Annotated in this window: 49 protein-coding genes and 3 pseudogenes (1 of these 52 cut by a window edge); 31 read left to right on the top strand and 21 right to left on the bottom strand. The window is 44.3% G+C overall.

Going from position 1 to position 57,671, the window contains the following annotated elements:
- Positions 1-18, top strand: the final stretch of a protein-coding gene (locus AB4323_RS07865; RefSeq protein ID WP_017059627.1) for an extracellular solute-binding protein. 1,020 nt of this gene lie to the left of the window's left edge; the window shows 18 of its 1,038 coding nt (coding positions 1,021-1,038); its start codon lies beyond the left edge, outside the window; its stop codon occupies positions 16-18.
- A gap of 94 nt (positions 19-112) precedes the next feature.
- Here the strand turns inward: AB4323_RS07865 and cobB are convergent, their stop codons facing one another.
- The 11 genes from cobB to AB4323_RS07810 form a co-directional block, all read right to left on the bottom strand.
- Entirely contained in the window at positions 113-847 is a 735-nt protein-coding gene (cobB, locus tag AB4323_RS07860; protein ID WP_017063867.1) for a Sir2 family NAD+-dependent deacetylase, read from the bottom strand.
- A 256-nt stretch (positions 848-1,103) separates the two neighbouring features.
- On the bottom strand, positions 1,104-2,324 hold the full coding sequence (locus tag AB4323_RS07855; protein ID WP_102320202.1) for an ammonium transporter: 1,221 nt from the start codon (positions 2,322-2,324) through the stop codon (positions 1,104-1,106).
- 376 nt (positions 2,325-2,700) lie between these two features.
- Positions 2,701-3,117: a hypothetical protein gene (locus tag AB4323_RS07850; RefSeq protein WP_017059624.1), complete on the bottom strand. Its 417-nt coding sequence runs from the start codon at positions 3,115-3,117 to the stop codon at positions 2,701-2,703.
- Entirely contained in the window at positions 3,101-4,174 is a 1,074-nt protein-coding gene (locus tag AB4323_RS07845) for a formate dehydrogenase subunit gamma (RefSeq protein WP_102333340.1), read from the bottom strand. The genes AB4323_RS07850 and AB4323_RS07845 overlap by 17 nt, the downstream gene beginning before the upstream one ends.
- Before the next feature lie 13 nt (positions 4,175-4,187).
- Positions 4,188-4,796: a formate dehydrogenase FDH3 subunit beta gene (gene fdh3B / locus AB4323_RS07840; RefSeq protein ID WP_004733723.1), complete on the bottom strand. Its 609-nt coding sequence runs from the start codon at positions 4,794-4,796 to the stop codon at positions 4,188-4,190.
- 11 nt (positions 4,797-4,807) lie between these two features.
- Positions 4,808-7,663 (bottom strand): formate dehydrogenase subunit alpha, encoded by a 2,856-nt coding sequence (locus tag AB4323_RS07835; protein ID WP_017059622.1) that lies wholly within the window; start codon positions 7,661-7,663, stop codon positions 4,808-4,810.
- Between the two features lie 10 nt (positions 7,664-7,673).
- Entirely contained in the window at positions 7,674-7,874 is a 201-nt protein-coding gene (locus tag AB4323_RS07830) for a twin-arginine translocation signal domain-containing protein (protein ID WP_008217926.1), read from the bottom strand.
- A gap of 78 nt (positions 7,875-7,952) precedes the next feature.
- Positions 7,953-8,591 carry a molecular chaperone gene (locus AB4323_RS07825; protein WP_017059621.1) on the bottom strand — a complete coding sequence of 213 codons (639 nt, stop codon included), beginning with the start codon at positions 8,589-8,591 and terminating at the stop codon, positions 7,953-7,955.
- Positions 8,592-8,600: 9 nt separating this feature from the next.
- The gene (locus tag AB4323_RS07820; RefSeq protein WP_372152106.1) at positions 8,601-10,262 is read right to left on the bottom strand and encodes a 4Fe-4S dicluster domain-containing protein; all 1,662 of its coding nucleotides are present in this window, start codon (positions 10,260-10,262) and stop codon (positions 8,601-8,603) included.
- A gap of 299 nt (positions 10,263-10,561) precedes the next feature.
- A complete protein-coding gene (locus AB4323_RS07815) occupies positions 10,562-11,275 on the bottom strand; it encodes a DUF3306 domain-containing protein (protein WP_372150160.1) in 714 nt (237 codons plus the stop codon).
- On the bottom strand, positions 11,265-11,729 hold the full coding sequence (locus tag AB4323_RS07810; RefSeq protein ID WP_136974282.1) for a DUF3305 domain-containing protein: 465 nt from the start codon (positions 11,727-11,729) through the stop codon (positions 11,265-11,267). The genes AB4323_RS07815 and AB4323_RS07810 overlap by 11 nt, the downstream gene beginning before the upstream one ends.
- 397 nt (positions 11,730-12,126) lie before the next feature.
- Here AB4323_RS07810 and AB4323_RS07805 point away from each other — a divergent pair, with 397 nt between their 5' ends.
- Positions 12,127-12,948: a formate dehydrogenase accessory sulfurtransferase FdhD gene (locus AB4323_RS07805; protein ID WP_017068189.1), complete on the top strand. Its 822-nt coding sequence runs from the start codon at positions 12,127-12,129 to the stop codon at positions 12,946-12,948.
- Between the two features lie 222 nt (positions 12,949-13,170).
- Here the strand turns inward: AB4323_RS07805 and AB4323_RS07800 are convergent, their stop codons facing one another.
- Positions 13,171-14,754, bottom strand: coding sequence for an ABC-F family ATPase (locus AB4323_RS07800; RefSeq protein WP_009846736.1), 1,584 nt, complete (start codon positions 14,752-14,754; stop codon positions 13,171-13,173).
- 462 nt (positions 14,755-15,216) lie between these two features.
- On the opposite strand from AB4323_RS07800, the gene AB4323_RS07795 reads away from it, so the two are divergent.
- Together AB4323_RS07795 and AB4323_RS07790 are read left to right on the top strand one after the other, a co-directional pair.
- Positions 15,217-17,562 (top strand): ATP-binding protein, encoded by a 2,346-nt coding sequence (locus AB4323_RS07795; protein ID WP_372152104.1) that lies wholly within the window; start codon positions 15,217-15,219, stop codon positions 17,560-17,562.
- A gap of 1 nt (position 17,563) precedes the next feature.
- Positions 17,564-18,451 carry a mechanosensitive ion channel family protein gene (locus AB4323_RS07790; RefSeq protein ID WP_017063876.1) on the top strand — a complete coding sequence of 296 codons (888 nt, stop codon included), beginning with the start codon at positions 17,564-17,566 and terminating at the stop codon, positions 18,449-18,451.
- A gap of 127 nt (positions 18,452-18,578) precedes the next feature.
- Here AB4323_RS07790 and AB4323_RS07785 read toward each other — a convergent pair.
- The 3 genes and pseudogenes from AB4323_RS07785 to AB4323_RS07775 all read right to left on the bottom strand — a co-directional run.
- Positions 18,579-19,142: pseudogene (locus AB4323_RS07785) on the bottom strand (methyl-accepting chemotaxis protein); the annotation flags it as partial.
- A 281-nt stretch (positions 19,143-19,423) separates the two neighbouring features.
- Entirely contained in the window at positions 19,424-21,451 is a 2,028-nt protein-coding gene (locus AB4323_RS07780) for a cache domain-containing protein (protein ID WP_372152102.1), read from the bottom strand.
- Positions 21,441-22,904: a sigma-54 dependent transcriptional regulator gene (locus AB4323_RS07775; protein ID WP_065584417.1), complete on the bottom strand. Its 1,464-nt coding sequence runs from the start codon at positions 22,902-22,904 to the stop codon at positions 21,441-21,443. Before AB4323_RS07775 ends, AB4323_RS07780 begins: the two co-directional genes overlap by 11 nt.
- A 302-nt stretch (positions 22,905-23,206) precedes the next feature.
- On the opposite strand from AB4323_RS07775, the gene AB4323_RS07770 reads away from it, so the two are divergent.
- From AB4323_RS07770 to AB4323_RS07745, 6 genes are all read left to right on the top strand, one after another.
- Positions 23,207-24,013: a substrate-binding domain-containing protein gene (locus tag AB4323_RS07770; protein ID WP_017059611.1), complete on the top strand. Its 807-nt coding sequence runs from the start codon at positions 23,207-23,209 to the stop codon at positions 24,011-24,013.
- Positions 24,014-24,223: 210 nt separating this feature from the next.
- Positions 24,224-24,922 carry an ABC transporter permease gene (locus AB4323_RS07765; RefSeq protein WP_017067174.1) on the top strand — a complete coding sequence of 233 codons (699 nt, stop codon included), beginning with the start codon at positions 24,224-24,226 and terminating at the stop codon, positions 24,920-24,922.
- A gap of 10 nt (positions 24,923-24,932) precedes the next feature.
- Complete coding sequence (locus AB4323_RS07760; protein WP_004733775.1) at positions 24,933-25,652, top strand: energy-coupling factor ABC transporter ATP-binding protein; 720 nt, start codon at positions 24,933-24,935, stop codon at positions 25,650-25,652.
- A complete protein-coding gene (mobA, locus tag AB4323_RS07755) occupies positions 25,630-26,214 on the top strand; it encodes a molybdenum cofactor guanylyltransferase MobA (protein ID WP_004733776.1) in 585 nt (194 codons plus the stop codon). The genes AB4323_RS07760 and mobA overlap by 23 nt, the downstream gene beginning before the upstream one ends.
- Positions 26,214-28,031, top strand: coding sequence for a bifunctional molybdopterin-guanine dinucleotide biosynthesis adaptor protein MobB/molybdopterin molybdotransferase MoeA (locus tag AB4323_RS07750; RefSeq protein WP_372152100.1), 1,818 nt, complete (start codon positions 26,214-26,216; stop codon positions 28,029-28,031). Before mobA ends, AB4323_RS07750 begins: the two co-directional genes overlap by 1 nt.
- 281 nt (positions 28,032-28,312) lie before the next feature.
- The gene (locus AB4323_RS07745) at positions 28,313-28,579 is read left to right on the top strand and encodes a DUF2960 family protein (protein ID WP_004733780.1); all 267 of its coding nucleotides are present in this window, start codon (positions 28,313-28,315) and stop codon (positions 28,577-28,579) included.
- 188 nt (positions 28,580-28,767) lie between these two features.
- On the opposite strand, the gene nagK is transcribed toward AB4323_RS07745, so the two are convergent.
- Positions 28,768-29,676, bottom strand: a complete 909-nt coding sequence (gene nagK / locus AB4323_RS07740) for an N-acetylglucosamine kinase (protein ID WP_004733781.1) — start codon at positions 29,674-29,676, stop codon at positions 28,768-28,770.
- 163 nt (positions 29,677-29,839) lie between these two features.
- The gene (locus AB4323_RS07735; RefSeq protein WP_017080483.1) at positions 29,840-30,586 is read right to left on the bottom strand and encodes a tRNA-uridine aminocarboxypropyltransferase; all 747 of its coding nucleotides are present in this window, start codon (positions 30,584-30,586) and stop codon (positions 29,840-29,842) included.
- Positions 30,587-30,654: 68 nt separating this feature from the next.
- On the opposite strand from AB4323_RS07735, the gene AB4323_RS07730 reads away from it, so the two are divergent.
- Positions 30,655-31,458 (top strand): sterol desaturase family protein, encoded by an 804-nt coding sequence (locus tag AB4323_RS07730; RefSeq protein ID WP_372135022.1) that lies wholly within the window; start codon positions 30,655-30,657, stop codon positions 31,456-31,458.
- Positions 31,459-31,664: 206 nt separating this feature from the next.
- Here AB4323_RS07730 and AB4323_RS07725 read toward each other — a convergent pair whose 3' ends face one another.
- Positions 31,665-33,710, bottom strand: coding sequence for a methyl-accepting chemotaxis protein (locus AB4323_RS07725; RefSeq protein WP_372102743.1), 2,046 nt, complete (start codon positions 33,708-33,710; stop codon positions 31,665-31,667).
- Between the two features lie 104 nt (positions 33,711-33,814).
- Between AB4323_RS07725 and AB4323_RS07720 the strand changes: the two genes are divergently transcribed.
- The gene (locus AB4323_RS07720) at positions 33,815-34,300 is read left to right on the top strand and encodes a C40 family peptidase (protein ID WP_372135020.1); all 486 of its coding nucleotides are present in this window, start codon (positions 33,815-33,817) and stop codon (positions 34,298-34,300) included.
- Positions 34,301-34,407: 107 nt separating this feature from the next.
- Here the strand turns inward: AB4323_RS07720 and AB4323_RS07715 are convergent, their stop codons facing one another.
- Positions 34,408-34,752: a DUF3802 family protein gene (locus AB4323_RS07715; RefSeq protein WP_010440912.1), complete on the bottom strand. Its 345-nt coding sequence runs from the start codon at positions 34,750-34,752 to the stop codon at positions 34,408-34,410.
- 585 nt (positions 34,753-35,337) lie between these two features.
- Here AB4323_RS07715 and AB4323_RS07710 point away from each other — a divergent pair.
- A complete protein-coding gene (locus AB4323_RS07710) occupies positions 35,338-36,204 on the top strand; it encodes a fructosamine kinase family protein (RefSeq protein WP_017059601.1) in 867 nt (288 codons plus the stop codon).
- A gap of 63 nt (positions 36,205-36,267) precedes the next feature.
- Entirely contained in the window at positions 36,268-36,471 is a 204-nt protein-coding gene (locus AB4323_RS07705; RefSeq protein WP_017059600.1) for a CPXCG motif-containing cysteine-rich protein, read from the top strand.
- 108 nt (positions 36,472-36,579) lie between these two features.
- On the opposite strand, the gene AB4323_RS07700 is transcribed toward AB4323_RS07705, so the two are convergent.
- Positions 36,580-37,188 (bottom strand): riboflavin synthase, encoded by a 609-nt coding sequence (locus tag AB4323_RS07700; protein ID WP_017065861.1) that lies wholly within the window; start codon positions 37,186-37,188, stop codon positions 36,580-36,582.
- A gap of 453 nt (positions 37,189-37,641) precedes the next feature.
- Between AB4323_RS07700 and AB4323_RS07695 the strand changes: the two genes are divergently transcribed.
- Positions 37,642-39,012 carry an MATE family efflux transporter gene (locus AB4323_RS07695; protein WP_372106279.1) on the top strand — a complete coding sequence of 457 codons (1,371 nt, stop codon included), beginning with the start codon at positions 37,642-37,644 and terminating at the stop codon, positions 39,010-39,012.
- Between the two features lie 101 nt (positions 39,013-39,113).
- Here the strand turns inward: AB4323_RS07695 and AB4323_RS07690 are convergent, their stop codons facing one another.
- Positions 39,114-39,956, bottom strand: a complete 843-nt coding sequence (locus AB4323_RS07690; RefSeq protein WP_372106309.1) for a DNA ligase — start codon at positions 39,954-39,956, stop codon at positions 39,114-39,116.
- Between the two features lie 311 nt (positions 39,957-40,267).
- Here AB4323_RS07690 and AB4323_RS07685 point away from each other — a divergent pair, with 311 nt between their 5' ends.
- From AB4323_RS07685 to AB4323_RS24565, 16 genes and pseudogenes are all read left to right on the top strand, one after another.
- On the top strand, positions 40,268-40,597 hold the full coding sequence (locus AB4323_RS07685; protein WP_102333326.1) for an STAS domain-containing protein: 330 nt from the start codon (positions 40,268-40,270) through the stop codon (positions 40,595-40,597).
- Between the two features lie 62 nt (positions 40,598-40,659).
- On the top strand, positions 40,660-41,496 hold the full coding sequence (locus tag AB4323_RS07680) for an OmpA family protein (RefSeq protein WP_102428867.1): 837 nt from the start codon (positions 40,660-40,662) through the stop codon (positions 41,494-41,496).
- On the top strand, positions 41,493-43,592 hold the full coding sequence (locus tag AB4323_RS07675) for an SLBB domain-containing protein (protein ID WP_017067079.1): 2,100 nt from the start codon (positions 41,493-41,495) through the stop codon (positions 43,590-43,592). Before AB4323_RS07680 ends, AB4323_RS07675 begins: the two co-directional genes overlap by 4 nt.
- Entirely contained in the window at positions 43,592-44,281 is a 690-nt protein-coding gene (locus tag AB4323_RS07670) for a tyrosine-protein kinase family protein (protein WP_017059593.1), read from the top strand. The genes AB4323_RS07675 and AB4323_RS07670 overlap by 1 nt, the downstream gene beginning before the upstream one ends.
- Positions 44,282-44,835: 554 nt before the next feature.
- Positions 44,836-45,828, top strand: coding sequence for an ABC transporter substrate-binding protein (locus AB4323_RS07665; RefSeq protein ID WP_017063893.1), 993 nt, complete (start codon positions 44,836-44,838; stop codon positions 45,826-45,828).
- 147 nt (positions 45,829-45,975) lie between these two features.
- The gene (locus tag AB4323_RS07660; protein WP_017059591.1) at positions 45,976-46,875 is read left to right on the top strand and encodes a proline/glycine betaine ABC transporter permease; all 900 of its coding nucleotides are present in this window, start codon (positions 45,976-45,978) and stop codon (positions 46,873-46,875) included.
- Positions 46,868-48,100: a glycine betaine/L-proline ABC transporter ATP-binding protein gene (locus tag AB4323_RS07655; RefSeq protein ID WP_017059590.1), complete on the top strand. Its 1,233-nt coding sequence runs from the start codon at positions 46,868-46,870 to the stop codon at positions 48,098-48,100. The genes AB4323_RS07660 and AB4323_RS07655 overlap by 8 nt, the downstream gene beginning before the upstream one ends.
- Before the next feature lie 394 nt (positions 48,101-48,494).
- On the top strand, positions 48,495-48,899 hold the full coding sequence (locus AB4323_RS07650; protein WP_102333323.1) for an Hpt domain-containing protein: 405 nt from the start codon (positions 48,495-48,497) through the stop codon (positions 48,897-48,899).
- A gap of 223 nt (positions 48,900-49,122) precedes the next feature.
- Positions 49,123-50,634: a sigma-54 dependent transcriptional regulator gene (locus AB4323_RS07645; RefSeq protein WP_102333322.1), complete on the top strand. Its 1,512-nt coding sequence runs from the start codon at positions 49,123-49,125 to the stop codon at positions 50,632-50,634.
- Positions 50,615-51,721 carry a glycosyltransferase family 4 protein gene (locus AB4323_RS07640; protein WP_102333321.1) on the top strand — a complete coding sequence of 369 codons (1,107 nt, stop codon included), beginning with the start codon at positions 50,615-50,617 and terminating at the stop codon, positions 51,719-51,721. The genes AB4323_RS07645 and AB4323_RS07640 overlap by 20 nt, the downstream gene beginning before the upstream one ends.
- 252 nt (positions 51,722-51,973) lie before the next feature.
- Positions 51,974-53,350, top strand: coding sequence for an O-antigen ligase family protein (locus AB4323_RS07635; RefSeq protein ID WP_102333320.1), 1,377 nt, complete (start codon positions 51,974-51,976; stop codon positions 53,348-53,350).
- A gap of 92 nt (positions 53,351-53,442) precedes the next feature.
- A complete protein-coding gene (locus AB4323_RS07630; RefSeq protein ID WP_017063898.1) occupies positions 53,443-54,228 on the top strand; it encodes a DapH/DapD/GlmU-related protein in 786 nt (261 codons plus the stop codon).
- Positions 54,221-55,339, top strand: a complete 1,119-nt coding sequence (locus tag AB4323_RS07625) for a glycosyltransferase (RefSeq protein WP_017068358.1) — start codon at positions 54,221-54,223, stop codon at positions 55,337-55,339. Before AB4323_RS07630 ends, AB4323_RS07625 begins: the two co-directional genes overlap by 8 nt.
- Positions 55,336-56,760: a Wzz/FepE/Etk N-terminal domain-containing protein gene (locus AB4323_RS07620; protein WP_017063900.1), complete on the top strand. Its 1,425-nt coding sequence runs from the start codon at positions 55,336-55,338 to the stop codon at positions 56,758-56,760. The genes AB4323_RS07625 and AB4323_RS07620 overlap by 4 nt, the downstream gene beginning before the upstream one ends.
- 397 nt (positions 56,761-57,157) lie before the next feature.
- Positions 57,158-57,481: pseudogene (locus tag AB4323_RS07615) on the top strand (glycosyltransferase); the annotation flags it as partial.
- 80 nt (positions 57,482-57,561) lie between these two features.
- Positions 57,562-57,671 (top strand): annotated as a pseudogene (locus AB4323_RS24565) (IS5 family transposase); the annotation flags it as partial.

The raw sequence follows: 57,671 nt of genomic DNA, 5'->3' as shown, positions 1-57,671 counted from the left end.
CTTAAAGTAAACAACTAAGTTATTGTTAGTTAAGAAGTTAAGTAAATAAAGCGGCGTAAGCCGCTTTATTTTTTCAGATTCAGAAACTGATGTGTGTTATTAAAGACAAGGCTTAGGCCGTTAAAGAACCTTTCTCTGTACATAATAACTCGCCAACCAGTTTAGGCACCTCGATACTCGCCTTGCCGTAGCGCTTCTCTTCAAATTCACTTTCAACCGCACTTGGTTCGAGGTTTATCTCGATAGTATGTGCACCATGCATTTTCGCATCGTGAACAAAGCCTGCCGCTGGATAAACAACACCTGAAGTTCCGATAGAGATAAACAGATCCGCTTCTTCCAGTGCGGAATAAATGTCGCCCATTCTTAGTGGCATTTCGCCAAACCAAACAATATGTGGACGCATTTGTGCAGGGATTTGGCAGCAATGACAAAGTTCACCCGTTTCAATATCGCCTTTGTGCTCTACAACTTGATTGGATTCACTGCAACGCGCTTTTAAAAGTTCACCATGCATGTGAATAATGTTGTTGCTACCGCCTCTCTCGTGCAAATTGTCGATGTTTTGAGTAATGATGGTAACTTTGCCATCAAGCTTGTCTTCGAGCTCTCCTAGCGCCTTGTGGGCTGAATTGGGCTGAATGCTCTCACTTTGCAGGCCGTGACGACGCTTGTTATAGAAGGCTTGTACCAAGTCAGGATCTTTTGCGAACCCTTCAGGCGTCGCTACATCTTCGATTTTGTGGTTTTCCCATAGCCCGTCTTGTGCTCGGAATGTTTGTATCCCCGACTCTGCAGAGATGCCAGCGCCAGTAAGAATTACGATATTTCGATATGGGAAATGCATATAACGTCCTTTTAGATATGTCACTTTGTAACAGCTTAGCACTGTTCAAATTCCAACAATAGTTTTGGGGATTAGACCATAGTCTTAGGCAACTGAATTCATTGGCTATTTGTGACATAACTCGCTTGATAGTTGTGGTTGTTGTTACTCAAATTCTCTGTTTTGCTATCCATAGAAACAAAAAAGCGACCGAAGCCGCTTAGTTCTGTTCAACAGTTGTCTACTTGATGTGCTTTACCCCACCAAGTGAACAACGTTAGTCTTCGTTGATAGAAGAGATCTTATGGATAGAAAGATCCGCACCGTTGAATTCATCTTCTTCACTTAAGCGTAGGCCTGTTAGTTTGCTCAACACACCATAAACAATCATTGCGCCAATCAAAGCCACAGCAATGCCCGCTAGTGTACCGACAACTTGAGAAGCAAAGCTCACGCCCCCTAGCCCCCAGAATGTTTGCGAGCCGAAGATACCCGCTGCAATGCCACCCCAAGCGCCACATATGCCGTGTAGAGGCCATACACCTAATACATCATCAATCTGTGTTTTGTTTTGCATATAAGTAAATAGGTAAACAAACAGCGCACCTGCCACACCGCCCGTCACCAAAGCGCCAAGTGGGTGCATCAAATCTGAGCCCGCACAGATAGCGACGAGACCAGCCAAAGGACCATTGTGGATGAAGCCCGGGTCATTTTTACCTGCAATTAGAGCCGCAAGAATACCGCCAACCATGGCCATGAGAGAGTTCATTGCCACGAGACCGCTGATGCCATTGATCGCTTGAGCTGACATCACGTTAAAGCCAAACCAACCCACACATAAGATCCAAGAGCCTAGTGCTAAGAATGGGATATTCGATGGTGCGAAGTTGGTGTGTTTGCCTGCACGGATTCGACCTTTACGCATCCCTAAGAAGTAAACTGCGACCAAAGCAATCCAACCACCTACGCCGTGAACCACTACCGAGCCTGCGAAGTCATGGAACACGTAACCAAACTGACCTTCTAGCCAATCTTGGAATCCAAAGTTGCCGTTCCAAATGATGCCTTCAAAAAATGGATAGATGAAACCAACCGTAAACAGTGTCGCAATCAAAATTGGATAGAAACGAGCACGCTCTGCGATACCACCAGAAACAATCGCAGGAATTGCCGCTGCGAATGTCATTAGGAAGAAGAACTTAACCAGTTCATATCCGTTGCCTTGCGAAAGTGTTTCTGCGTCTGCAAAAAAGTGTGCACCGTAAGCAACCCAGTAACCGATAAAGAAGTAAGCAATGGCGGAGACACCAAAGTCGGAAAGGATCTTAACCAGCGCGTTGACTTGGTTCTTCTTTCGAACGGTACCGACTTCTAGAAATGCAAAGCCAGCGTGCATCAAGAAAACCATGATGGCGCCGAGTAATAGGAATAAAGTATCTGAACTTTGGGTAAGGGTTTGTACTGCACTATGAACTTGAGTCACCGTTTCACTCATTAAAGCATTCTCCTTCGCTTTATTTGATTTGCACTGATATCGTGCGATTCAATGTTGTAATTAATTAAAGACTCAACAGTGAACGCAAGATGCGTTCCAAGTGTGTGGTGTAATTTTCGTGCAATAGTTTTTGCTTTTAACTTACTGATTAATTGATAATAAATTTATCGGTGCACTTTCTTGGTTCTTAATGAGCGTGAAAATGGAAACAAGAATTGCACCAATTAAGGGAGTTGCACCATATTGAAGCGGTCAATACTATGCTTCATTAAGTTTCGTTGCTGATTAGAAACAAAAAGCCCAATGACCGAAATCATTGGGCTTTCAAAAGGACTATTGTGCTAGATAATTCGCTATCTAGTGAGCCGATACTCGACTACAAGTTTGGACCTGTTGTCGGGTTTTGCGGTAGGTTTTGACTTAAACGCTGCATACCTTGATACATACGAATAAACCAAACCACAATCGCAACACCACCGAACAACATGCCTACATACGGTATGTAGTAAGCGATGTCATCGATAATATGATTTTGATACCAGTAATCGTTCACACCGATCAACACGCCATTAGAGGTCGCTACTGTCACGATAAGTACAACAAAGAACGTCAAGTTCAAGAAGAACGAGCGAATCAAGCCGTAGTAATGGGTATCCACTACTTCACCATCTTCGCCTTTATCTAAACGATAGCCCGCGTAGATGATGGCAACCACACCAGAGAGAAGACAAGTAAATGGCGTAAAGCAGCTTAGTATGTAAGCGACCCAAATACCTTTATGAGGTTTGTTCATTCTTATTCACCCCTTCCGTTTTCTCTGTTGCTGCGTTAGCGCTTTGTTCAACGCCGTTTTTTTCTTGTTCCATCACTTCTTTGTACCAAAGATCATGGTGCTCTTTAGCCCAAGTCTCATCAACTTCGCCTGTTACCATGCCTTCTAGTGCCCCTTCCATACCGAACAAGCCGATGTAGATGTGGAACACGAAACCACAGATAAGGATCAAAGCAGCCAACATGTGGACTAGGTTTGAGAGCTCCATATCTCGACGGGTTTGACCGAAGATTGGGAAGTCTAAAACCAAGCCACTGATCGCAGCCACACTACCCATAACAATCAATAGCCAGAACAGTGCTTTTTCACCCGCGTTCGAAAACTCTGCAGATGGATGAGAACCTTTATGTTTCCCGACCATACCACCCAGTTTCATGAACCACTGTACATCGACCATCTTGAAAATAGACTTGCGCCACCACTTGATGAGAACAGCCATCAACAGCACATAGAAAATCGGGCCGATGTAGTTGTGGTATTGCTTCGCCAATAGAACGATGAAGCCCCAAAGGTCTGTTGGAATGTACGGCTTCAAGAAGTGCTTACCGTAAACCAACATCAAACCACTGAACGCCAGTGTTAAGAAGGTAAACGCCATACTCCAGTGCAAGGCACGGTCTAGTCGAGACCAACGTTTGATCTTGCGGCCTGTTCTTGGCGCACTCAGCATTAATGGGCCAATCACAACGTACATTAGAGTAACGAAAGCAATACTGCCAAAGATAGCGACAGCACCGGCTGGTGACATCCACTTCTCTTTCAATATGTACCACGCTTGACCTGGGGTACTGATCAACACACCGTGCTCAGCCGATTGAGATGTGGTGTAACCTTCTTCACCGTTTCTTACTTGTCGCCAAAAATCAGCGCCAGCAAGTTGTGTGATTTCTCTTTCAGCAGAGCTCGATTGAGTTTGTGATGAGTTCGTCTCAGATGCATGACTCAAAGGAGACAGCATTGTTAGTGCTGCCAACATTGGCAGCACAACAAGGAAGAGACGCTTAAACATTGTAAGCATATGTCTCTCCTAACTAGCTCTTCATCGCATCGTAAGAAAGGTCATTGCCGTCTGTCCAGCCTGCACCCTTCGCACCACGTTCAACAACACGCTGGCGGAATACATCAGAGACTTTCTCTGCATCACCCGCTAGCAGTGCTTTGGTCGAACATAAAGAAGCACACATTGGTAGCTTGCCTTCAGCAATACGGTTCGCACCGTACTTCTGACGTTCTTCCACAGAACCTGGCTCTGTTTCTGGGCCGCCAGCACAGAAGGTACATTTGTCCATTTTACCGCGCTCACCAAAGGCTTCCTGTTTAGGAAATTGAGGTGCGCCAAACGGACAAGCAAACAAGCAGTAACCACAACCGATACACAGATCTTTATTGTGAAGTACGATGCCGTCTTCCGTATGTTCAAAACAGTCTGCCGGGCAAACTGCCATACAAGGGGCATCAGTACAGTGCATACACGCTACTGAGATAGAGTTTTCACCTGGTTCGCCATCGTTCAGTGTCACAACGCGACGACGTTGAATACCCCATTCCAGAGCATCATCATTTTCATTCTTACATGCAGTGACACAACCGTTACATTCGATACAACGCTTGGTGTCACAAAGAAATTTCATTCTAGCCATTTTAAGACTCCTTACGCTTTACGAATATTACAAAGGGTTACTTTCGTTTCCTGCATCAACGTGACAGGGTCGTAACCGTATGTGGTTGCTGTGTTAGCAGCTTCACCAATAACGTAAGGATCAGTGCCTTCTGGGTATTTAGAACGCAAATCTTCGCCTTGGAACTTACCACCGAAGTGGAATGGGATGAATGCCAGACCCGGTTTCACACGACGTGTAACCATCGCTTTCACCTTAATACGGCCCTTCTCTGCACCCTCAACCCAAACATCGTCACCGTCTTTAAAGCCGATGTCGTTTGCATCTTTCGGGTTCACTTCAACAAACATCTCTTGCTGTAGTTCTGCTAGCCAAGGGTTAGAACGGGTTTCTTCACCACCACCTTCGTACTCAACCAAACGACCAGAGGTCAGGATAATCGGGTATTCGCCAGATTTGTCTTGCTCTTGAATCGACTTGTAAAGCGTAGGAACACGGAAGATAGCTTCTTTGTCGTCCCACGTTGGGTAATCAGCAACTAGGTCGCGACGTGGCGTGTAAAGTGGCTCACGGTGCAGTGGTACACGGTCTGGGAATGTCCAAACAATCGCACGTGCTTTCGCATTACCAAATGGGATACAGCCGTGTTTAATTGCCACACGTTGGATACCACCTGAAACGTCAGTCTTCCAGTTTTTGCCTTCAGCAGCCGCTTTCTCTTCTGCAGTTAGATCATCCCACCAACCCAGTTGTTTCAGTAGTTTGTCACTGAACTCTGGGTAGCCGTCTTTGATCTCACAGCCTTTCGAGTAGCTGTCTTCTGCCAGTAGGCTTTGACCTTCAAACTCAACACCAAAACGAGTACGGAAGTTACCACCACCTTCAGCAACCGTCTTAGACGTATCGTAAAGGATGTGTGTACCCGGATGTTTCATCTCTGGTGTGCCCCAACATGGCCAAGGTAGACCGTAAGTCTCGCCATTTGCTGGACCGCCTTCTGCTTCTAGAGACGTTTTGTGGAATGTGTGCCAATTCTGTTGGTGTTCTTTCAAACGCTCAGGGCTTTGGCCTGTGTAGCCGATTGTCCACATACCTTTGTTGAATTCACGTGTAATATCTTCAATCAGTGGTTGGTTGTTCTCAACACGGATGTTTTTGAACAGCTGATCAGAGAAACCAAGCTTCTTAGAAAGCAGGTACATGATTTCGTGGTCAGGTTTAGATTCGAATAGAGGATCAACAACCTTGTCACGCCACTGTAGAGAACGGTTTGACGCCGTTACACTGCCGTAGGTTTCAAACTGAGTCGTTGCTGGTAGCAGGTAAACGCCGTCGGTACGATCATTCATTACCGCTGCAACCGTTGGGTATGGGTCAACAATAACCATCATATCCAGCTTCTGCATCGCTTTTTTCATCTCTGGACCACGAGTCTGAGAGTTCACCGCGTGACCCCAGTAGAACATGGCACGGATGTTTTCGCGTTGGCGAATCTTGTCTTTGTCTTCAAGTACGCCATCAACCCAACGAGATACAGGAATACCTGCACTGTTCATTGGTTTTTGACCGCCGTATGCGTTGTCGTCGAAACGGCCTTTCACCCAGTCAAAGTCGATATCCCAAACTTTTGACCAGTGACGCCAAGAACCTTCAGACAAGCCGTAGTAGCCTGGAAGTGTGTCTGACAGTACGCCAAGGTCAGTTGCGCCCTGTACGTTATCGTGACCACGGAAGATGTTTGCACCGCCGCCTGATTTACCGATGTTGCCTAGCGCAAGCTCAAGTACACAGTAAGCGCGTGTGTTGTTGTTACCAGTCGTGTGCTGAGTACCACCCATACACCAAACGATACAACCCGGACGGTTTTCAGAAAGTAGTTTCGCGGTGTGGTATACGTCTTGTTCACTTACGCCAGTAACGCGCTCAACTTCAGCTGGGCTCCACTTCGCGACTTCTTCACGGATCTCGTCCATGCCGAATACACGTTGTTTAATGAACTCTTTGTCTTCCCATTGGTTTGCAAAGACGTGCCATAACACACCCCAGATAAACGCAACGTCAGAACCTGGACGAAGAGAAACGTAGTGATCTGATTTCGCAGCAGTACGCGTACGACGAGGATCCGCAACAACGATCTTACAGTTGTTCTTCTCTTTCGCGATCAAGATGTGTTGCATCGCTACTGGGTGAGCTTCTGCTGGGTTTGAACCAATGAACAGCATCGATTTACAGTTGTGCATGTCATTGAACGAGTTTGTCATTGCACCGTAACCCCAAGTGTTCGCAACACCGGCTACTGTGGTTGAGTGACAAATACGTGCTTGGTGGTCAACGTTGTTGGTGCCCCAAAGCGAAGCCATCTTACGGAATGCATAAGCTTGCTCGTTACTGTGTTTCGCACTACCTAGGAAGTAAACTGAATCAGGGCCAGACTCTTTACGAAGTTCTAGCGCTTTGTTACCGATCTCTTCAATCGCTTGTTCCCAAGAAAGCTTCTTCCACTTACCGCCTTCCAATTTCATTGGGTACTTAAGACGACGTTCACCATGGCCGTGCTCACGAAGTGCTGCACCTTTCGCACAGTGTCCACCAGCGTTGAATGGGTGATCGAATGCAGGCTCTTGACCTGTCCATACGCCATTTTGAACTTCAGCGTAGATACCACAACCCACAGAACAGTGAGAACAGATAGTACGTTTCACTTCTGTTTTCGCTTCTGGATCGACTGATTTAGCCTGTGCTTTCTTCATCATACCTGGTGCAAATAGACTTGCGCCTACCACTGCGCCACCAGCAGCTAATGAAGTGTTTTTCATGAAGGCACGTCGAGACACACCTAGCTGATTGGTTTCTTTGCTCACACTATCGGAGCGTTTGACAAGTTTCATCCGTTATCTCCTAAAGTGTGTCGTAGTAATCGCGAATGTGTTGCGTCTCACGATACCCTGTCTTCTTCACGTCTTCTTTCGAAATTTCAACAGTTTCTGAAGCGGTTGCCACTTTAGTTGTACCAGCGACAACGGCACCAGCAACGGCTGCAGTCGTCAAGCCTTTGAGTAGATCCCTACGGCTTGTATTTATATCTTTATTATCTTTCATCATTGCTTCCTTACCTTACGGTAGATCTTTTTTTGGAGGCTTAATGCCCCTCTATCGATATAATCGCGTACTGCTCGATTACTCGTAATCAGTGACGTTTTTCACATCAATCTTTAATTTGTGCTTACTGCTTTTTGTATTCACGCTAAAACGCACTTGTTCTAACGTTAAGAATGCTTCACACAGTTGAGCGGCCGATTTGTAGAAGTTCGCGCTTTCTGCCCCTTCAAGCTGACGCGTGAAAGAGTTAAACCAAGGGCCAAGGTGCTTATTGAATACCGCCTGTTGCAGTGCTTCTTCTTCAGCCGTTAGCATCGCCATCACTTCACACAGTGCTGCGATATGATCTTCCGGCTCTTTCACTTGATCGTCACGCTCAATGCCTAAAAGCTCTAAGTCATGACGAATCTCTGCCAATGGTTTTTCCATCATGGCGCCAGTGCGATGCCAAGAACCAAATGGAACGACTTCTCCACGCCCAATACCGATGAACAAATCTTGATATTCGTCTTCAAGAGCTTCACGGTTTGATTCTGTTGCCGCTTGTTGAATGGCAATCCAAGCCTTTTGCATTGCGCTTTCAGACGCTTCAATATCGAGTGTTTTTAGAAAGTCGATCACCTCTTCAGAAGGTGCGCTGCGAAACAGTGCGGATAGAACCAAATAGATCTCAGTTCTTAGTGTCTGTTCTTGTGCCTGATCCAAATTCGTTTCCAAGGCTAACTCCTAGTATTTCAATTGTTTCAATGGGTCTTGAGCCATTGAATCGAACATATCCACCACACGGCAGTCTTCACACATAGCAATACGATTAATCGCTGCTTCATCTGAAAAGTGAGAGTGACCGCGTAACTTGTTCTGTAACATGTCAATCATAGACTGAGGTGCGAATGGCTTATGACAACGAATACATTCCGCTGCTTTCTCTTCATGAATTACAACAGCCTTCTGACGCTCTTCTTTAACCCAATTCATGCGAGGCGTTAGAGTCAGAACATTTTCAGGACATGCTTTTTCACACAAGCCACATTGAATACAGTCTTGTTCTACAAACTTAAGTGATGGAGACGCGCCGTCGGTATGAAGCGCACGTGTCGGACACACAGCCACACAACTCATGCATAACGTACAATCTTTGCTTTCACACGAAACCGTGCCGTATGGCGCATTCGAAGGAAGCTCAACAATGTTCTCAACAGGAATACGAGAAGAAGACATCGCATCAAGAGCAGTAAATAGACGCTGACGCTTATTACCTTGAAGGTCGCCAAGTGCTAGGTCGAATGAATCAACGCACAGTGTTGGAGGCCCTTCACGTAGCGACTCTAAATACAGGATATCGATGGTTTCTTTTGGAACGCCGATTTGATCAAGTAATTCTTGTGCAATTCCTACTTCGTTATTCAGAACACGAATGATCGTCTCTGGCATAAAGCGAGAAGCCGCAAATAGAACCTGAGTTGCGCCATTAACTAAAGCTGCAAACCAAGTATCGATACCAATAGATGGCAGTTCTTCTACGACAATTGGAATCACGTTATCTGGTAGCGCTTTAAGAGCCATCACGTTGTAAGTCTCATGACGTGAGCTACAGATAAGTACGATTGGATCCAGACCACCCGCTTGCTCGTAGTTAGCTAGCGTACGTTCAATGAATTTTTGAGTATCGTCAGGGTTAGGTAATGCGTAAGAGATAGCTTCTGTCGGACAGCTCGTTGCACAAGTACCCACGCCTTGACATAGGTAAGGGTTAATCTCGATCTTATGACCCGTCTTATCTGAGCCTTCACTTGAAAGTGCACCAGCAGGACAAGCATCAACACAACGCTCACAACCTTTAACACCACGAGAACTGTGTGCACATAGGTCTGTGTCCAAACGGAAGAACTTAGGCTTATCAAACGTGCCCATAAGCGTTGGAATTTCTTCTAACGCTTCAGCCAGTTTTGGATAACCACGACCTACTGGGTAATAACCAGGAACAGGCACTTCTTCAGTCATGCAGCTATTCAGACATAAGTCCAAAACCACATCAAAACAGTCATGATTAATCGCGATTTTCGCCAAGTTGCTTGATGTGCCTTTACTCTCAATCACAACTTCAAACGTGCCAAGGAAACCGGATACTTGAACCGAATTCGCGAAGTACAGTTCTGGGTTTGTGCCCTTTTCGCCATCTGTTGACAATAAGGTTAGGCTCGTCAATTGAGGTAATTGAGCCGCAGCACTTTCAATGATCGCAGTTGGACCAATAACAAGAGTATTACCGCCGCTTTCGTAGCTAACAGTAGGTGGAATCAGATTTGTTAACTCAACTGTATTTTCAAATGCATACAGTCTTGCTTTAGCGTTATTTGAAGTTGCTTGTTCTAATAATTGTTTAAGCATTGCTCAGTTCCATCTTTGGACATGGATAATCTGTTCAACCTTCATTGTAGTAAGCGATAGAGAACTTGCTGAGTAATCCGTTAACAACTAACCCTTTAGCCAGTGTCCCGCTCGTCAGACTATGAATTCGTCTATCTACAAAAAAGTTGATAATGAACGTTATTTTGCAAATGCCATGCCAATTTAATATGCCTTATATTTCAGTGATTTAATCCTATATAACGTTTATTGTGCGTATAAAAAAACCGCTTGGGACATTTTGTCGCAAGCGGTTCATTGAGTGTTTAGTCAAAATGTACCTATTCTTTGTGTGGTATATTTTGTCCCACCTCTTTCAGGTCTGCTTCGTCTGACATTGTAGCGTTATTATCCGACACTGTGTTTTTATACAGTTCTTTTTCTTGTTCGGTTATTTCGGCACTTTCTGACGTTTCAAGTTTATTATCAGATACCTCAAGATCGCTTTCAGAATTTTCTAAAACTTCACCTTCGTCTTTATTATCAATGATTTGCTCTTCTTCTGGCGCAGTTTCTTCTTCCGTTTTGTCTTTAACCCAATCACGCAAGGTTTCCGCAACCCCTTCAGAAAGAGACTTCAAATTACTGTAATCGTCGTCGTAATCATCTAAACCATCACGAACGTTGAATTCTTCTGAGAGGAATAATTTACGCAATGCCGCTTTTTTTACGCTTTCTGAAGCTTCTGACACCAATAATTGAGCAACAGACAAGTCTTCAGTCGTTTCTGATGCTATCTCCTGAGAGTCAATAGCTTGAGAATCGACAGCGTGAGCGTCTTCATTGTGTTCTGGAGACTCATTTTCTAAAGCACCATTTTCTAAAGTATCACGCTCTAATGACTCCGATGTTTCTGCGTCTATAGATGAAGCAGCAAACGAAGTCTTTGCGGAAGTAAGCTCAGTTTCCTCAAGCGTTTGTTGCGCTTCTAAAGGTTGGTCGGTTGATTCATCAAGCTTTCGTTGAGACCAACGGCTAAAAAAGTTAGTTGCCATTTGATCGACCCGCGCCTTTACGTTTCTTACGTCTTGCTTCTAATAACTCACCATGACGACCGATGAACGCTTCCATCCAAGCTTGTACAGGTAACGGAATGTCGTATGAAAGGACTTGGTTGTCACCGTCCATGTATTGCCCTGCAACGGTTTGTGATGCTGTAAGTAACTGAATGACGGGCTTAACGCCTGAATCGACATTATCCATCACTAAGAAAAGCTTAGGTTGCTGAGAGCTTAGGTTGAAACGATAGTCTGTACGCTCGTCTTTGTGCAACTGAAGCGAACATACGTCTGGGGTTTCATGTTCAGGTGATAATTCAAAACCGATGAGTTCCCATTGAGTTGTTACCCAAATGCCAGTTTTGATCTCTTTCTCTATTCTTTGGACACCTATTGGCCAAGCTGATTCTGTTTTTTCGTAGTGTTCTTGGAATTCTTTTATCTCAGACATACTGCACCCAATTTATTTTCTTTATTCTGATCGTACGTAGGACATTTTGTACTTCGCATAATCATATACCCTCTACAAAGCAATAAACACGCCAATACATTTTAAGTCCTGCTCCGTCTTTAGTGCGTTTGTCGTAAAGTTACCCCTATAACGTTAGTCGATCGCGCTGGTTTGAGACAGTTAGTCTCGGTGAACTCTCATATTTTGCGCTATTTTAATCGAATGCTTCATGTTTTCTCGAATAGCCGCTATTTTGGAATGAGAATTGCTAAATGCTTGAGTTAAAGCTAAGACTGACTAAGTGACAGAGAACGCATGTATTCTAAAGAGTCGTATGATGACTCTTGCCTAACTTCTTATCCCTTATAATCGCTATCTCATTAAGTAGGACGTGACTGTGGTAAAACCAAACATAATAAAAACCAGTGAAAACCCACTTCAGACCATCGAAGTTGAAGTGTTTGATGAATATGGCGAAAAGCTAACGAAACAAATTGCGTGCGAGCGCCCTCTTACCGTTATGTTGAACTGGAAAGAGATCGTAACTCTAATGACATTGGGTTCACGCCCGGAAGCATTAGTCTTGGGTTATTTGAAAAACCAAAGCTTCCTTTCTGATCCAGAAGCCGTTGAATCAATCATCATCGACTGGGAAACCAGCTCAGCAGCGGTTATCACCAAAGAAGATACGAGCCAACTTGAGCAAGCGCTTAAGAAGAAGACAGTTACCTCTGGCTGTGGCCAAGGTACCATGTATGGCAACGTGATGAAGCAATTGGAAGATTACCAAGTGCCTCAAACCAAGATTAAGCAATCTGAAATCTATACGGCTCTAGAAGCGCTGACTCATTATAACGACACCTACAAGAAAGCGGGTGCGGTTCATGGCTGTGCTGTTTGCAAAGACGACAAGGTTCTATCGTTTGTTGAAGATGTTGGCCGACACAATGCCGTTGATACATTGGCTGGTGAGATGTGGCTTAACAAAGAGACAGGTGAAGATAAGATCTTCTACACCACAGGCCGTTTAACGTCTGAGATGGTGATTAAGGTTGCGCAGATGGGAATCCCTGTTCTACTGTCACGCTCTGGCGTTACACAAATGGGCTTAGATTTAGCGCAGAAGTTCGGCATCACTACGATTGCTCGCGCTAAAGGTTTACGCTTCCAAGTGTTCACGGGTGCAGACAAGATTGACTTTGATGTGAAAGGTGAATAATCAGCAGTCGGAAAAAAGCGTAGGTTTGATTGGTGATTCACTAACCGCTTCTAATTGTAAAGTTCTGATGTAAATAGTTAGTGACCCATCAAGGATAAATACATAGAAACTTAGCTAGATACAAAAACGCCGTCATGCTTTTTAGTATGACGGCGTTTTTAATTTTCAATTTATAGCTTAATTTCCAACGCATAGAGTTGAAAACTAAGGCTAACTTAAAGCTTAGCCGCGTGCTTTCAAGAACTCAGCGTAAGTACCGCGGAAATCGTTGATCTTGCCATCTTTGATTTCAAGGATACGAGTTGCAAGCGAGTCTACGAATACACGGTCGTGAGATACGAAGAACAATGTGCCTTTGTAGTTCTCAAGAGCCAAGTTAAGCGCTTCGATAGATTCCATATCCATGTGGTTTGTTGGCTCATCCATTAGCAGGATGTTTGGTTTATGCATCATGATCTTACCAAGAAGCATACGACCTTGCTCACCACCAGAGATAACCTTTACAGATTTCTTAATGTCGTCTTGACCAAATAGCATACGACCTAGGAAGCCACGAACAACTTGCTCGTCTTCGCCTTCTTGGCGCCATTGGCTCATCCAATCAAACAAGTTCATGTCTGTCTCGAAATCGTGTGCGTGATCTTGAGCGTAGTAACCGATGTTTGAGTTTTCAGACCACTTGTACTCACCTGTGCGAGGCTCAAGAGCGCCAGCTAGTGTGTTAAGTAGTGTTGTTTTACCCACACCGTTCTCACCGATGATAGCAACACGCTCACCTACTTCGAAAATACCGTCGAACTTGTTGTATAGGTCTTCTTCAAAACCTTGAGATAGGTTTTCAACCACAAGTGCGTTACGGAATAGCTCTTTAGACTGTTCGAAACGGATGAATGGGTTTTGACGGCTAGACGCTTTAACTTCGTCTAGTTGGATCTTATCGATCTGCTTAGCACGTGACGTTGCTTGCTTCGCTTTAGATGCGTTAGCAGAGAAACGAGATACGAACGTTTGAAGTTCAGCAATTTGTGCTTTCTTCTTAGCGTTGTCAGACAGTAGACGCTCACGAGCTTGAGTCGCAGCCGTCATGTACTCATCGTAGTTACCTGGGAATAGACGAAGTTCGCCGTAATCAAGGTCAGCCATGTGTGTACAAACAGAGTTTAGGAAGTGACGGTCGTGCGAAATGATGATCATTGTGCAGTTACGTTGGTTTAGCGTGTCTTCCAACCACTTGATGGTGTCCATGTCCAGGTTGTTCGTTGGTTCGTCAAGAAGCATGATATGCGGGTCTGCAAACAGTACTTGAGACAATAGAACACGAAGTTTCCAACCCGGTGCTACTTCGCTCATCAGACCGAAGTGCATTGATTCTTCAATACCTACCGCTAGAAGAAGCTCACCAGCTTTAGCTTCTGCCATGTAACCGTCCATTTCAGCGAACTGAACTTCAAGGTCAGCCACTTTCATGCCGTCTTCTTCGCTCATTTCTGGCAAAGAGTAAATGCGGTCACGCTCTTGCTTAATAGCCCAAAGCTCTTTGTGACCCATGATAACCGTGTCGATTACCGTGAATTCTTCGTAAGCAAACTGGTCTTGGTTTAGCTTAGCAACGCGCTCGTTTGGATCGTAGCTTACGTTACCAGCACTTGGCTCAAGTTCACCAGATAGGATCTTCATGAACGTCGATTTACCACAGCCATTCGCGCCGATTAAACCGTAGCGGTTGCCTTCGCCGAACTTAACTGAAATATTTTCGAAAAGTGGCTTAGCGCCGAATTGTTGGGTGATATTTGCTGTGGAGATCAATGCCATTACCTTTTTAATGTGAAAAACGCCGCAACGTTACTTGTTCAGGGCTTTAACTGCAAGTATTGATTGCAATTACTGGCCATTAAGTGAGTGATAACCTAGCCAAATCATAGTTTGAACTGACTCACATTTTTGGTTTTCTATTTATCGCCGTAAAACCGTCGATTTTAAGGAAAAACAAAATATCGAACAGCGCACCATAATGGGCGGTATATAACGTCCCAAATCATGCCAACCATTGAATATATCGTATGCTGATTGGTCACAGTAAAAGCCAACCCGATCAACGCAACAGAAGACATAATAAAGATGCTCAAATACTAGCCTAATCCCTGACAATTTCATGACAAAATCGCTCGAAACAGGAATAAAGTACTCGCCCCCGACACGGGGTTGGATTTCACAAAGTCAGATTATCTAACTATAGTAATCCTAACCTCATAATTCTAAGAGACTTTTATGCGTTCACTATCGCGCTTCTTAATCCTCACTTTGGCCATTCTCTCTTGGCCTAGTCATGCCAACTTGGAATATGACTTACAATCTCAGCCGCAGGTATCCGATTCTGCTGTTGATCTCGATGATCGAATTGATTCGTTACCCGACCCCCTCTTTATGGAACCGTCGGACAGACGCCAAGTCAATATATTGCTCGCTGAAGTGCTACAAGTTCAAAAGCAGGAAATCAAAACCTTCGAGCAACAGATAAAAGCCTACAGAGCGAACAACGACGCCGATCAATGGTTTGCCGTTCAAACCAGTTACGTCACTTTGAATAGCTTGAATGTGAGCAAGCAACACCTGTTAGAGCAGACGAATTCCGCTAATAAAGAGCGCCTAACGGGTTTTGGCCCCTACGGCGTAACTCAATTTAAGCAAGAGTGGGAATTAACCAAGCTCAACATTGAGTATCTTGTTTATTTCCAAATTCGTAGCTTTAAAGCGCTTGTTAAAGACATCTTTATTTCGCCAGTGCCAGTGATTGGTGCCTCACTAAAAGTGTTATTCATCTACTTCGGTTTAGTGTGGTGGCTTGCCAACAGCACTCGTTTGATTGAGTTGTTAAGAATTAATTTTCTTGAAGCGAAAACGAACCCTCCATTTTTAGTACGTGTGATCTGGTACATCAGCCGCGCTGATCGTGCGATTGCTTGGTTAATTGCGATTACGCTTTCTCTAAGAGTGCTCTCCAGCATCCCTAGCCTGCAACACCTGATTTTCCTTGAGATCTTCACTTGGTGGATTCTAGGTGGTTCGATTGCTATCAGCTTTATTTTGGAATTTGCGTATCGTTTGGGCCGCACATCTAATCAAGAAGTGATTGCGCTGCGCCTATCGACCATTCGCCGTTATGTTTGGAGCTTCATTGTTGCGGGTGTGACTTTGCAAATATCGAGTATCACGCTAGGCAAAGGCACTATCTATAGCTGGATCTACAGCGCCCTATTTTTCTGGTTTGTACTGGTTACCATTTCAGTGCTTAGATTATGGCGTGCGAAAGTCTTCGATACGCTGCAACACATCTCTGATCGTCCGGTATGGGTGAACTGGGCAGTAAACCGCAAGGATACCTTCTTACTTAATATATTGGCGACGGCCATTGGCATCGTATGGTTGAGTGTTTACAACTTCCAACACCGCATCATGGCCTTACTGTCTAATTACACACTGTTTAGCCAAGCTTTGGCGTACCTGTTTAGAATTGAAGTGGCTAAGCAGTCTGACCTTGACAAGAATCAGCAAAACTTGGTTCGAATCAAAGGCGATCAAACCTATGAATACATTCTTCCGGGTAATATCGACAGCACGCTGATTGATTACGCCGGTGATGAGGTTAAGCAACTGTCTCGCTACTTGATGTCAGACAGCCCTGCTATCTGTATTGTTTCAGGTGAACGTGGTGTGGGCGCAACAACGCTGCTTTATACCCTGCTGCACAAAGTCTCTAACGCTGAACCTGTCTACGTAAGTTGCCCTTACGCTGGTTATCAAGAGCTGTTAGCGCATCTAGCGGTGAGCATCGGCTTGGAAGAAAAAGCGACTGAGATTCAGATCTTGGCTCACCTTCGTAAAAGCAAGACCACGTACTTGATTGCGATCGATAATGCACAACGTCTAGTTAAGCCAATGGTTGGCGGCTTGTCTGATCTGATACGTTTAACCAATCTACTGCGTCGTTCTAAAAAGAACCACCGTGTCGTGATATCGATCGCCAAATCAAGCTGGCGGTTTGTCGATCGAGCGCGTGGCGAACGTTTGCTGTTTGACTTGGTGTGTTTCCTTCCGCGTTGGACAGAGAAACAAGTCGGTGAGCTTCTAAATAGCCGTATTAATACGGAGCTTGAGAAGCCGTTATCGTTTGATGGTTTAGTAGTCCCTAAGCAATGGGACCAAGATGATATGAGTGAAGAAGAACGTGCACGCCAAGGCTTCTACCGAATCTTGTGGCATTACTCTGATGGTAACCCTACCGTTGCGTTGCGCTTCTTCCGACTCTCATTGAATCGAAACAAAGATACCGATCAAGCCGTGGTGCGCTTGTTCCATGTTCCAGAAGCACAAGAACTAGAAAACATGCCAAAACCTATGCTGGCTGTACTTCGTTCTATCGTACAACTGGAAATCGCTTCTCCGGAAGTATTGTCTGAATGTACACAGCTGAGCACGGCAGAGATAACGGGGATTCTGCGTTACTTTGAAAGCCGTGGTTATATTGGTTGGCATGAAGAAAAGGCTCGGATTTCTGAGCACTGGTTCCGCCATATTACGAACGTTCTCGACCGTCAACATCTACTGGTGAAGTAAAATGAAGAAGTTATTTATCCTACTATTTGTTGGCTTGGCAAGTGCTGTCAGTTTCCCGACCTTTGCGACGGAAGAGTTAGCTAACGTAGAAAACATCTCTAAAATAGCGAGCCTTGTGCGATGGAGCGGCGTGTTCTTCTCCATGATCGTTATTGCTGCGATGTGGTTATTGCTTAAGTTCATCAACTCGTTAGTGACCAGCTTTGGTAGTCAGTTCGTGCAATATCGAATGCTACTACAAAAACTGCAGTCGTTTACTCAGTTCTTCATCTATGTGAGCACCGGTCTTATCGTGTTCATGATGAGCTTTAGAATCAACGACCAAATACTGGCTTTGATTGGTGGTACCCTCGCCGTGTCAGTCGGCTTTGCGCTTAAAGATTTGGCAGCTTCATTCATCGCGGGCATCACGGTAATGATTGATAGACCCTTTCAAGTTGGTGACCGCGTCACGTTCGAAGGCAACTACGGAGATATCATTACCATCGGTTTGCGTTCAGTGCGAATGAGAACGCTGAACGATGACATCATTACCATTCCTAACAACAAGTTCTTAAATGAAGTGACCACCAGTGGTAACTACGGTGCGTTGGACATGCAGGTGGTGATTCCGTTTTACGTCGGTATGGATGAAGACATCACCCTAGCCCGTGACTTAATTCAAGAAGCTGCGTCTTCGAGTCGTTACATCCACTTACCGAAGCCTGTCACGGTTTTGGTTAAACAGACGATTACCGATAACTACCTAGCGATACAGCTAACCTGTAAGGCTTATGTTGTGGATACTGCGTATGAGAAGCTGTTTGAAACCGACATTACCCTGCGTGTGATGAAAGAGTTTAAGAAGCACAACATCAACCCACCGAAGATTTCAGTGGCAGCGCATTAGGCTTGATGCTTTTGACGTTAGTTTCTTATAGCAAATGACTAACCATAAATAAAAACACCTCCGAACTTATCTCAAGTGCGGAGGTGTTTTTTATGGGCTTTTTATCTTCAGCTCAGTTGTATTTAGGCTAAACCTTAAAGTATTTCAATTGCTCAGTAAGGTGCTCTGTGGTGTTCGCCATTTTCTGACTGTCTTCTGCGAGCGATTGTGAGGCCTGCAGCACTTCATTTGCAGCGAGATGAATACCAGTGACACTTTCACTCATTTTAGTGGCTACCGTGCTTTGCTGTTCCGAGGCCGCGGCGATCTGCGCGACCATGTCGTTAGCGTTATGCAGTTCATTCACAATCACATCGAGTTGTTGGCGAGTTTCGTTAGACGCGACAACGCTGTGGTCAACCTTCTCGTTACTGCTTTGCATTGCCTCAAAGGTACGTTCTGCTTGTTGAGTCAGTTTCTCAATCGTGGATTGCACTTCGTTAGTTGAATTTTGAGTGCGGCTAGCAAGATTTCGAACTTCATCAGCAACCACTGCGAATCCTCTGCCTTGCTCTCCTGCACGTGCCGCTTCTATTTCTGCGTTGAGCGCTAACAAGTTCGTTTGTTCTGATACATCACGAATCACACCAACGACTTGGCTTATTTCAGTCACGCCTGATTGCAGATCTCTGACTAAGTTATTCGCGTTACTTAATTTCATAGCTGACTGACTTTATTATTTGTTTTGATTATGGATTTCGGTCAAGGTATCAAAATTTCGTACAGTTCGGATGATATGCATCAAGATCAAAAGATATGCACTGTGCTACATAACCAAAAAGAGGTGCTCGTCAAACCGAAAGAGGTTGAGATTTGGTTTGCGATATATTAGTAGTGCAGAATTTTCGTGCTTGGGCTAAAACGTTCGTGTAATAGCCCAAGCGCGTTAGAAATATTATCAGATGATAATATCAGTGAATGAGTTCTTAGAACTTATAGGTTTGATACAAGCAATTGAGGTGTCGCTTTCTGTTGAAGATAGATACTAAAGCAACTTCCCTTACCTACCTCAGATTCAACTCGGATCTCGCCGCCAGTTTGGCTCAAGATACTCTGAGATACTGACAACCCTAAGCCCGTGCCATCTCGTTTGGTGGTATAGAAAGGCGAGAAGATACGTTTCAGTTGTTCTTCCTTAATACCGCAGCCTTCATCTTGAACATGAACGATAGCGCCATGAGACACACCATTTTCAACCCAGTCTTCACTCGAAATGGTTAACGTGCCCTGACCGTCCATTGCATGAATCGCGTTCATTTGTAGGTTAACCAGAATCTGTAGCAATTGGTTTCGATTGACCTCGACTGAGGTTTTAGCGTTCAGCTGCGATACGTACACAATGCCTTTCTTCTTCGCACCTGTTTTTACGAGCGTAATACTTTCATCCACTATTGGGTTGATATGTTGCCACGTAATTTCGTCTTGTACGCCGCCGTGACGGCTGTATTGAAGCAGGCTTCGTGTGATATTTCGAATTCGGTCAATCTGCTCCATGATCGCGTGGACTTCCTCATCTACACGGCTCACTTCATCGCCCAGTTCAAACTTCATCAGTTCAACGTTGCCAAGAATCACGGCGGTTGGGTTATTGATCTCATGAGCAATACCTGCCGTTAATTCACCTAACGCGGCCAGTTTTTCATTGACCACCAGCTTATCTCTGGCTTGATTGAGAAGCTTGATGTGCAGTTCAAGTTCTTCAGTTTTCTCTTTCAAACTCGCGGTACGAGAATGCACTTTGCACTCTAGTTCAGACGCCGCTTGTTGAATCTCTTGATTACGCTCGTGCAGTAGATCCAACATCTTATCGAACTGTTTAGCGAGCAGTGTCAGTTCGTGTTGATCATCCAAACCTAGCGTACCAATTCGCTTGTCTTGCCCCATCTGTACTAGCTTCACCACTTTATGAATGCGTTCGATTGGGTTGAAAAGATCACGTGCGCCACGGTGAACGATCAAACCGGATGCCAACAGAAGCAACACAATGGTAATGCTAATTTCGCCAAGGTTGGTTAAGTACGTTTCTATCAGCGGCCAAATCAAATAACCGGTGTAAAGCATACCAATCACATTATTAAACTGGTCATGGATTGGTTGGTAAGCTGTGATGTACCAAGCATCGTAAACATACGCTCGATCTAGCCACTCTTTACCTTCAATCAAGACTTTCGAGTGAACCTCGTGAGAAACACGTGTACCAATGGCGCGCCCTACACTGTCTTCACTGCTCAAAGGCACGTTGGTGCTAACACGAAGATCATCAAGGAAAACCGTGACCGTTCCTATATGACGATTAAAACCTTCTCGTTGTGGATAGATAAGGTTACTGATTTGGTCAACAAGTTGAGTACTGTTATTCAGTAAGATCCCACCATCCAGAAAACCAATCACATGATCATGTTCATCTTTGATGGATACAACGGTTCGGCTTACCAATCCGCGAGTCTCGACCTCTTGCCCGTTGAGCATCGGAACTTCCGCTTTTTTAGCGAGGTCACGATCGAGATAATTGAGTTCATTACGGCTTAAGACACTGAAAAATGAAGGCTTGTGAGTTAAGTTTAGATATTCGAGTTTCTTTTCCATGCTCTCGACACTGCGCCAGCGCAGAAAATCGAGCTCATAGCGAGATTTGTTCTCAGACACCCAGCGAGTTAGCTCTTCGTGTGAAAGATCACTCGCGAGTTTGGTTCGAAAGTTATAAGACTCGGCGAACGCACGAACGTTGTATGCTTGCTGATTTTGGATCAGGTGAATACTGTTATCGGCAACATCCAAGCGTTCATCAACATCAATCAGAGCGCCCTGCCACGTGTAACGTATTGACCAATACAGTGTGATAGCCACAAGCGCGCACAAGGTCAGAATGATCGGAGCTGATGTTAGGAATAATAATCGGTAGCGAACCATGGTTTTGAATCGGAACGCCCACTTTGACCACCAACGACGTCTAATCGGCATATTCAGAGCCTTCTGTGTTCCAATCTTTGTACTTACGCTCTAGCGTTTTACGTGCGACGCCAAGATCTCTTGCAGCTGCCGATTTATTGCCATCATGAAAACTAACCAGCTGTTCTATATGAGATTTTTCTACTTCTTTGAGTGTCCAAGTGTTTGGATAACCCTCGGCAGCGTCTGCATTATTCAAGTTTGGCATTTCCGCACCATGTGACACCGTCACTGAAATGCTAGCGGGAACAGGATCACCATTAATCTCGCGCCAATAGTGTGCTGGTGGCTTGTCTAAAAGAATGCATCGTTCGACTAAGTTTTTAAGTTCACGAATATTTCCCGGCCATTCGTATTCGTTCAACGCCAAGATATCTTCATGTGCCCAATTTGGAACTGGCATGCCAAGCTCGCTCGATAAAAGACGAGTAAAGTATGGAACAAGTTCAATCAGGTCTGACGGGCGCTCTCTCAATGGCACCACATCAATCTTAAGTACATTGAGTCGGTAGAACAGATCGCGGCGGAAGTGCCCTTTATCGACCTCTTCTTGAAGATTTCGGTTGGTCGCCGCCACCACTCGTACGTCAACGGAAATTTCCTTTTCGTTACCGACTGGACGAATGGTTCTTTGCTCTAACACGCGTAGCAATGCAGCTTGCATTGGCAGTGGCATTTCACCAATTTCATCAAGGAACAAGGTGCCACCACTTGCGACTCGGAAAAGACCTTCACGGTTTTTCTTCGCACCAGTAAATGCGCCTGATGTATGTCCAAACAGTTCACTTTCTAGAAGCTCTGGAGCAATCGCACCACAGTTGATTGGCACAAATGGACCTGTGCGTTTACTGGCTTCATGTACACCACGAGCAACCAGCTCTTTGCCGGTACCCGACTCACCTTCTATCAAGACGGACGCTCGAGACGGTGCAAATTGACTGATCAGCAATTTAAGTTGTTTGGTCTTGTCTGAATTGCCAATCAGTTCAGTCTTGATATGACGACTCACATCACGCTTCAACGCGTACTGCATTCTTTGGTCGAGTCGCTTATCCATACAACGCAGAACCGCTTGTATCATCTGTTCGAGGTTGAACGGCTTAAGAATAAAATCTGAAGCACCAAGCTTAAGCGCGGATATGGTCATCTCTAGATCGGCATAACCCGTCATGAAAATCACATCGGCGCGTTTGTCGTTGTCGTTAAACGCCTCTTCCCACTCAATGCCAGATCGGCCTGGTAGGTTGATATCAAGGACAATCAGATCAAAATGTTCGCTCGAACGCAGCGTTTCAGCCTCTTCAACCGATCCTGCGCTCGACACCTTGCCAAAGAACTTACCTAGTGCTTTCTTTAAGATAGCCTGCATACCCAATTCATCATCGACCACCAAAACGGAAAAGGCCTGATACTGAGTCAATGTGTTCGGGTTGAGATTGGATGCAGATGAACTAGGTAAAGACATAATGATTAGCCGGTGAGAAAAGTTGGGACAGAGTGTACCAATTAACCTTTTCTCCAACAGGGACAATGTGCGACATTTTGTCCTAGCTCATGTTTTGATTCATTTTAACGGGGTAAAAGACTCAGTTTTGTCCGAAATAACAGCAATTTAATGAAATCTGATGCATTATTTGTTGGCATTAAGATTGCTTATAAGGTGTAGATTTCTAATTACAACAATTAGCGTCTTATGCACATGCCCTCTTTGAGCCCTTTAAAATTGAAGGCATGTCATTCATTTATAACAGAATGGACATAATAATAATGAAAGCAATTCCCCTAACTATTGCAGCTCTATCTATCGTCAGTTACACGGCTAGCAGCGCGGAAGACACCACTCATATTAAGTTGGCGACAACCACAAGTACTTATCACTCTGGTCTACTGGACTACTTATTGCCTGAGTTCGAAAAAGATTCTGGTATCAAGGTTGATGTTCTAGCTGCGGGTACCGGTAAATCACTTCGCATGGGCGAAAATGGTGATGTTGATTTGGTAATGACTCACGCACCAAAAGCTGAAGCGAATTTCGTAGAAAAAGGCTACGGCGTTTTACCTCGTAAGCTGATGTACAACGACTTTGTGATTGTGGGCCCTCAAAGTGACCCAGCAAAAATTGAATCTCAAAAAGCAGTGGCAGATGTGTTCAAAGCGATCGCGACTAATAACGTGACGTTTGTGTCTCGTGGCGACGACTCTGGTACTCATAAGAAAGAGATGGGCATTTGGGCGCAAACTAAAATTGAACCAAACTTTGGTGGTTACCGCAGTGTTGGTCAAGGTATGGGCCCTACTCTGAACATGGCGTCAGAGATGCAAGGCTACACCATGACAGACCGTGGTACTTGGTTGGCTTACCAAAATAAACTGGATCTAAAAATCCTTTTCCAAGGTGACAAGAACCTCTTCAACCCTTACCAAGTGATTCTGGTTAACCCTGAGCGCTACCCAAGCATTAACTACCAAGCAGCGAAAGTATTCAGTGATTGGTTGGTTAACCCTAAAGGTCAGAAACTGATTAACGACTTTAAACTGCATGGCAAACAGCTGTTTGTAGCGAGCGCAGAGTAGTTTTTCGTCAGCGTAGATTCGTTTATAACAAGCTGAGAATGGTTTGTTGTAAGTACTAATTCCAATTAGCACTACGCTTAACTAACCAGTTAACTGAAGCATTTAAAGAAACAATAGCTGGCCAATATAGGCTCAATAATATTGTGTCAGCTATGATTAACATCAGTCATTACCGATAAAGACCTATTATCGATTCACACGAGATACTTCATGACCCTATGGCAAACAACGATTGATGCAATGAACCTACTAGTGAGTTTTGACCACGAATTGTGGAAAATCGTCGCGGTATCCTTCAGCGTATCTTTGTCCGCCATCTCATTGGTGATTGTTCCTGCAATCCTTATGGCTTTCTTATTGGCTTATACCGAGTTCCCCGGGAAATGGGCTCTGCTTTCAGTGATCAACACCCTGCAAGCGATCCCTACTGTGGTTATCGGTTTGTTGATGTACATGATGCTTTCTCGCTCTGGCCCGTTAGGTGATTGGCAATTGCTGTTCACCCAAAAGGCGATGATTCTAGGTCAAATGGTGATCTGTTTCCCTATCCTAGTTGCGATGATGCATGGCGCTCTGCAGGCCAGTGACCGCCGTGCGGTAGAAACAGCGCGCACACTTGGCGTATCAACAACACGCGTGGCGTGTACCTTGATTTGGGAAACGCGTTTTCCTCTGTTGGCTGCAACCATTGCTGCCTTCTCTCGTATCGTGACAGAGGTAGGTTGTTCAATGATGGTAGGTGGCAACATTATGGGGATGACAAGAAACATCCCAACAGCTATTGCCATGGAAAGCCACAAAGGCGCATTTGCTCAAGGCGTCGCCCTCGGTATGGTGTTATTAGCATTGGCATTAGCCCTTAACTTTTTCCTTTCCAGTGTGAGAGGAAAAGGCTATTTAAGAACTTAGGAACGCTGTCATGAGTATAAAAATAACAACGCAGCAAATTTCAATGCGCTACAAAGAGCGTGTTTTGTTCCACATTCCCGAATTGTCGATCGGCCCCAACGATGCCATTTATCTCAAAGGAGATAATGGTGTGGGTAAAACGACCCTACTTAAAATATTGTCTGGATTGATTCAGCCCAGCTCTGGCCGCATTCAGTCTCCGACACAAAGCTGGCAGCAGATCTTATTCCCTAGGCTCAAGTTCAAAGACATTATCTACCTGCATCAAACCCCCTATCTTTTTGATGGCTCGGTGTACCAAAATGTCGCTTATGGCATTCGCTTTAACAAAGAGAGCCAAAAAGATAAGCGAGCTCAAATAATTAATGCATTGAGAATGGTAGGTTTAGAAACCCTGGCAGATGAGCATATTTCTGTGTTGTCTGGCGGTGAGCGTCAACGCGTAGCAATGGCTCGAGCTTGGATTCTTAAGCCTTCAATCTTGCTTATGGATGAACCAAGTGCTTCTTTAGACAAAGAATCTATTGAAAGATTGGTGATAATGGCCGAAGATCTTCTTCAAAGAGGCGCGAGTTTAGTCATCACCAGTCACCAAACTAACGCGTTAACCGATTTATGTAAGAAGCAGTGGTGGATCAAAGACAATACTTTGACCGAATCGCCGCTTCTGCAAGTTATTCAGAAAGATAAAGCACAAGAGAATATTTATGCTGCTTCCAACGCAAACTAGTTGGGTTATTTTGGCTGGCGGACAGGCCAGCCGCATGGGCGGAAAAGATAAAGGACTTGTTGAGCTCAACGGTTCTCCGCTTATTCAATACGTTATAAACAAGCTGTCACAGCAAGATGTCAGCATCACTATCAATGCCAACCGTAACTTAGACAGTTACCAAGCATTTGCTCCGGTTGTTTCCGATTCCTTCCCTGACTATCCAGGTCCATTGGGCGGCATTCATGCTGGCCTTAAAAACGCGAGTACAGACTGGGTCGGCTTTGTCCCTTGCGACAGCCCACAAATCAGTGACGACCTTGTTGAGCGTTTTTGTTCTGCAGTTAAAGAAGACAGCGACATTCTTGTCGCGCATGATGGCGAATTTAAGCAACCTGTATTCACCCTATTCCACAAACGTGTTCTACCAAAGTTAGAAGCGTTTTTGGAACGTGGTGATCGTAAAATCATCTTGCTATACAAAGAGTGTGTTACCGAATACGTTGATTTCAGCGATTCTCCTAACTGCTTTGTTAATCTCAACACGCCAGAAGAACTCACCCAATTCGGAACGCTTCAATAATGAAAGATTCTAAACAACGCCCTAACCTTCCTTTATTGGGCTTTGCTGCTTATAGCGGTACAGGCAAAACGACCGTACTTGAAGCCCTGCTTCCTCTGTTGACTGATGCGGGTTTAAAAGTTGGCGTGTTAAAACATGCTCACCACGATTTTGATGTCGATAAGCCGGGTAAAGACAGTTACCGCTTACGTAAAGCGGGCGCGAACCAAATGTTGATTGCTTCTCGTAATCGTCACGTGATGATGACAGAAACACCAGAAGCCGAAGCAGATTTTTATTACCTGCTGACTCGATTTGATACCAACACGCTTGATCTGATTTTGGTTGAAGGCTGTAAGAACATCGCCTTCCCTAAAATTGAACTGCACCGAGATGAAGTGGGCAAACCTTGGTTATATCCAAACGATAACAACATTATTGCTATCGCGGCAGGCAGCCAAGTTGAATCAGAGCTGCCACAAATGGCGATCAGCGACTTAGAAGCGATTCGTGATTTCATCATCGATTACGCGCAGTCCTTTGACCTTGTCTCTACAACAGGCAGAGCCGTGTCATGCTCATCTTCAAAAGACGCAGCGCCAGCTGTTTGTTGTGATTCGTTCTCTCCTGCAGGTTTAACCGTTACTCAAGGCCAACAAAAGATTGTTGATAGCATTGACGCACTCGATCTCACAGAGAGTGTTGAATTACTGCAAGGCTACGGCCGCGTGCTGGCTGAAGATGTGATTTCGCCAATCAACGTTCCTCAGAATACCAACTCTGCAATGGACGGTTATGCAATTCGTAGTGAAGATCTAGAATTGGACAGTTACAACATCGTTGCTGAAGTCATGGCGGGTCACAGCTACGAGCAAATCGTGCAACAAGGTGAAGCCGTTAAAATCATGACCGGCGCACCAATGCCAGAAGGCGTTGATGTTGTCGTGATGCGTGAACAAGCCGTCCAAGATGGCGATAAAGTTAGCTTCCCTGATGCTAAAATCTCGGTTGGACAAAATGTCCGTATGGCAGGTGAAGATTTAGAAATCGGCCAACCTGTCTTTACACGTGGCACACGCATTGAAGCGCCAGAAATGGGCATGATGGCGTCGTTAGGTTTTAGTACCTGCCCTGTTCTGCGTAAAGTGAAAGTGGGTGTGTTCTCTACGGGTGATGAAGTTCAAGCGCCGGGTCACGAGCAAAAACCAAACTCTATCTATGACTCAAATCGTTTTACTATTATCGGCATGCTTCAAAAGCTCGGCTGTGACATCGTCGATTACGGCATCATTGAAGATGATGAGCAGAAGATGATGGATGTGCTGCATTCTGCGTCGCTTGAAACCGATATGGTTTTGACTTCTGGTGGTGTGTCTGTTGGTGATGCGGATTACATCAAGCTTGCGTTAGATAAACTGGGTGAAATCAACTTCTGGCGTATCAACATGCGTCCAGGTCGCCCATTGGCTTACGGTAAGATTGAGAACAAGCCGTTCTTTGGTTTACCGGGTAACCCTGTTGCTGTGATGGTGTCGTTCATTAACTTTGTTGAGCCTGCGATCCGCAAGCTTCAAGGTCAAACGAACTGGACACCAGTAAAAGCAAATGCTGTAGCAACTGAACAACTGCGCTCACGCCAAGGCCGTACTGAATTTAGCCGTGGTGTGTTCTCGATGAATGAATCTGGCGTGCTTGAAGTGAAAACAACGGGCAAGCAAGGTTCAGGTATTCTGCGTTCAATGAGTGAAGCGAACTGCTTAATCGAAATCTCTCCAGCAGTTGATACTGTGAAAGTTGGCGAGACAGTGACGATCATTCCTCTGCAAGGTCGTGTTTGATTCAAAGCTCAAACACCTAAATTGACTTAGCTGCTTTTTAATTGACTTAGAAGCTCATTGCTAAGACATAGACGAAGCCCCTTCTATCGAGCTTTCGATGTTAAGGGGCTTTTTGTTCTTTTCGTTTCGTGAAAGACAACCTGTTCGTTGCCTAAAAGACAAATAGCTTAAATTACGCTAAACGTTAGAACGATAATCTTAAGATTTCTTATCATAACCTTGAGCCACGTACTGTTTTTATGTAGAGTGCGCGCAAAGTAATAATTCTATTGGAGAGCATCATGGCTCGTACCATTCTGTACACTTACAAAGACGAAGACAAAGAGTTACTGTTTTCGAAACAAGAACACCGCACGATCCAAGAAGCTGTAGCTGCAGCCGAAGGTATCGACATCACTGAGTACCTAAAAACTGAGCAACAGCTTGAGTTTATTTCTGATACTAAAGCGGTTCGTAACTACCAAGACAACTATTTCCGCAAGCTTGGCTTTACTAAGCTTACGTTGAAGCAAAAAGACAACCTTGGTGTTGGTAAAAAGAAGAAGTAAGCCCTCTGGCTTCTTTTTCTCGTTCTGTAGTTTCTTGCTTTTCGTTTGCACTTGAGAGCTAAGAAGTTAAGAGCTAAAGAAACGGAAACACCGAACAATAAAAAATGCCGCAACCTCTTTTGAGATTGCGGCATTTTTATTTATGCTTTTAACTATCTAACCTTAATTAGCTTAACGGTAAGTAATGATTACTTAATGTTAAGGAATGCTGCGCCACGAACGCCACCTGAATCACCGTGCTTCGCTTTGATGATCTTTGGACATTTCGCTACAGACAATAGGTATTTAGGAACACGCTTTGGCATCTCTTCGTAGATAAGTTCGAAGTTTGAAAGTCCACCACCTAGTGCTACAACATGCGGGTCAAGTGCAGTAAATAGGTTTGCGAAACAGATAGCCAATAGTTCCATGAAACGGTCAACGTGCTCAGCTGCTTTTGCTTCGCCTTCGTTGTACGCTTGGATGATTTCAATCGCTTTCTTTTTCTCACCGAAGTAGTGCTCATAAATCAGTTCAAAGCCGCGACCAGATAGGTAGCTGTCTAAACAACCTTTCTTGCCACAACCACAGCCTAGTAACGGTGCGTTGTCGCCAAGGTGGAACCATGCATCAATAGGAAGACGCATATGGCCGAGCTCGCCAGCAACGTGGTTACGTCCTGAAAATACTTTGCCATCAAAAACCAAACCACCACCAAAACCAGTACCTAGAATTAGGCCAGCTACTGATGGTTCATCTTTCAATTCATCATCCCACGCTTCAGACAGCGCAAAACAGTTCGCATCGTTCTCGATTTTAACACTACGACCAATCAGCGCTTCTAAGTCTTTGCGTAATGGCTTACCTGTTGAAGCCGGTACGTTAACAACAAGCATAGTGCCGTCGTCCGCATCTTCCATGCCTGGAAGACCAAGGCCAATTTTGCCTTCGCAAGAGAATTCGCTATCGTATTTTTTTACCAAACCGGCAATCGTATCAAGTAGCAGTTGATAATCTTCAGTAGGCGTTGGTACGCGTTCGGTTGCTACTCGCTCAAGTTTTTCATTGAACGCACCAAACTCAATTTTTGTGCCGCCAACATCAAAGCCGTAATACATGAAATCTCTCCAATTTTTCCCTAAATTCGGGCAAATAAAATTTTTAAATTAAACAACTAGGAAGCATTATCCATAACACTCCCCCTACAAACCGTGATAGATAACAAACTTATCTCGTGTTCGAATCTGTTTGAACAACAAGTCAGCACAAAGCGGTTAAAGGTTAGAGTGACGTCTCACTTTTAGTATGCTCTATGAAAGCATTCAGGCTTGGTTTGGTTGGATCGGACTTATAACGCGTCTTACTCAACATGTAGCTTTCACGAAATGCTTCAAACCATAGCTGTAAAGTCTTAGCGCCCTGTTCTTCACCGGCTTGTTTCAAAACTAAGCTCGCTACTTCGGCCGTTGATAGATGTTGTTCGTTGTCTGACTTACGCATCATGTATTGAGAAACCGATTCCGGCTCAATCGACAACACCGGTAAATCTTGCAGATACTCTGAGCGACGGAAGATACGTCGTGCTTCGCGCCAACTGCCATCAATGAAAATCAGCAATAGTGTTTTGTTTGGGTCACGCATTTGTGGCAGATCTTGAACTACGCGCGTTTTGTCGTCGGTATAGTCTTCAGGGAATACGATCACAGGTTGGTATTTGTCATCTTTGAGGACATCCAACATCTCTTGATTTGGCTCAGTGCGATGCCAAAGGTAGGCGTAACTGTCTTTAACCGTATCAACAATCAAACGGCCGGTATTACTTGGCTTTAAGATTTCGTTGTCTGACAAGATCAACATAGTCGCGACGTTCGTATCAACGTTAGGTTGATGCTCACAGATACAGCTGTCTTGTTTGATTTTGCAGAATTCACATCGCACGACTTTACACCCGCGCGCATTAAACGGTTTGGTAGCAATGGATAAACGATGTTGATATAAACGGTGAAAAGCGTGGATTCTCATGGACAATAACGATAACTCTAGAAAAGTGGCACGATTGTACTTACAGTGTCCTTAGAATGATAGAAGGAATTCCCATGCAAGACCCATCACTGCTTCGCCTTGTTTGTTTTATTGTCGTTTTTGGATTGTGTGCGCTTTGGGAATACCGTTTTCCGCGTAAAACACTGACTCAAAACAAGTGGTTTCGTTGGGGAAACAACTTTGCGCTGGTCGCTTTGAACAGCTTTCTATTAGCCACTCTGATTCCTATTGCAGCATTCCAAGCGGCGGTCATTGCGCAAGAAAACCAATGGGGTCTGTTCAATACCCTGTCACTTCCGAAAGAACTCACCATTCTGGTCTGCGTATTACTGTTAGATTGCGCCATTTACCTGCAGCACTTGGTGTTTCACCGTGTTCCTTGGTTGTGGAAGCTACATCGAGTTCACCATGCGGACCTAGATATTGATGTCACAACCGGAACGCGCTTTCACCCTATTGAGATGATTCTTTCAATGCTCATCAAAGTGAGTTTGGTGATCGCACTTGGTGTGCCTGTCATTGCGGTCGTGATATTTGAAATTGTTCTTAATGCGAGTGCGATGTTTAACCACAGTAATGCACGTCTTCCGCTATGGTTCGATAAACGATTGAGAAAAGTGGTTGTGACACCAGACATGCACCGCGTTCATCACTCAGTCATTGTTAAGGAAACGCACTCAAACTTTGGCTTCTTTTTATCAGTGTGGGACATCTGGTTTAAAACTTACCGCGCCCAACCCAAGCTTGGTCATGACAAGGTGCATATTGGTGTTCCCGAGATTCAAGATGGTAAAGAGCAACGGCTAGATTTAATGTTACGTCAGCCATTTGCACGATTCCCGACAACGAAAGATTAAGTTCGAATTCAGTTGAGTCTCAAGCTTATATTGAGACCAACCTTAGCTTAATACCAAAGTTATCTTAATCCGAAAACAAAACGCCCTTAGATTCTTGTGAGAACTTAAGGGCGCTTCTGTATCGATAGTCGTTATAAGCGTAGTTAATGATTAAGTACTGCTAGTGCTTAAACTCTTTCGCACACTAGCTTAACTATCACGCTCGTCTATTTCAGCACGTACTTATGAAGCATGGCTTGTTGGTGCCCTGCTATCTCTCCGACTTGCTCTGAACTCTCGATCATAGATTCAAGTTGCAGCTTAGTATTCTCGCCCTGCTCAGATACTCGAGTGATTGAATGGGTAACATCGACAGTTGCACGAGCTTGTTCTTCGGTAGCCACCATGATTTGCTCAACACGCCCTTTGATCTGGCTAACCGCAAATTCGATTTTCTCGAAGGCTTGTCTTACATCGCCACTGGTTTCCAGTGCATTGGCCATCTCACTTCTCGATTCCGTTACAGAAGCACGTGAGCGATCTGCTGCCGCTACTAGTTCGTTCATCATGCTACGAATATTGGTGGTTTGCTGGGATGTGCCGCTCGCCAATTTACGCACTTCGTCTGCAACTACCGCAAAACCTCGACCTTGTTCACCTGCTCGCGCCGCTTCTATCGCAGCGTTCAGTGCCAATAAGTTGGTGTTTTCAGCGATACCACTGATCATGTCGACCATTTCACGAATCTGTTTCACTCGACCATCCAAGTCAGCCATCGACTCTTCACTCATGCTAAGAGAGTGCTCAAGTGCTTGTAATCGTTGTTGGTTAAGGCCAACCACTTGGCTGCCATTCACTGACTCATCTTCTGCTATTTGAGCATCGTCGTTCGATGCGTTAGAGATACGAGCAATCTCACCAATCGATGCTTCCAGCTCAGTAATGGTGGTGATCATATTCTGAAGTGATTCGTTCTGCTCGTTCAAGCTCGAATTGGTTTGCTCTGCAGCGTCGTGGCTTACTTCTGCCGTTTGATAAAGCGTCTCACAGTTGCGCGTTACTAAACGAACCGAATCTGCGGTTGAATCAACGACCGTATTGAGTTTTGAAGTAATAACTTGCAGCTCTAGCGGCCCCAGTAATTCACTCTGTTTAGAGAAGTCATGATCTGCCAGTGAACTCAACTGTTGAGTTATGTTTTTAAGCCCTTTATTCATCCAACGGCGTAACACGAACCATGAAATCACAATGATTACGGCAATCACTAGCCCGCTGATAAACAACACACGATCAATATTGGTGATGGTTTGATTTACAACCAGTTCACTTTCATCAATCAGGTGGGAAGCGGTGGAAGACAGCTGATTCAATGTGCTAATGACGGTGTTCGCTAAGTTAATGACTTGCGTTAAGTTTTGCTCTTGCTGCTGAACCAGTTCGAGTTTCAAGAGGATCTGTTTGATCACGCCTTCTTCGGTAAAGCCTTCTTTCACCATCTCGTAAGGCGCCGTCAAGCTCGCGAACTCAACGATGTCTGGATGCCAATCGGCAAAATCGCTGTAAGCCAAGTTAAGGCCTGCGATTCGGTTTCTCAATTGACGGTATTCGTCTTGTGCTTTATCAATGTCAGGTTGCATCATCAACATCAAGAAGGTGTTCGCCATAGCAGACGCACTGGATGTGAATCGGTTCGCTGCATCGCTCGCTTCTGGGTTGTCTTCAACCAAGAATGAGCTGATTCGATTCATTTCTGGTCCGATAGATCCAACGCCATAACGGAACTCGCCCATTTTACTGTCGATCAGATTTTGCTTACTTTGAATTTCGATCTGTGCCAGCAGTACCGTGTTGGTCATGGTTTGCAGTTGCGCCATGTCATCGACAAGGTTTTGTTGTTGCTCTAAAGAGATTGCATCAGGAAAAGATTGGGAGATAAAAAGGAGTTCCTCTAGCGTGGTATTGCTCTCTGTAGCGAGTTGGTCAATTGAGCCCCTTGTGGCATTCAGTGTATCTAAGTCGGTTGATTGGGTGCTGTAAGTGAGAAGTTTTACTTGTTCTAATACGCTTTGCGTTAATTCGGCGTTATGTAGAGCAAGGGGTAATGCTTGTTCCGAGAGTGCATCAAAATGTCCCCCGACCCGTTCAACGCCCCGAATGCTAACCATTGATAAAAAAGTAACAAGTAAAAGAATGGAAATAAATACAGCAGTGACGGTTTGAATGAGCGAGAATGTATAACGTGAGGGTTTTATTGATAAATTTGTGTCGGGCATGTGAAATCCAGTTTGACTACGAAAAGAGATATCCTTAAGTTAGGTCGTATACTAGAAGTCCTTGATGACGTTTTTATTTCAGTTTTTTGTCAGAAGAGTTACATATGAAAATCAGAAAAATGGCTGTAGTTACAATAACTTTAGCAACATTGGCTGCTTGTAGCTCGTCACCTTCGCCTTCTCAGCTTAGTCAAACCGCACAGAAACCCCTATCAAAGTCAGAACAATTGACTACAAACGCTTATATGAGCGTGTATGAACAGTGGAAAGGCGTGCCATACCATTTCGGTGGGACCTCATTTCGAGGTATAGATTGCTCTGCTTTTGTTCAAATCGCCGTGCAAAATGCGACTCAACAAGCTCTACCAAGAACCACAAAAGACCAGAGTAAAAAGGGAAAAGAAATTGCGTATGGGCAGGCAACAAGCGGTGACTTGGTGTTTTTCAAGACTTCGATGACGGTGCGACATGTAGGCATTTATTTAGGAAACAACCAATTTCTACATGCCTCGACATCGAAAGGTGTCATTATTTCTAGGTTAGATAACCCTTACTGGGCATCCAAGTTTTGGCACTTTAGGCGTTTATAGCGGTTCGAAAGATAAACCGCTGAGCGAGGTAACTCTAGAAAGATACGACTTAAACGCCCGTTGTTATTATGCTGATTAATTACGACGATAAATGAGCAAACAAACCGTTAATCGTATTTAGCAACAGCAGTATCAAACAGGTTCTTCACTAACGCGATGTACTCATCGAGGAATACAATTTGTTCGTTAGTCGCTTTCTTAGCCCACACACCCGCTAATACTTCACCAAGATCCGCTACTACGGCATCTGCTTCTTTCAAAAGTTGAAAACGAACGCTCGAATGCAACTCTGGGTTTTGCTCGAAAATAGCCATGATGTTTGTTGAAATCATGTCGGTAACAATGTCTTCGACACTTTCGTTTCCAGTATCACCATTACTATTGGTAAACACATCAAGGTTGAATGATAGGTGCTCGATTAAAGCCAAATAGCCATCGGTTTCTACAACCACAATAATTCTCCGTTTTAAGCTCTAGAGCAGATTAATACGTACTTGCCTAATACTATGTAAATGAAGCTATTTGTCATCACTTTATTGCCCAAAACCACATTTAAATGATCCTAGTTAGTATTTCAGCTTAAAATTAAATCGATATAGCTTTATGTGGTATACCTGCCTACTTACGACATAAGTAAATTCACGCTAAAGAAGTGTAAGACAAACTTTGAAGCAAAGTATTGCGCCAGTTAACAATAGCCCTTTCAACTTACTCTAAAAGCTCATTTGATTTAGTCGCTAGACAATAACAAGCTCAAACCTCTTTTCCAGTTTGTGGCGTTCAAAACCGTTTCGATTGTGAGACCAGTTCCAAACTATTTCATCACGTCAGGTTTTCAATTTATGTTTGTATTTCAAAGAGCTTGAATCAGTTCGAGTTCACAATTCGGCCAATTGATTCTACGTAAGATGAAGAAGAGCTAAGAACATTGACGAGTGCGTCTATAAATTGTTCAGATTTATCCTAAACTATTGCTATTAAACAAACAGTATTTCTAACCTTCAATCTTTTTAACTTTCAGTCTTTGAGGATTTCCTATGTGGCAGGCCATTTCTCAACAACTTTCAGATACTCTTCTATTTAACTTTCAGATTACTGAACGTACCAAGGTTTCTGGTGGCGACATTAACGATTGCTATATGATCAGCGATGGTAATGAGCGTTACTTTGTGAAAGTGAATCAGCGAGAATTTTTACCTAAGTTTGAAATTGAAGCTGAGAACTTACGCTTGTTAAGAGAAACCTCCACTGTTTACGTTCCTGAGTTGGTGCTTATTGGCAAAACCAAAGAGTGCTCGTTCATTATTCTGAATTACTTGCCGACCAAACCGCTCGAGACGGGCAACAATAGCTTCGATTTCGGCGTTCAGCTTGCGCGGCTTCATCAATGGGGCGAGCAAAAAGAGTTTGGTTGCGACCAAGACAACTATATCGGCAGCACACTTCAACCCAACCCTTGGCATAAGAAATGGGGTCGCTTTTTCTCTGAGCAACGCATTGGTTTCCAACTGCAACTGCTCAAAGAGAAAGGCATCGAGTTTGGTGATATCGATGACATCGTTGATGTGGTGAATATGCGTCTTGCTGGCCACAACCCTCGCCCTTCTTTGCTTCATGGGGATCTTTGGAATGGCAATGTAGCAAATTCAGCCTTTGGGCCAATCTGTTACGACCCGGCTTGTTACTGGGGGGACCATGAATGCGATTTGGCATTAACGGAATTGTTTGAAGGTTTCCCTAAAGAGTTTTATGAAGGTTACCAGAGCGTCAATCCACTCGACGTTGGCTATACTGATCGGAAAGACATTTACAACTTGTACCATCTTCTTAACCACTGCAATCAATTTGGCGGCGAATATTTAGCACACACTGAAGCATGCATTCAGAAGATACAGGCCGTTTAATACCAATTACAGCTGTTTATAACCGAATACGATTGGTATCAGTTACTGTGAGGAGAATTTGCCATGCATAAATACACAGAGAAACATGTCTCCTGTCCGCATTGTGGGCACGGTATTAACATCACGCTTGATGCATCTAATGGTAGCCAAGACTTCTATGATGATTGTCCAGCGTGTTGCAATGCCATTCATTTGGATATGCAGGTTGACGAAGTAAGAGACAGAATCAACCTTTCGATTGATGCCGATGATGAACAAGTATTCTGACAATCAGTTTCTCGTTTAAACCATGATCAAAAAAGAGCACCTCACGTGCTCTTTTTTAATTTGGTCATCGGTGTGATTTTATTGCCACCGATTAAATGCGCTTAGTGGCTATTTCTGGTTCGCTAATACACGCTCGACAGTATCAACAATCGCTTGTGTTTGAGGATCAAACTCAATGTTTACTTGGTCGCCTACTTCACGGCCGCCAAACAGAGTACGATTCAGTGTTTCTGGGATCAGGTGAACAGAGAAACGGTTCTCTTCCACTTCACCAATCGTCAATGAACAACCATCAACGCCGATGTAACCCTTACTCAACACATACTTCATTGATTCTTGAGGCAGCTCAAACCAAAGCGTACGGTTGTTTTCTGTTTTAATCACATCGACTAGGTTAGCCATCAGAGTAATGTGGCCAGACATGCTATGCCCGCCAATTTCGTCACCAAACTTTGCTGCACGCTCAACATTCACTTTGTCACCAACATTCAGTTGGCCTAAGTTCGTCAATCGCAATGTCGCTTGCATTAAATCAAAAGCAATCTGGTTACCTGAAATTTCCGTTACCGTTAAGCAACAACCGTTATGAGCTACTGAAGCACCAATGGCTAATCCTTCAACCATTTCATCGCTTAGCTCAATGGTATGAGTTTGAAACGACTCTTTTTTGTTGATAGCAACCAGTGTTGCCATGCCTTGAACGATACCTGTAAACATAAGATTCCTATTTAGTATTCTAGGGCGTGTTGACCTTTCGCGGTTAAATTTTGTTCGGATGGGGACGCCTAGTCAAAAACGTTTTAATCGCGGCGAGGGGGAAGTAGCCTAGCATCCTAAGCAAATCTCCCTCAACAAAGAGTAAAACGCTTTTTGCGGGGGCGCCCAGCTCGAACCCTTCGGGCAGCGTTTGCTGGTCATTTTTACTACGTTATCGGCTTCTCATGTAGGCTAGCTACACATCAAAGCCTCTGCCTTGTATAAAGGCCCAGCAACTCGCTGCAAAAATCAGCTCGAAAGATCAACACGCCCTAATAACAGTTTTTCATAGCAGTTATTGTGACATTTCTTTATGATTCGTCCAGTGGAAGCTTAAGATCATTGTCTCTGATTCCTTCAGAATGTCCTTTCCTACACTATTATTCTAATTTTCCCTCTTATTTGGAGTTGTTTGTGCATCGTTACAAAGAAGAATCCTCGAATCTAATCAAACTTGCGACCCCAGTATTGATCGCATCCGTTGCACAAACTGGAATGGGTTTTGTTGATACCGTAATGGCCGGTGGCGTAAGTGCTATCGATATGGCGGCGGTTTCGATTGCAGCAAGTATCTGGCTACCATCAATCCTATTTGGTGTTGGTCTATTGATGGCGTTGGTTCCTGTCGTTGCACAACTGAATGGTTCTGGTCGACAAGTAAAAATTCCATTCGAAATTCAACAAGGCGCATTTTTAGCGCTCGTCATCTCCCTTCCAATCATTGGTGTGCTTTTTCAAACACAATTGATATTGGAGTGGATGGACATTGAACAACTCATGGCGGAAAAGACCATCGGCTATATGAATGCGGTGATGTTTGCTGTACCTGCGTTTTTGTTGTTCCAAACATTGCGAAGCTTTACCGATGGTATGTCTTTAACCAAGCCTGCGATGGTGATTGGTTTTATTGGCTTGCTATTAAACATCCCGCTGAACTGGATGTTCGTATACGGAAAACTTGGTGCTCCTGCTCTGGGTGGTGTTGGCTGTGGCGTTGCAACGGCTATCGTATATTGGGTGATGTTTACACTACTGTTCGCTTACGTTTTAACATCAAAGCGTTTGGCGAAAATCAACATCTTCGGTACGTTCCATAAACCGCAACTTAAAGCTCAAATTCGTCTGTTTAGACTTGGTTTCCCTGTGGCGGCCGCTATCTTCTTCGAGGTAACTCTGTTTGCGGTGGTTTCTCTGTTAGTTGCACCATTGGGTTCATTGATTGTTGCCGCGCACCAAGTCGCGATCAACTTCTCTTCGCTGGTCTTCATGATTCCAATGAGTATCGGTGCAGCCGTGAGTATTCGTGTTGGGCATAAGTTGGGCGAAAACAACACCGAAGGCGCTAAGATCGCGACACACGTAGGTATCATTGTTGGTTTAGTGACAGCCTTAATGACAGCGGCGTTAACTGTCCTGTTCAGAGAACAGGTTGCATTACTTTACACAGAGAACACTGCGGTAATTACCGTTGCAATGCAGTTGCTGTTGTTCGCGGCGGTTTATCAATGTACTGACGCCATCCAAGTTATCGCTGCGGGTGCTCTGCGTGGCTACAAAGACATGCGTTCAATCTTCAACATCACCTTTGTGGCTTACTGGTTGCTTGGTCTTCCTATCGGTTACATCTTGGGTATGAAAGATTGGATTGTTGACCCTATGGGTGCGCACGGCTTCTGGATTGGTTTCATCGTCGGTCTAACGTCAGCCGCGATTATGCTGGGTATGCGTCTACACTGGATGCACAAGCAGGACGATGACGTTCAGTTAGAATTTAGTTCTCGCTAGATTCGTACTCGCTAAGTCGGTCTATCTGATTTCGAATAAAAAAAAGAGCTCTGATTTTCAGGGCTCTTTTTCGTTTAATGGTCAGGTAGATCGTATCTGCCTTAATATTCACTCTTCTCTCGAACAAAGCGCGCAAACTTGGGTTTTCCGTTTTGAGTAAAACCATTGTAGCGAAAGGTAATACGGCTGCCGATCTCTGGCGGTACAAGTCTCATTTGGTCAGTGAACCCGCTACCTATATAAAATTCCACACCCTCTTCTGTGTGAACCAAGATTGAACCCATCATCCCTTTATACTTCCCTGTCCCACCCTTGTAGCCAATAACTGTGGCTTCGGCATCATGATGCCTTTTCAGTTTTAACAAATCATTACTTCGGCCTGCTTGATAACGACTGGTGATTTTTCTAAGCATCAAACCTTCGCCATTACGCTCATCGACATTATCAAGTTGATGAAACAAAGCCTCTTCACTGTGAATTGGTACATGTTCTATGTAGCTGACATGAGATTCTCCAATCACGCTTACCCAATGCAAAATGTTGTAATAGCGCTTTTGATAATCTCCCGCAGCGCCGGGCATATCAAACAGCATGAAATCGATTTGGCGCCATGCTGTGTCACTCGGCGTATGGTCGAGAACGGTAGATTGAACAAGGTGGAACTTGCCCCTTCCTGCCCACAACTCTCCTTCGAGATGGACCTTAGGCAAGTTTTCAGTAAACCACTTGGGTGAGTAAATGCGATTACCATTGCGTGTATAAAGATGTTGTCCGTCCCAAAGAGCCCGAATCCCATCAAGCTTTTCACTCTTCCAGTATTCAGAAACATCAATGCCTTGTTGGTATGTATTGGCCAGTACCAAATGGTCGGGAGGTAAATAGGATGAATGAGAAGAGAGCGAACACGCCCATAGAGTTGCTATCGCCAATTTAGTTAATCTCATCATCTGCTCCGTATTGATATCTGTAGTGGTCAACAAACGCCTTTAATCCTAAGCGTTCTGACACGTAGGTAGACAACCTTTGCTAGAAGATGCGATCCACTCATCAACCTTATCTAACCTTTTCATTTATTCATTAAATTAATGACCTATAACTCTCATATATTCCGCCGTTTTTAGTTCTCATATTGAGAAACGTCTTTTCTCAATTTGAGATAGGAATTCGTACTAAACATAACTTATTGAAAAATAACAACATAAAAGTTGGCACATTCAGTGCAGTTGTCCATACATACTTAAAAGGAGATATCGCTATGGAACTACGTAAGATTGATTTAAACACAACGACACTGATACTTTCTATTTTCGGTGATCTGGATGCAGCAGGCAGTCGTGATGCACAAACCGACATCGATGATGTGATTTCTAACGATGGCCACCCTGAAATCGAAGTTGATTTTAGCCAAGTTGAGTTTTTAGATTCATCTGGGGTTGGCGCAATTGTTTATATGTTCAAACGTCTGACTGAACGCGAGCGCAATATGCGACTTGAAAATGTGACGGGGCAACCGCTTGAAATTATGAGCTTGCTGCGTATTGGCCACGCTATCCCAGTAAATTCAAAAAATCCTGCAAATTCATGAAGACCCACTAAGCTAGAAGTAACAAAAAATAATAAGAAAAATTAGAAACATAGGACGTTGGCATGAAAACACTGAAAAACTACATAGCCCTTTCTCTGTCCGCTCTCGTTCTGGGTGGCTGTACTAGCTATCCTGAACAAGGCACAGGGGGTTTGGCTGAAAGTTACGATTCTATTAACTATCAAAACTCAGACTTCTCTCCTGTCATGCCAGACGAGCCTCTTGGTCCAGAACATGGATTACGCTTTGATTGGCAGCTCGCTAAATTGCACCTTGATGCTTTGATCCAAGAAGGTGCTCGTTGGTGTTTCCCAGCTGCTGTTGTTCAAGCAATCGAAAAGCAAAATCGTATTGCTCGTGAACTTCAAGGCGGTCTACTACTGGATGCAGCCAACGACTTAGTGATCCAAAGAAAACGCCTAAATGAACTTGAGGTCCAACTGGATTACGTAACTTCACAAGCCCGCTGTGAGCCACCAAAAAATGAAAATCAATTTAGAATGCAACTGTCGGTTATTGAACAGTTGTATGACCTGCTTAATGTTGACAACCAATTTGCGGAAAACTCGACTGAAGTAAATCCTAAATATATGGGAAGACTGGCCGAGGCGACCACTTTACTTAAAGAACACAAATCCCTAGACCTTGTTGTTACCGGCCATGCTGATGCAACGGGTGCCGAAGAATACAACGACAAGTTAGCACTTGGACGAGCGAAACAAGTCGAACGCTACCTGACTATTTTTGGACTAGGCGCTCAACGAATCAAAGCCGTCTCTGTTGGCGAAACCGTCCCTCTTTTTGAAGGTGAATCCGACGGCACGCGTTTAACGAACCGCCGAGTAAGTATTGAAATTGTCTCGCCTAAGAATGCCGAGAAAATGGGAGGTGGATTATGAAATCCTTGATCGCTTTTATCATCACCCTATCGTTATGCTTTGCGAATGTCGTCAATGCTAACGACGAGTTTTCAGATGCAGTTCAAGTCGGTGATCTAATCCAAGTTAACGTACCCGGTGAAAGTACCTTAAACACGGGGTTCCAAGTGGATAAGCGTGGCCGTATTACTCTTCCAGAAGTAGGCGCTGTGTTTGTTGCGGGTTACGACAGCGAACAGCTTAACAAAGTCGTTCTAGAGTCGCTGGCAACCGCTTACAAAGATCTTTCGAACGCTTCAGTGTATGTAAAAGAGCAGCAAATCATCATCTACGTGCAAGGTTATGTAGAACAGCCTGGCGAATACACGCTCTCATTAGGTTCTAGCATCCAAATGGCACTTTACGCTGCGGGTGGTTTACGCCCGGGCGCGCAACTGGATAAGCTGATTCTTAAGCGAGGCGCAGATAAGAAAGAGTTTAACTACAAACGATTCCTTGATTCAGGAGACGAGTCAGCATTACCTACTCTTCAATCACTGGATTCACTATTCGTTCCAGCTTCTCCATTAGTCGGTAACATCGAGCAAGAGTTTGACGCAGCAAAGCTTGCTAACTCAGGTGACAGTGCTGATTCTCGTAACTCCATCAAAGTGTTTGGTGAGGTGAACGCGCCGGGTTCGTTCACTTACAAAGAGAACACCGACCTTGTCGACGTACTTATGCGTTCGGGCGGCGTAACTCGTTATGCCAGTGTTGAGCAAATCCGAGTGATTTCGAACAACACCCCAACGCTATTCAACCTAAAACGTTACTTAGATTCTGGTGACGAAAGTCTGCTTCCAATTTTACGCCCGGGTGCGACCATTTTCGTTCCCAAGCAAGAAGAAGAGATCAAATCCGGCGCCAACATGGTTTACGTAATGGGCGAAGTCGCAGCCCCTGGTGCTTTTGAAGGCAAAAGAGACGCGACCTTTATGGATATCTTGGCGAATGCGGGCGGCCCAACTCGATTTGCAGAGTCACGACAAATCCGTGTTATCAAAGCAGATGGCAGAGTGCTTAAATTCGATTTAGCGGCTTACACTGAAGGCTTACCTAACTCTAACCCTCCTAGCATCAAAGCTGGTGACGCGATTTTCGTTCCCGAGAAAACCGACATGAACGAGAAGTCTTGGTTGAAAATCACGCCAGACAGAGCAGTTAACGTGATTGGTGAGGTGAATCGACCTGGTCGTATTGAATGGTCAGATGAAATGAATTTCATGGGATTATTGGCACACGTCGGTGGCCCTACGCTACGCGCTGACACATCGAAAATCGAAGTTGTTACTGGTAGAAAGCTAGTTGTGTTTAACCTTGATGATTTTATTCGAAATGGTGCGCCACGTGACCAAATGCCACAAATTCGAGCGGGCTCTATCGTGCGTGTTCACGACTTGCCACAAGACCCTTCAGACAATAAATCACAATGGGTTCGTCAAAGCTCTGATGCTTCGATCTACATTTTTGGACAAGTGAATGCGCCTGGTCGTTACCGCTTCACCAAAGACATGCACTTCCTTGATATCTTGTCTGCGGCTGACGGTCCAACAAAGGATGCCGACATCCACAACGTTCGAGTAACGCATCGTGACAAAACCTATTCGCAAGTAAGCAAACTTAACTTATCACTGTACTTCGAAACCGGTGACGAATCGTTACTGCCAAACGTAACCACTGGCGACACGATTTACATCCCAGAGAAAGGCAAAAACTGGTTAGATACACCGAAAGAAGAAACCGTTCGTGTGCTTGGTGCGATTAACAATCCGGGGCGTTATGTGTTCAACGACAACATGACCATTCTAGATATTCTGGCAGAAGCAGCAGGACCTACCGACAATGCTTATGTAGAAAAAATTACCATCGTCAATATGTCTTGCTGCCAAGGTCAGGCTCGTACTTTTGACCTTGTTGAATTCAGCAAAACGGCGAACATTTACAACTTGCCGGTGCTACGCGCTGGTGACACGATTTACATCCCAGACCGTCGCGAAAGCTTTATTGAAAAAGCACGCGTCGGACTTGATGACATACTGCGTATCACCACCACCATCGTATTAATAGGAGCTTTATAATGACAATTTCAGCGACCCATGCCGAAGTCGAGCAACTGTATTTAGCTTCTGAACTTAACGGCCAAAAATCAATATGCGTCACCGCCTGCCATTCAGGTGACGGCGTAACATCTATTGCAACCGCATTAGCCGAGCGTTTTCTTCTTGCGGGTCATTCAACACTTTATGTTGATCTCAACTTATTCAACCCTGCTTTCAAAGATTTGAATATGCTAGAAGATAATCAGCAAGGTCAATTGATTGAACATGTTGAATCTCAGCGTACGTTTATCGGTGTACCTGCTCCACAAGTTGCTTCAACGCAATTGGCTTATAAAGATCCGACAACGTTACAAAACGTGGTCAACAAATGGTTAGAGAAATACGACAGAGTCATCATTGATACCTCACCGCTTCTCAACATAAACAAAGGCAACATTCCGGCTCAGTCTGTGGCGAGTGCTTGTGACAGCACATTGATGGTTGTCGCCTATGGTGAAACGTCGAGTCACCACCTAGAACAAGCGAAAAAGCTGCTTGATGCACAAAGTATCAACCTAATGGGCTGCGTGATGAACATGAAACAAAAGCCTAGCTTTGCACAAGAGATGGTCAGACAAATCAATCGAATGAAATTCATCCCCGCTAAGCTTCGCGATAGCTTGGCAAACAAGCTGTATCAAAATGAGTTTTTGAACCTTCCGATGTAACTTTCTTTTGCTACTTTCTGGCTGTCATTAAACCATGACAGCCACCTATCCTATTAGACTTCAAGCTCCAAAAGCTCTGAATAACTCAAAACCAAATTGGGTATTTTTGGCGAAGTTATTCTTAAAAATAAGATTTTAAAAACCATTCAACGCATTTCACACACATCAATCATGGTCTTACCCCCTTTAAATTCCTTCAAAAATCAACAGCCCCACGCCTAACTTTAGCGGTAATGTGACACAGACGGTTAAAGTGCCATGTAAATCGCATCAAAGATGGAATTCGTACGATTATTCCCTAAGATTATAAATAGAGGTGGTTTTTGACGAATTTGTAATAGTTTGACAAAGTTATCCGATGGCTGTTGAAACACAGTGGATGAATTGGCAAATCACACTTCACTGACTTTGCACGTTTATCTATTCAAACTTCACCCATCCCTCCTTCTGCTCAAATGGTTCAAATACACGGAAAGGATCACCATCGAGCAATTTAGATAATCAATTTACCTTGGTTACCTTAGTTGTATTATTAAAGAGAAAGGAAACTCAATATGAAATACAAGTTAAGCTCCGTATTTTTGTTAGTAGCAGCAGCCAGCGGTAATGCTAACGCTGGAGAATGTGGCAGCGTAACAATCGCAGATATGAACTGGAACTCTGCAACACTGATCGCCAATATCGACCAATTCATCCTTGAACATGGTTATGGGTGTGATGCTGAACTTATCCCTGGCGACACTATGCCAACAGGCACGTCTATGATCGAAAAAGGCCAGCCTGATGTTGCACCTGAACTTTGGAGCAACAGCTTAAAAGACGCATTAGATAAAGGTGTTGAAGAAAAACGTCTTCGCTACGCAGGTAAAGCACTTGTGAACGGCGGCGAAGAAGGCTTTTGGGTTCCAGCTTACCTAGTAAAACAGTACCCTGAAATGGCAACCATCGAAGGCGTACGCAAAAACGCAAGCTTATTCAAACACCCTGAAGACCCAGATACATCTGCATTCTACAGCTGCCCTGCAGGCTGGAACTGTCAGATCAGCGCCGGAAACCTGTTTAATGCTCTTGAGCTAGAAAACAGCGGTTTCACGATTGTTGATCCAGGCTCGAGTGCCGGCTTATCTGGCTCTATCGCAAAAGCTTATGAACGTGAAGAAGCTTGGTTTGGTTACTACTGGGCACCGACGGCTGTGCTAGGTAAATACGACATGGTTAAAGTCGACTTTGGCAGTGGCGTTAATGAGGAAGAGTTCCTTAACTGTACCACTAAAGAAGATTGTGAATCGCCAAAAGCGACCATGTACCCGCCTTCACCTGTTCACACGATTACCACTGAAAGTTTTGCGTCACGTGCTCCTGAAGCATACGACTACTTTACTAAACGTGGTTTCACGAACGACAAAATGAACTCGCTACTTGCTTGGATGGAAGACAACCAAGCTGATGGCGAAGAAGCGAGTCTGCATTTCTTAAGTGAATTCCCAGAAGTATGGCACCCATGGGTTTCTGAAGAAGTGGCTAAGAAAGTTGAAGCAGAGCTGTAAGAGCTTGATTTAATAACAAGTAATTACGCTTCAACAATAAAACAGAAATAACGTCGCTATACTTGATGTTATTCATGATTCGGAGCCCTTTTCATTAGCGATTTTCTTATCGCATGGACAAGTGGCTCCGAACTATAAGGATATAAAATGGCTGACAGCAATTGGTTATCAAGCTTTCCAGAGATGGAACGCGGTGATTTACGAACCATAAAAAAGACGCTAGATGGCGCATACCGTGAATTTTCCCGTGAATACGGCGAAATGATTGAATCTCTCTTTGACCCTCTTCTTTCATTCCTCGTTTGGTTTGAAAAACTCCTTATCTCAACACCTTGGATTATAGTCCTGGCTGTGTGTACCAGCCTTGTCTACGCAGCAAGCCGTTCTTGGAAACTGGCTCTAGGCTGTGTTGCTTCTCTACTTCTCATTGGTTACTTTGGAATGTGGGAAGACACCATGCGGACGCTCAGTATCATCACTGTATGTACCTTGGTTTCAATATTCTTGGGCATTCCGATTGGTATTGCGATGGCTCGTTCAAATCGAGCTCAGTCAATTGTTACGCCGATGCTCGATATCATGCAAACCATGCCTGCGTTCGTTTATTTGATTCCAGTGGTAATGCTACTGGGCATCGGTAAGATTCCAGGGCTAATCGCCGTGGTTATCTACGCGATCCCACCTGTAATTCGTCTAACTAACCTAGGCATACGCTTAGTTGATAAAGAAGTCCTTGAAGCCGCTACCGCTTTCGGTGCGAGCAAAAAGCAACGCTTATGGGGTGTTCAACTTCCTCTAGCAATGCCAACGATCATGGCGGGTATTAACCAAACCATCATGATGGCACTGTCTATGGTTGTTATCGCATCCATGATTGGTGTGAAAGGCCTAGGACAACCGGTTCTCAAATCGATTACTAACCAGTACTTCACATTAGGCTTGATGAATGGTTTCGCCATCGTTGCCCTCGCAATCCTTTTTGACCGCGCTTCTCAGGCGTACGCAAGAAGAACTAATGCGCATTTAGGAGGATTCAAGCATGACTAAACCATTGATTGAAATTAGTGGTCTGTACAAGGTGTTTGGACCGAAACCAATGTCTGTTATGAACCGAGTTCAAAACGGCGAACACAAAGATCAGATTCTTGCGGATACGGGTCATACCGTTGGTTTAAAAGAGATCAACCTTGAGATTAACCGTGGTGAAATCTTCGTTATCATGGGGCTTTCTGGCTCGGGTAAATCGACGCTGATCCGCCACTTCAACCGTTTGATTGACCCGACTCAAGGTAAAATCATGGTTGAAGGCATTGATGTGATGAGCCTCAACACTAAACAGCTAGAAGAGTTCCGTCGTCATAAAATGTCGATGGTATTCCAACGCTTTGGCTTAATGCCTCATCGCACTGTGGTTGAAAACGTTGCGTACGGGTTGGAAGTACAAGGCATCAAAAAAGAAGACCGTTTAGCAAAAGCCAACGAATGGTTAGAAACCGTGGGCTTGAAAGGTTACGGCAAGCAATACCCTGCGCAACTTTCAGGTGGTCAGCAACAACGTGTTGGCCTTTCGCGCGCTCTGTGTACTAACGCTGAAATCTTGTTAATGGATGAAGCCTTTTCGGCACTCGACCCTTTGATTCGAAGTGAAATGCAAGACCAGCTTATTGAACTTCAAGAGAAGCTTCATAAGACGATTGTTTTCATCACACATGATCTGGACGAAGCACTCCGCCTAGGCGATAGAATCGCAATTTTGAAAGACGGCGAGTTAGTACAACAAGGCACACCACATGAGATTCTGCTAAATCCAGCCGATGATTACGTGGAAGCGTTCGTGAAAGACGTAAACCGTGCTCGTGCACTGACCGTTGAAACCGTTATGCAGCCTCCTCTGTATCGAATCACATCAGAAACAATTGAAGGTGCTTTGGCACAAATGAAGATGCTTAAAAACGATTACGCTTATCACGTAACAGATGACGGCTATCAAGGCCTAGTCACACAAGAAAGTCTACAAGACGCCGTTGAAGATTCATCGGTACATGATTTTAGTGATGAGATATACGAAGAAGTCCCTGCCATCTTACCAGATGCGGTGATTGAAGAAGTGCTACCGGACACTATGTCTTGTGACTACTCTCTTCCAGTTGTTGATGAAGACGGTAATCTAAAAGGTGAACTCGAGAGAAGCGCTGTTGCTGATATCTTCTCAGAAAGTAGCGAGGAAGAAGTAGAAGCCGACCCAAAGCCAAAAATTGATAAAGCTTCGTAGTCCTACTTTTCGTGATTTAAAGCACGGCTGTTTAAATTATCATTGTTTGGGTTATCGTTATTTGAGTTATTGCTATTTAGATTAGCCTAAACTACATAAACCGCTCTAAGACCACTGTTGTTATTTCACTGCAGTGGTCTTTTTTATTTGTATCGGGCTCGTTTTCTTCTGAGATCTACCCGCACCTTAGGCTTTATAGGCACCTAAGTTTATATTTCATAAGAGAAAACAAAATAAAATCAGTCCGTTAGGTTTGTCACAAACCCAATAGCAAGATGAGTGAGATGCCAATTAAATGCTCTATTTGTACGGCAACCAGTTGAAATTATTCTAGAAAATGACTAAAACTTAATAGTATTAACAGATATTAAGCTCAATAAAAGGACTTAGTTTGATGAATTCTACTTTAGCGTCAGACGCAGCTACAAATCTAAACTCACAACAAGTGAGCGAGCTTGTCGATGAAAGCGTTCTGGAGCAAATGATTCGCGATACAAGTGCGGACATTATCCCTATCTTGATCGACCATTATGTCGAAGAATCACAAACACGCTTGGTCGCTATAAAAGAGGCAGTCACGCAGAAAGACGCTCAAACACTTGAGTTCGAGGTCCACACTCTCGGCAGCACAGCGCTTTCGTTAGGTAATCGCCCTTTGGGTGAATTAGCTCGAGCTTTAGAAAAGCTATGTTTAGAACAGAGTCATGATGCGGCATTTCGACAAGTTGATGAATTAATAGAGCTCGCAGAGCGTTCAATAAAAGCCTTGCTTGAAAGGAAAGAGGCAGGCTTCAGCTAGCTTTGCATGTTCATTATCGGTATCAGATTAAAAACTCAAAACAGTCGTTATTAATATAGTCGCCATAAGATGGGCTCCATCATGAACAGCAATGCGAGAAGTTATACAGGCCGCTTCTTAAAAGATTGTATGTGGTAGATAACAAATACACAAGACTCGTATTGATGGTTGCATATCACTATGTTATTGATTGGTTAGGATAAAGTTTCAAAAGGAATACACAATGCGCCCTAAGGTATTGTTAGTTGAAGACTCCACCTCACTCGCCGTACTCTACAAGCAGTACGTAAAAGACGAGCCCTATGATATTTTCCACGTCGAAACCGGCGCGGAAGCTAAGACCTTCATTGAAAGGCACTCTCCACAGCTTGTGATTCTCGACCTTAAGCTTCCTGACATGCCAGGCGAAGAAGTCTTAGATTGGATTACTGCTAACGAAATACCGACCGCTGTCATCATCGCGACAGCGCATGGTTCAGTAAACATCGCGGTAGACCTTATCCAACGCGGTGCAGAAGACTTCTTAGAGAAACCCATTCAAGCCGATCGACTCAAGACCTCTGTTAGCTTGCATCTAAAAAGAGCGAAACTCGAAAACCTCGTCGATAACATGCAAAGCAAATTCGATCGTGATCGTTTTCATAATTTCATTGGCTCTTGCCTACCCATGCAGGCGGTTTACAAGATCATTGATTCGGTAGCACCAACCACTGCCAGCGTGTTTATTAACGGCGAAAGTGGTACAGGTAAAGAAGTGTGTGCGGAAGCGATTCACCAAGAGAGTCAGCGTAATGGTAAACCCTTCGTGGCCATTAACTGCGGCGCTATCCCTCGAGACCTAATGGAGAGTGAAATCTTCGGTCACGTTAAAGGTGCGTTTACCGGTGCGACAACCGACCGGAAAGGTGCAGCAATGCAAGCGCATGGCGGTACCCTATTTCTCGATGAGCTTTGTGAAATGGAACTGGAGATGCAGAAGAAGCTCCTCAGATTTTTGCAAACTGGTACGTTTACTCCACTCGGTGGCAACCGCGAGATTAAAGTGGATGTCAGAATTATCTGTGCGACCAACCGCGATCCACTGGTTGAAGTAGAAGAAGGACGTTTTAGAGAAGACCTTTACTATCGTGTTCACGTTGTGCCTATCGAGATGCCACCGCTTCGCGAGCGAGGGAGTGACATTGTCACTCTTTGCAATCATTTCTTGAAGCTGTACGCGAAGCAAGACAAGAAGAAGTTCAAATCAATAGACAAAGAAACGCAGAATCTACTTAAACGTTATGCGTGGCCAGGCAATGTGCGTCAGTTGCAAAACATCATCCGTAACATCGTGGTGTTGAACAATGAAACGAGCGTGACTAAAGACATGTTACCGCCTCCGATTAATAAAGTAGATGCCGCTCCATCATCTAAATCAGTGACACCAGTTCGAGTAACTGCGCCTCAACCTGCAGTTGTTGAAGCACCAGAAGCTAAGTTGCCACCGATTACTCCGGAAGAGTTGGAACAATCGTCAGTTGCTCAAGCTCACAATGAGCCGATGACGCCTGCATTTACCACAAGCGAAGGTGCTATTCGTCCAATGTGGCAAATAGAACGTGAAGCCATTCAACATGCCATCAATCATTGCGATGGGAATGTGTTAAACGCTGCTGTGCTGCTAGAACTTAGCCCTTCTACTGTTTATCGTAAGAAACAGGCTTGGGAATCGGAAGATGAGTACAATCAAGCCTAACCAAGGTGTACTCGACATAAACCTTCATGAGATTTGGCTGTTGATCGACAGCCAAACTTTTGGAGGCATAGAAACGCATGTTTTAGAATTAGCACAAGGCCTGATATCGGAAAGCGCTCAGTATTCAGAGGCTGTTCGTATCGTTCTTTTGACTAAGTTTAATCCTGAAGCGATCATCGTTGAAAAGTTGAATGCGCTGAACATCCCTTTTAGTTACCTCTCCGATTTAGCCTCATGTTCTGTAGATTCAAATGGCAATAGCGCGACACAGCTGAAACGTGCAATTCAACATTATCAACCAAGGCTTATCCATGCTCATGGTTACAAAGCCAGTTTGGTCAGCAAGTTAATCAAGCTTCCGCCTCGTTTCAACAACACAAAGCAAATCACCACTTATCACGCAGGTGAAACCCCAAAAGGCAAAGTATGGCTTTATGATTGGCTCGACCGTTACAGCAGTTTTCTTTCTGATCAGTCGCTCGTGGTCAGTGAAAAGATTAAAGCGAAAGTGCCGAGTCAAACCCATCAATTGAATAACTTTGTTAAAATGCCAACCGGGTTAACAAGCTCCCCTTCATCAAGCCCATTCCATGTTGGTTTTGTGGGGCGATTGAGCCATGAAAAAGCGCCTGATCGATTTGTTGCATTAGCCAAACAGTTTCCTGATGTTCGGTTTGAGCTTTTTGGTGACGGGCCAGAAATGGACATCTTAGTTAAATCGCAGCCTGATAATGTGACCTTTCATGGGCATCAGACCAATATGGACGACGTCTGGAGCCAAATCGATCTGTTAATCATCCCTTCTCGCTTTGAAGGCTTACCTATGGCGGCATTAGAAGCCATGATTCGTGGCATTCCCGTTCTCGCCACCTCAGTTGGTAACTTGCCTCAACTCATCGAGCATCAAGTTAACGGCTACCTTGCAAATTCAGAAGCTGAGCTAGAACAGTTTTTATCTTTGTGGATGTCATTGACGAACGAGCAACGTGACTCTCTCAAGAGTCACGCGATAGAAACCGTGAAAAACCAATACTCTCCACAAGCCGTTGTCCCGCAGTTGTTGGAAATCTATCAACTCGACCGTTAATTCTAGCCTTAGTCGATAACTGGTTATTTGGGCTTGATGATTTAAGTACTTTAGTCAGTTTTATACTGATTCTCAAAATGACAAAACTCACCTCAAGGCTACGCCCTCACTTAATAATCCAACATTAAATCAGTAAGTTAAACAAAATGCATAACTGGCACTCACTTTGCAATCTTTAACATCAGGCGTAACTACGTCTTAAAAAGATTACGAGCCGAGTCCTAAAGAGTTTATTTGCCAATAGAGGTCACAATGGTCAACCCTGAAGCCAATAGATTGCCAGTCATCATCACGATCAGCACCTTGTGTGTTGGGCTTGGTGTTGTTTGGTACTTTGTGCCTCACCCTGCTGTCATTGTGGCGCTCGCTCTTGTGCCATTGGCCGGGTTATTCGTGTTAAACAAAACATTCTGGTTAGTTCTATTGTTCGTTGTCTTTTCATTTTTCCGAATTCACGAAGCTATACCTCAGCTCTATTCGCTAAAAATACCGCTGATGCTTTCATTAGGCGCTCTGTCGGCTCTTCTATGGCATGCATTAATCAGTAAAGAACTTAAAATCTTCTGGCACCCTTGTTTAAATTGGCTCGCCATATTTTGGGTATTGGTTTTCATTGGTATTATCTTCGCGTCCAACAGGCCAATAGCACTAGCAGAATTCAAGGGCGTTTATTGGAAAATTATAGTGATGACGCTTGCGATTACTTGGCTAGTAAACACCACGGAAAATCTCGCAAAAACCGCGATGACGATTATCTACGCTGGCGCTTTAGTCAGCTCTATTGCCGTGTACAACTCAGTAAATGGTATTGGGCTTGTCGAGGGCTCACGCGTGACTATTGGCCGCGATTTTGGCTCTATGTTAGGTGACCCGAACGACCTAGCACTGGTACTGATGTTCCCACTCGCCTTTACAATAAGCCAAGCCACCACGACTGGCATCTCACGATCCAAACGTTTAATCAGTGCCTTAGTTTGTCTGTTACTGCTCGCCGCCATTATTGCCACTCAAAGCCGTGGCGGATTACTGGGTTGTATTGCGGTGATTGGTATTTTTGCGTGGAAGCTAGTGCGCTCTAAAGTTCTCTTAATCTCAGTGGGAACTGTCGCGGCCGTGATGCTCTATTTAGTTGCTGGTATCTCAGACAGGTCTTCTGGTGGTGCAGCTGAACAAGGTATCGATGAATCTGCAATGGGGCGAATCTATGCTTGGGAAGCGGCAGTAAAAATGGCAGTTGAAAATCCACTGACTGGCGTAGGGTTGAACAACTTCTTCTCGAACTACTTCTTTTATAGTTCGCACTGGGACGGACTGAATCACGCCGTTCACAGTACTTGGTTTGGTGTGTTAGCAGAGACTGGCTTTATTGGTCTGATCATTTTTGTCTGCCTTATCGTTTCTTTGATCAAAACCTCTCGCTCTACGCTAACGAGATTAAAAAACTCGACCACAGAAATCTCCCCCGAGCTTAATGCGGTCGCCTATGCGATCTATGCAGGTCTGATTGGAACAATAGTGTCGGGGACATTTTTGACTCAAGGCTTCAACTGGCCGATTTATATCCTCGCAGCACTCACAGTTTGCGCCTCAAACGTATCTCAAACTGCCTGTCAAAATGAGAAAACCTAAAAGCTATATTTTAACTCATTGAAAATATTATATTTATTAAATGGCACAGTATATGAAAGTACTTCTATATAACAAAACAGAGGATTTTCATTATGACGTCAGTATCTATACATCAATTCAAACATTGGCTTAAGTTTCATCCTAATTCTCGAATTAGAAATGTGTTTTTCATTTTGAAAGACATCAGAAGCGCAGAGCTACCTACCCCTCAAGTACTTAATCGCTGCCTATATCAAGCGCACAAGCTAGTGGTGAATCTGGTTTCTGGCTTTACGCGATTCTTTTACTGGACTCCGGCTTTCAAAGGTCGTGTGGCTCAATGTGGCAAACGCCTGTATTTGTATGGTGGACTGCCTTTCGTCAGCGGTCCGGTGCAAATTACGATTGGCGACAACTGCCGTATCTCTGGCCACACGACATTCTCTGGTTGTACTCAACAACTTGAAGGCTTGGAACACCCACTATTGTCGATTGGCAATAACGTCGACATTGGTTGGCAGTCGACTATCGCTGTTGGAGGTAAAGTGGTTATCTCTGACAACGTACGAATCGCAGGCGGCGCTTTTCTATTTGGATACTCTGGACACCCGCTTGATGCAAAACGCCGAGCGCTAGGTGAAGGTGACGACCCTCAGCAAATCGGTGACATCATTCTTGAACCCGATGTTTGGTTAGGCACGAATGTGACGGTTAAAGGTGGCGTAACCATCGGCGAAGGTGCCGTAATAGCCGCAGGCAGCGTAGTAACAAAGAACATCCCGGCTTTTGCAATCGCAGGCGGTAACCCAGCTCGAGTTGTCGGTCACATTAAACCCGTTGAAGTGACAGAATCCGATATGTTCGATTCGTTAGAGACTCATGGAGGTGACCATGCGTGATTTAATCGTATTTGGTGAAGACTTTGGTGGCCTACCTTCATCGACTCAACATTTAGTTCGTCACCTTGCTAAGCAACACAAAGTCTTATGGGTCAACTCTATTGGCTTAAGACAACCGAAGCTGTCCGCTAAAGATGCCAGCCGAGCGTTCAACAAGTTGTTTGGTAAAACCAAAGCCGTTACTCAAAACATGCTCGACTCTGAGGGACACGACAACATTACTATCGTTAACTTAAAGACAATCCCTGCGCCTGCTTCTAAATTTTCTAGAAAGTTGGCTCAGCAAATGATGTTGCACCAACTAAAACCGATTATTGCGGAGCTTAATCTTAACGCGCCTATCCTATGGACTTCTCTTCCGACCGCTGTTGATTTGTGCGGACACTTAGGCGAGTCATCTGTGGTCTATTACTGCGGTGATGATTTTAGCGCGCTGGCTGGTGTTGATCATGACACCGTTGCACAGCACGAATCAGAGCTAATCGAAAAATCAACGCTTATATTCGCGGCTAGCAAAAAATTGATGGATAAATTTCCAAAGCATAAAGCGCACTTGCTACCACATGGTGTCGACGTAGACCTATTTTCAACACCCGCACCAAGAGCAAAAGATTTACCAAGCAACCACCGCCCTATTGCTGGTTTTTATGGCAGCCTTTCTAAGTGGCTTGATTATGAAATGATTGATCATGTTGCGAATGCGATGCCGGAATGGGACTTTGTTTTCATAGGTCCAAACGAGCTTGATACGCTCATGCTGCCTAAGTTGAGTAACGTACATTACCTTGGCCCTCGTCCACACCACACGCTACCAAGCTATTCTCAACACTGGGATGTGAGCTTGTTGCCGTTTGTTGATAACGAGCAGATCCGAGCGTGTAGCCCACTCAAACTAATGGAATACCTTGCGGCGGGCACACCCATTATCACAACACCGTTCCCTGCTTTGGTTCCATATCAAGGGCACGTAACCACGGTTGGCAGTGCCAACCAAATGATTTGGGCGCTTGATCATGCACGCGAGCTAAGCAACTCACCTATCTCTGTCGTCGAACAAGAGAGCTGGCAGAACCGTGGTAACTTCGTACATTGGATGTTGGAGCTATTATGAATAATCTGAAATTGCGGTTATTAGTCATCATCAATGCGATGTGGCGCCAACGCTACGTTATCGTTCTGCCAATGCTTATTTTGCCCTTTGTAGGCTTTGGTGTGAGCAAGTTGGCTCCAACTAAATATGACGCGCATACCAGTATGTTGATTCAAGAAACGGCCAAGATGAATCCATTCTTGGAAGACATTGCCGTTTCGACGATGCTCAAAGATCGACTTAACGCATTGAGAACACTGCTTCACAGTCGACATGTGCTTTACTCGGTCGCTGATGAACTGCAATTAACCACGCCAGATATGCCTGAAATTGAGAAACAAGAGATCATTACTGACCTGTCTCAACGTCTAACGGTGACTCAGCTTGGAAAAGATTTTCTAAAGATAAGTCTAACGTCGAACACACCAAATGGAATGGAAGCGACGCTGCGCTCGGTAAGTGAACATTTCATTGAACAGTTACTTGCACCGGAACGTTCATCGATTGAAGATTCAAGTAACTTCTTGAAAATCCATATCGACAAACGTAGCGCAGAGCTTGCAGAAGCAGAAGAAGCGCTAGCTGCATACATGAATGAGAATGTTCATTCGACGCCTGAGGTACAGAGCCAAAGTTTGAATCGCTTAGCTTCACTCAAACAAACATTGGCAGAAAAAGAGGCCGAGTTATCGGGTGTCGAAAAAAGTTTAGGGTCAATCGACCAACAACTTTCAAGAACCAACCCTGTGATCGGTAAATTAGAAGACCAGATCATCGACATTCGTAGCGACCTTACCTTGTTACAAGCTAAATACACGGACAAGCACAGTGCTGTGCAAGCTAAAGTGCGTGAGCTAGACAGACTAGAGAATGAACGTAAGAGTTTGCTCGAGGTAACCCAGCCAACGATGAACAGCGACCAGCTTTGGGACATCGCAAGTAGTACGACACTGAACAAACTTTCTGATACCCAACCTCTTCTGGTCACTCAATTACACAGCCTACAGCTGGTTCGTGCTCGCTTTGAGTCTTTAACTGAAGAGACCAAAAGCCTTCGAACTATGATTTTCGAATTAGAACACAAGGCCAATAACTTCGGCGAAAATGCAAAAGAGATGTACCGCCTTAAACGTCAAGTTGAAATCAAACGTCAACTATATGATGAACTGACAGAGCGTTATGAAATGGCTCAACTAACGGGTTCGCTTGGTGTATTTGAGCAAAACAAACGTGTGAAGATTATCGATTTGCCTTTCACACCGAGTGTCAAATCTAACATGCCGACTTTTGTTTTTATTCTGGCTGGATTCGTTGCAGGTATCGGACTGGGTATTGGTTTAGCGGTATTGTTTGAACTGTTTGATTCTTCAATCAAACGCAAAGACGAAATCGAAGATATCTTGGGTGTCCCTGTGATAACGGTGATCCCTAAAATGAGCTAGTCAGCCTCAAAGCCATTTTTGACTTGCTAGATTCACAGCTTTCAAATTTCCTAGCTTCGTGCTTCCTAGCTTTCTAGTTTCCAAGCTTCGTGCATCCTAGAGCAAAACGCCAACACTCGGTTGGCGTTTTGTTTATTTAGAGCCCCAGTTCTAATGCTACTTTCGATTTACCCAAGCCCTATGATTCAAACTGCCATTCAATTGTATTTTGTTTTGATTCCCATTTTGAGAAATGAAAACTGCCCTAGAATTAAATAATCTAAACAACTGAAAAATAACGGTTATTTAATTGGCACAACTCCTGCAATCTCCTTGTGTAGTTAAACGTTTTAAAGAAGTTACTTCAATAGAAACGTCAGAAAGGCGAAATAAGAATCACAAAGGCAGGGTCCAAACTATGAATACGCATTTAACGAAGCATGGCAAAATGATCATACACGTTGTTCAGCACCTTGCACCGGGTGGATTAGAAACCCTAACTCTGGATTTGCTGCGCCTTGCTAAACCAACAGACCAAGTGTTGATTGTCAGTTTAGAGGGTACTAAACAAGAGTCTATAAACAACTGGCCGAAGCTAGAGCCATACAAAAAGCAAATCGTCTTTTTGGATAAAGCACCAGGCGTACAATTCAATATCATTATTAAGCTAATTAAAGCCTTCAATGCGATTCGCCCTGATGTGGTTCATACCCATCATATTGGCCCACTGTTATACGCTGGTTAGGCGTTGTTGCCTAAATCAATTGAACCTTTTTCGAGTCCTGCGATCTGATCCTTTATGATGGTTAGAGCGGTGACAACATGGGTAAGGCGAAAAAGAAGATAACTAACTGGGCGGAGTACAATAAGGCTTTGTGCAAACGGGGCTCGGTTACGTTCTGGATAGATGATACAGCCGTAGATGCATGGCG

Origin of the sequence: Vibrio sp. 10N.261.52.C11 (genome assembly GCF_041471405.1) — a bacterium.
Lineage (GTDB): Bacteria > Pseudomonadota > Gammaproteobacteria > Enterobacterales > Vibrionaceae > Vibrio > Vibrio crassostreae_C.
The sequence above is the reverse complement of the archived record's forward strand: the minus strand, read 5'-3'. Positions and strand labels throughout refer to the sequence as shown.

Coding starts and splice junctions, on each gene's coding strand:
- cobB (WP_017063867.1), bottom strand. CDS start 847: ATGCATTTCCCATATCGAAATATCGTAATTCTTACTGGCGCTGGCATC.
- AB4323_RS07855 (WP_102320202.1), bottom strand. CDS start 2,324: ATGAGTGAAACGGTGACTCAAGTTCATAGTGCAGTACAAACCCTTACC.
- AB4323_RS07850 (WP_017059624.1), bottom strand. CDS start 3,117: ATGAACAAACCTCATAAAGGTATTTGGGTCGCTTACATACTAAGCTGC.
- AB4323_RS07845 (WP_102333340.1), bottom strand. CDS start 4,174: ATGCTTACAATGTTTAAGCGTCTCTTCCTTGTTGTGCTGCCAATGTTG.
- fdh3B (WP_004733723.1), bottom strand. CDS start 4,796: ATGGCTAGAATGAAATTTCTTTGTGACACCAAGCGTTGTATCGAATGT.
- AB4323_RS07835 (WP_017059622.1), bottom strand. CDS start 7,663: ATGAAACTTGTCAAACGCTCCGATAGTGTGAGCAAAGAAACCAATCAG.
- AB4323_RS07830 (WP_008217926.1), bottom strand. CDS start 7,874: ATGAAAGATAATAAAGATATAAATACAAGCCGTAGGGATCTACTCAAA.
- AB4323_RS07820 (WP_372152106.1), bottom strand. CDS start 10,262: ATGCTTAAACAATTATTAGAACAAGCAACTTCAAATAACGCTAAAGCA.
- AB4323_RS07815 (WP_372150160.1), bottom strand. CDS start 11,275: ATGGCAACTAACTTTTTTAGCCGTTGGTCTCAACGAAAGCTTGATGAA.
- AB4323_RS07810 (WP_136974282.1), bottom strand. CDS start 11,729: ATGTCTGAGATAAAAGAATTCCAAGAACACTACGAAAAAACAGAATCA.
- AB4323_RS07795 (WP_372152104.1), top strand. CDS start 15,217: ATGCGTTCACTATCGCGCTTCTTAATCCTCACTTTGGCCATTCTCTCT.
- AB4323_RS07790 (WP_017063876.1), top strand. CDS start 17,564: ATGAAGAAGTTATTTATCCTACTATTTGTTGGCTTGGCAAGTGCTGTC.
- AB4323_RS07780 (WP_372152102.1), bottom strand. CDS start 21,451: ATGCCGATTAGACGTCGTTGGTGGTCAAAGTGGGCGTTCCGATTCAAA.
- AB4323_RS07775 (WP_065584417.1), bottom strand. CDS start 22,904: ATGTCTTTACCTAGTTCATCTGCATCCAATCTCAACCCGAACACATTG.
- AB4323_RS07770 (WP_017059611.1), top strand. CDS start 23,207: ATGAAAGCAATTCCCCTAACTATTGCAGCTCTATCTATCGTCAGTTAC.
- AB4323_RS07765 (WP_017067174.1), top strand. CDS start 24,224: ATGACCCTATGGCAAACAACGATTGATGCAATGAACCTACTAGTGAGT.
- AB4323_RS07760 (WP_004733775.1), top strand. CDS start 24,933: ATGAGTATAAAAATAACAACGCAGCAAATTTCAATGCGCTACAAAGAG.
- mobA (WP_004733776.1), top strand. CDS start 25,630: ATGCTGCTTCCAACGCAAACTAGTTGGGTTATTTTGGCTGGCGGACAG.
- AB4323_RS07750 (WP_372152100.1), top strand. CDS start 26,214: ATGAAAGATTCTAAACAACGCCCTAACCTTCCTTTATTGGGCTTTGCT.
- AB4323_RS07745 (WP_004733780.1), top strand. CDS start 28,313: ATGGCTCGTACCATTCTGTACACTTACAAAGACGAAGACAAAGAGTTA.
- nagK (WP_004733781.1), bottom strand. CDS start 29,676: ATGTATTACGGCTTTGATGTTGGCGGCACAAAAATTGAGTTTGGTGCG.
- AB4323_RS07730 (WP_372135022.1), top strand. CDS start 30,655: ATGCAAGACCCATCACTGCTTCGCCTTGTTTGTTTTATTGTCGTTTTT.
- AB4323_RS07725 (WP_372102743.1), bottom strand. CDS start 33,710: ATGCCCGACACAAATTTATCAATAAAACCCTCACGTTATACATTCTCG.
- AB4323_RS07720 (WP_372135020.1), top strand. CDS start 33,815: ATGAAAATCAGAAAAATGGCTGTAGTTACAATAACTTTAGCAACATTG.
- AB4323_RS07710 (WP_017059601.1), top strand. CDS start 35,338: ATGTGGCAGGCCATTTCTCAACAACTTTCAGATACTCTTCTATTTAAC.
- AB4323_RS07705 (WP_017059600.1), top strand. CDS start 36,268: ATGCATAAATACACAGAGAAACATGTCTCCTGTCCGCATTGTGGGCAC.
- AB4323_RS07700 (WP_017065861.1), bottom strand. CDS start 37,188: ATGTTTACAGGTATCGTTCAAGGCATGGCAACACTGGTTGCTATCAAC.
- AB4323_RS07690 (WP_372106309.1), bottom strand. CDS start 39,956: ATGAGATTAACTAAATTGGCGATAGCAACTCTATGGGCGTGTTCGCTC.
- AB4323_RS07685 (WP_102333326.1), top strand. CDS start 40,268: ATGGAACTACGTAAGATTGATTTAAACACAACGACACTGATACTTTCT.
- AB4323_RS07680 (WP_102428867.1), top strand. CDS start 40,660: ATGAAAACACTGAAAAACTACATAGCCCTTTCTCTGTCCGCTCTCGTT.
- AB4323_RS07675 (WP_017067079.1), top strand. CDS start 41,493: ATGAAATCCTTGATCGCTTTTATCATCACCCTATCGTTATGCTTTGCG.
- AB4323_RS07670 (WP_017059593.1), top strand. CDS start 43,592: ATGACAATTTCAGCGACCCATGCCGAAGTCGAGCAACTGTATTTAGCT.
- AB4323_RS07665 (WP_017063893.1), top strand. CDS start 44,836: ATGAAATACAAGTTAAGCTCCGTATTTTTGTTAGTAGCAGCAGCCAGC.
- AB4323_RS07660 (WP_017059591.1), top strand. CDS start 45,976: ATGGCTGACAGCAATTGGTTATCAAGCTTTCCAGAGATGGAACGCGGT.
- AB4323_RS07655 (WP_017059590.1), top strand. CDS start 46,868: ATGACTAAACCATTGATTGAAATTAGTGGTCTGTACAAGGTGTTTGGA.
- AB4323_RS07650 (WP_102333323.1), top strand. CDS start 48,495: ATGAATTCTACTTTAGCGTCAGACGCAGCTACAAATCTAAACTCACAA.
- AB4323_RS07645 (WP_102333322.1), top strand. CDS start 49,123: ATGCGCCCTAAGGTATTGTTAGTTGAAGACTCCACCTCACTCGCCGTA.
- AB4323_RS07640 (WP_102333321.1), top strand. CDS start 50,615: ATGAGTACAATCAAGCCTAACCAAGGTGTACTCGACATAAACCTTCAT.
- AB4323_RS07635 (WP_102333320.1), top strand. CDS start 51,974: ATGGTCAACCCTGAAGCCAATAGATTGCCAGTCATCATCACGATCAGC.
- AB4323_RS07630 (WP_017063898.1), top strand. CDS start 53,443: ATGACGTCAGTATCTATACATCAATTCAAACATTGGCTTAAGTTTCAT.
- AB4323_RS07625 (WP_017068358.1), top strand. CDS start 54,221: ATGCGTGATTTAATCGTATTTGGTGAAGACTTTGGTGGCCTACCTTCA.
- AB4323_RS07620 (WP_017063900.1), top strand. CDS start 55,336: ATGAATAATCTGAAATTGCGGTTATTAGTCATCATCAATGCGATGTGG.